The sequence below is a fragment of the Bradyrhizobium sp. CFUWI genome (assembly GCF_056429085.1).
In genome coordinates this window covers 167768-209890 of record NZ_JBWJZE010000013.1, presented here as the reverse complement: position 1 = coordinate 209890, position 42123 = coordinate 167768, and the positions used below count along the sequence as shown (strand labels likewise).

The following is a 42123-nucleotide window of genomic DNA, read 5'->3' as shown; positions in this document are numbered from 1 at the left end:
TGAAAGCCGGAGTGTGGTTCCGCCGTGCTCGTCTGCTCATCGTCTCTCCTGATTCGCGGGTCAATCTTGCCCGCCGTCAGGCAGAAACTCCACTTATCGCGCTGTTCAGATTTGCGGGACCAGCTCAGAGCTCTCTGAGCCAGGCGAGGATGAAGTGCAACAACCTGTTGGTCAGGTTTCGGGCCGAGAGCCCGGTCATCTCGGGAAAGGCTCGGCCAAGGTCGGCGGCTAGACGATTTATGATCTTGGCACCCAATTCCTCCCGGTCCTGCCGCGCGAGGATATCGCGTCCAATGTTCCAATAGAGCAGGATCAGCTCACGGTTCACCGAAAGACCGGCAGGATGCCGCGCCTCCGCAATCTTCCGTTTAAGGTCGCTGATGAACGTCAAATAGCTTCGCGCATCAATTCCGGTCGTCGGTTTGGCACCTCTTCGGATTGAGAGGGATTTGGAAGGTCGCTTCCTCATGCGGCTGCCTTCAAGCGCTTCTTCGCCAGCATGGAGCGCACGAACTTATTCCACTTTGCCATTCCCGCGCGCTTTTCGGGCATGTAATGCCAGCGATCATAGTTCTTGGAGCTAACGTCATGGAGCGCATGATTTTGCAGACGATCTCGAACTTCCTTGGATACACCGGCCTTGCCCGCCAAGGTCTTGAAGGTTCGCCGGCGGTCCCGATTTGTTGCGTAGGGGATCACGCCGCGGCCCCGCTGACGCCAAACTAAGCTATAGAGATTGCCGTGGCTCACGGGCTTGGATGGGTCCTTCGCTGAGGGAAAGAACCACCCGTACTTATTTGGCTTGATCGACTCAATCAGTTCGGCGGCGATCGACGGCACTGGAACGGCGTGCGGCTGAAGATTCTTGGTCTTGGACCAATAGATAATCTTCTCCGGCGCATCCCATTGATCGACATGCAGGCGCGCTATCTCCTCGACGCGTTGACCCGTCAGCATGATGAGCTGCACAGCTCGAGGATAGGAAGGATGAAAAGGCGTATCGGGGCATTCCAGCCAGCGATAGAGTTGCACGAACTCATCCTCGTCGAGCCAGCGGGTGCCCTGAATTTTGGGTTCGGTCGGAATTTCCGAGGCCGGATTGAAGGGGATACGGAAGCGGCGCGGGGATGTATTCCGATAATCGTTGTCGGACTTCATCCCCCAACTATAGGCCGCGTGGATGTAACATCGCACATGATCGGCCATCGAGCGAGCGCCACGCTCGTAGATCGGCCGGATAAGCTCGACGATCTCCTCAGACTCGATCTCACGGGCCTGTCGATAGCGTTCGAGCGTGTCGGCGATCTTGTTGAGGCCTTTCTCTGTCTCTTCCAGGACGGCTTGCCGGCGGCCTTAAGCGATGCAACATAGCCCTCAAACAGATCTGCGACGGTGCCGGGACGAGTGTCGGTTGCGATCTTGATGCTGCGGCCCTTCTGGATCACATCGGCGTAGTCGCGCTTGAAGATCTCGCGCGCCTGAGCCAACGACATCGACGGATAAGTGCCGAGCTTTTTTTCGTGCGTCTGCCGTCGCGCCATTGCTGTGCCATCCAGTGAGCGGTCACGCGCTTCGGCATCGGCTTAGGGACGAGGACGAGACGGCCGGTGCCGCGACCTTCGCCATCTGCGAGGTTTTCTTGTTTCCGGTTGAGTTCGACGCGCTGCAGCGCGTGTCGGATCGCGGTGTCAGTCAGGCTTGGCATGGCGTTTCTTCTATTCCGCAACTGGGATCGGTCGGGGAGAAACGGGGATTGCCGGCGGCGACGAGGCCGCAGGTTTCCGCCACGAACCGCTGTACCGCTCGCGTGCTGCTTACTTGGAAGCGATGCCGATAGCTGTGCGCTACGGCACTATCGGTAAAGCCGTTCAGCGCAGCAAACCCTGCCGCTTCCAACACGGTGGCTGTGAGCCCGCGGCGGGTGTCCCCCTCGGAAATTTGAATGAACCCAGAGATCGTCCCAACCTAGCCCGGCGACCGAGCCGGCGACGTGTTGAAGAAAGGCGAGCGGCCTGCTGATGCGGTCCAGCGTCTACGGCACCGGCTGCGCGAGTTGGACGCCGATACGCATCGCGTGCGGTCGTCGCCCTATTCATTGAGCGCTTGCAACATGATGCGCTCCAAGCTTCACGGCCTCGATGGGGACAAGCCGCATTGGATCATTCCGGGAGTCAGAACGAAGAACAAAAAAGCTGAAGATACCGTGCCGCTATCGCGGATTGCAGGTACGGTTCATCGAAGCGGCCTTGGAGGCGAGCAAGCCTGAAGGCGAGGACACGAAAGACAGGCCGGTGGTTTGCGAGCCGCTTTGAAAGCGTTGAGACGCTTGCGCGTCACTCCATGAGCCAGACTCTCCGGCGCCTCTTGGACGACAGTGAAGAGGAGGACAAAAAGCTGGTGGCTTCACACCCCATGATCTTCGGAGAACGGCCGCAACAATCGTGGAGGCGACAAGGCTATCAGTCGACTACGACAAGGCCCTTCTGAACCACAGTGACAAGGGAGTGACTGGCGTCTACGCCCGCTGGCTATAGCGCGACAATCAGGATGAGAGCGGCGCGTCAATCAAGATGAGTTGGTCTTAAGAGCTGAGATATCGTGTCGGAAAGTGTCTTTCCGCGTTTGCCCGAAACAACTCCAATTCCCAGGTTTCTCGGTTTTCAGACGCGAGAGCACTGAGCATCGGCATGGAGTTATTCGGTCACCTTCAGGCGCGTTACACTCCTCCGGCCGTCGACGCTGACAGGCACGTCACCCTCGATCGTGGCCCGACGTACGACGCGATGCTGGTCCCCGTAATCGTTGACCGCGTAATGCTGCGTTGCGCGGTTGTCCCATATCGCAATATCCCCCTCTAACCAGTTCCAGCGCACAGTATTTTCGGGCGCTGTGATGTGAGACTGGAGCAGATCGAACACCTTTTGTCCGTCGTATTTAGGGATCCCAACAAACTGCTTCACCAAGGCGCCGAGCACTAGCGCCCGCTCGCCTGTTTCGGGATGGACGCGTACGACGGGATGCTCGGTCTCAAAAACCTTTTTGGTGAACACCTCGTCAAAGTGTTTCTTGTCGACCTCGCGGACACGCGCGATCCCGGCGTAATCGAAGACGTTGCTGTGAATGGCCCATAGGCCCTCGGCAAGCCGTTGTAGCGGCGGCGCCAAACCAAGATAAGCGGCAGCTGTGTTCGACCACACGGTGTCGCCTCCGAACGTTGGCATTACAACGGCTCGCAGGACCAAAATCTTGGGATATGCGTCGGCGAAGGTTCCATCCGCATGCCAAACGTCGGCCCGACCGCCGCCGCGAGTGGAGTCCAGTTCGAGGAGCGACGTCGTCCCCTTGGCAGCACCGAGCATCGGATGTGACACTAGCTTTCCGAGACGAGCGGCAAAGCGCTCCTGCTCGGCGTCATTGAGATGTCCTTGATTGCGGAAGAAGATCACCTTGTGCTCGAGCAATAAGCTGTTGATCGCGGCGATCGCGTGGTCCGGTAAATCGCCCGATAGCTTGATATTTTTGACTTCGGCACCGATGCGCGCTGCACGTTTCACAACATCGGTGCTCGCGACGCCACCGATCACATTTGTGCTCATCTTGCTTTTCCAGGCCCTCGCAGTTCTTCCTCGCCCCTTGAAGCGAAATGATCTTCAGCAAGCATCGTGCCAAGCGAAAGACGAACATGTCCTCCATAATAGGCACTGAACGAATCGTGGCATTTGGCGCGAGTCCTCAAGCTGAGCCAGTGGCTGGGTCGCGTGACGAAGAACTCGATCACCGAGCTCACCCCTTCGAATGTCGAATGTCGAAGTGGACAGCAGTAGAGCGCCACCAACATCTTCAGTTATGCTTTTGTAATAACTCAACTGCTTGGAAAAAAGCACGTGTCGTGAAAAAATGGCGCCTTCCTTGCCGTGCACGAGCTAGGATTTCATTTTTTCGACATATCCAAATTGCGGAAAGAATGGAGAAGGGGAGCTCAAACTCCTCTCGAAACCTGCATATCGATGGTCGCGCGGCTGAGGCCGCTCAAAATAGCATTGACGGTTTGCAACACCGCATTTGCCTCATCGAGTAATGTGCCATTCCAGGCGAATTCAATGGCGGATTTCATGCGTAAACCTGGGGCACGTCATCGTGCGGTAATAGGTATTTGCTGTTCTACATGTCTGGGGTGATGGTAGTGGATATGTCCGAACAGAGTTGTCAGGGGGGCAGCGCGCGTTAGTGACCTGAACGGGCGGACCGTTCTTCCGGGGCGAGATGGAGTTTTGGGAGTGAGTATAGCTGCTTTTCTGGCTCTGTTTCTGGATCGATTTGTTTTAAGCAATGGCCATCCCAGGCGGCGCCGGGAAAGCCACAAAGCCGAAGGGGCTTTCGAAAGTCTCAACGCTTACTACGCGTTGTACTGGACCTGACACGAGATTGTGCTTCTGTCAGAATACGGACAAGTGTCTACTCAGTGTGGCAAGCCGGAGCTGACTGTTCCGTTCGTGAATTTTCGCGGGGTAATTGATAGCCGATCGCTGGAGTCTGTGAAGCTGTAGATGTAAGATCGCTTTTGTCGAGCGGCGCTGTTGGCGGGTCATGAACATTATCGTCTCAGTCCTGAGCCAAGATAAGCGATGCAACTTCCTGGTCCCGTGACAGTTTGCTCGCCGCTAGGGCCGGTGGCGACACCAATGCGATCAGGCACGGGGCGGTTTTGGCTCATCTTCCGTTTGCCTTCGATCCTCGTGATGGGGATGCGCACGCCCACGATTTCACGCAACTGGGCGGCGATGAAATCCGCGGGAGCATCGCTGACCGCCCAGGGCGTCGCACGAGACGCCTCATGGATATTCGTCAGACGCGTCACAATCTCAAGCAGGCGAGTGGAATCCTCGAAGAACTCAATCGGCCCCTGCGCGTGGACCGCGATGTAATTCCATGTCGGCACCACCTGTTCAGCTTGTCGCTTGCTGGGATACCAGGATGGCGTTACGTAAGCCTCTGCGCCAGTAAAGATCGCCAGAGCTTCTCCGATCGGGGCCGTGCGCCATTGCGGATTGCCTTTTGCCAAATGCCCGTATAGCGCGCCGTGTTTGCCTTCGCTCTCATCGAGGAAGAGCGGAAGAGGCGTCGCAAGTGGCCCATCTGATGTCGCTGTGACCAAATTGGCCAATCGGGCGCAGCGGATTGTTGCTCGAATGTTCTCGATGTCGTCGTCTCGAAAGTGGAGCGGTATGTACATGAAAGGGTCTCCGCTGGCAGCCGTTGAGATAAACCCAAGTCAACAGGCTAGAAAACTGCCAGTTTCAGTCGTTCCCGTGGCTTCCTCTTTTGACGTGACGATTTCGGAGTTATCTGGGACTTGACGATTTCACTCAGCCGCTTCAATCCGTCGAGCTGCTGTTGGGTTGGTGATTCCGTAGCTGTTCTCGTTGGGCCGAGCCAGGCATTCATAGACCTCTAGAGATTTCACCCGGCCTCGCCTGTGTGAAGCGATCCGGCAGCTCTCCTTGGACGCGCACCGAGACGCGTCTCACGAACTGGTCCTTGATCGAGACAAGATCGACGCCCACCTCAAAATCGTCTTTCATCGTTTCGATGAACTACGCCGATGCGTACAGGTCGGAGGTGATCGCAATGAAACCATCATTAAAGCACCAACATTTCCCCTCTACATGGTGGCCGCCATCGCCCCATCGCTGACGCGCGGTCAGGTTGACGCCGCGATCCAATACGCCAAGGCGTATCCTAAGCGAGAGTGCCTGTCCCCCCTCGGTCTGAATCGGGCGCTGGCAGCTAGCGGACGTTGGGTTCGATCAGCGAAGCTGAGGCGGGCGAGGGTGCGCCGCGCCGGATTCCGTGACCGCGTATTTGATCGACGACAACGTGCTTCGCGAGTGTGGCGAGATGGCAGCGCGAACGTGCACTGCAACACGCTCCTGGATCAAAGGGTGCTCATACCGCGCGTGCGCGCCGCACCTGGAACAGGAATTCGCCCGAGCGTGTCGTGGTGTCCAAGTTTTCGGTCAGGGAGCGGAACACCACCCGATTGTGCTTGAGCGAAGTCACGATCGCGAACAGGTGCGACAGCGAGCGCCCGCGCCAAGCCGGTGTGGTCATCCTTCCCGTCCGAGGCGTGATCCTCGAAGAGGTGACGCGGATCAACGCCGGCGCGAGCAGCGCATCGCGCTGCAAGTCCGTTTTCGGGCGGTCTAAGTTCGGTGATACGTGCATGTAGCCAACCCACATAGGCGGATGCCCATCGGAATTAGCTTTCAGATGGTAGCGCGTCACGACAGAGTTCTTCGCAGATCTTTGCGTCACCAGGCGTTTAGCTTAGGGGCTACTACAAGATTCGGTAGGTGGCTAAAGCCAACTTGAGGCCCTAGGATTCGGCCGCCTTCCCCGCCGATTATCATCGACGAACAGAAGTGAACGCAAGCGCACGGGAAATCGCTGCCCGCAGCGCCCGTGAGCACCTTCCCCTTAGAGAGTGTAGTGCCATGTCCGAACAACCTCTGCCGACACTCCCGATGTGGCGCGTCGATCACATTGAGCCGTCTCCCGAGATGTTGGCGCTACGCGCCAACGGTCCGATCCACCGGGTGCGTTTCCCGTCCGGGCACGAGGGTTGGTGGGTGACAGGCTACGAGGAGGCCAAGGCGGTGCTGTCGGACGCGGCGTTCCGGCCGGCGGGAATGCCGCCGACGACGTTCACCCCGGATTCGGTGATTCTTGGTTCGCCGGGGTGGCTGGTCTCGCACGAGGGGGACGAGCATGTCCGGTTGCGCACGCTGGTGGCGCCGGCCTTCAGCAGCCGCAGGGTGAAGCTGCTGGCGCAGCATGTCGAGGCGGTCGCTGCGCAGTTGTTCGAGAACCTGGCGGCGCAGCGCCAGCCCGCCGACTTGCGGCGCCACCTCTCCTTTCCGCTTCCTGCCATGGTCATCAGCGCGCTGATGGGCGTGCTCTACGAGGATCACGCCTTTTTCGCCCGGCTGTCCGACGAGGTGATGACGCACCAGCACGAAAGCGGCCCGCGCAGCACGTCGCGCCTGGCCTGGGACGAACTACGCGCCTACATCCGCTGCAAGATGCGGGACAAACGCCAGGATCCGGGCGACAATTTGCTGACGGATCTGCTCGCGGCGGTCGACCATCGCGAGGCGACCGAAGAAGAAGCGATCGGCCTAGCGGCGGGCATGCTGGTGGCGGGGCACGAGAGCACCGTCGCTCAAATCGAATTCGGCCTGCTGGCCATGTTCCGACATCCGCAACAGCGCGAACGCCTGGTCGGCGATCCATCCCTGGTGGATAAGGCGGTGGAGGAAATCCTGCGCATGTACCCGCCGGGGGCGGGCTGGGACGGCATCATGCGCTATCCGAAGACCGACGTGACCATCGCGGGCGTTCATATTCCCGCGGAGAGCAAAGTGCTCGTCGGCTTGCCGGCAACGTCGTTCGACCCGCGCCATTTCGACGAACCGGAAATCTTCGACATCGGACGCGAGGAAAAGCCGCACCTGGCGTTCTCCTACGGGCCGCACTCCTGCATCGGCGGGGCGCTCGCCAGACTGGAACTCAAGGCGGTGTTCGGTTCGATCTTCCAGCGCTTTCCCGCGCTGCGCCTGGCCATGGCGCCCGAAGAACTGAAGTTGCGCAAAGAGATCATCACTGGCGGGTTCGAGGAGTTCCCGGTGCTCTGGTGATGTGCGGACGCCGCTGAGGAATCGCGATCGCCTCCGCGATTTGCCGGCGCGCCTGCGGCGCACCGTTCAGATCAGCCAGCCAACAGGGTAACCAAGATGGACGTGCAAGAAACCACGGCAGCATGCCGCGACGCCTTCGCCGAACTGGCGTCGCGGGCGTGGATCAACGACCCGTATCCGTTCATGCGGTGGTTACGCGAGCATGATCCGGTGCATCGCGCGGCGTCGGGCCTATTTCTGTTGAGCCGCCACGCTGACATCTACTGGGCGCTCAAGGCAACGGGTGATGCGTTTCGGGGACCAGCGCCGGGCGAACTGGCGCGCTATTTTCCGCATGCGGCGACCAGCCTGTCGCTTAATCTGCTAGCCTCCACGCTAGCGATGAAGGACCCACCTGCGCATACGCGTCTGCGCCGGCTGATCTCGCGCGATTTCAACATGAGCCAGATCGACAACCTGCGGCCGAGCATCGCGCGCATCGTCGCAGCGCGCCTCGACGTCATGGCGCCCGCGCTGGAGGGCGGGGAGGTCGTGGACCTGCATCGGGAATTCGCGCTGGCATTGCCCATGCTAGTCTTCGCCGAACTGTTTGGCATGCCCCAGGACGACATGTTCGGGCTCGCCGCCGGCATCGGCGCCATTCTGGAAGGCCTGAGCCCGCACGCCAGCGATGCCCGGCTCGCCGCGGCGGACGTGGCCAGTGCCAGAGTGAAGGCCTACTTCGGCGGTCTCATACAGCGCAAGCGCACGGATCCCCGACACGACATCGTGTCGATGCTGGTCGGTGCACACGACGATGATGCCGACACGCTGTCGGATGCGGAGTTGATCAGCATGTTGTGGGGTATGCTGCTGGGTGGCTTCGCCACCACTGCTGCGACCATCGACCATGCGGTCCTGTCGATGCTGGCGTATCCCGAACAGCGGCACTGGCTGCAGGGAGACGCCATGGGGGTAAAGGCATTCATCGAAGAAGTCCTGCGCTGCGATGCGCCCGCCATGTTCAGCTCCATTCCGCGCATCGCCCAGCGCGACATCGAATTGGGCGGCGTGGTGATCCCGAAGAACGCGGACGTGCGCGTGCTGATCGCGTCCGGCAATCGCGACCCTGATGCCTTCGCCAATCCCGACCGCTTCGATCCCGCGCGGTTCTACGGCACCAGTCCTGGCATGTCGACGGACGGGAAGATCATGCTGAGCTTCGGCCACGGCATCCACTTCTGCCTCGGTGCGCAACTGGCCCGGGTGCAGTTGGCCGAGAGTTTGCCGCGGCTTCAGGCGCGCTTCCCCACGCTGGCATTGGCCGAGCAGCCGATCCGGGAGCCCTCCGCGTTCCTGAGGACGTTCCGCGCGCTGCCGGTGCGGCTGCGTGCGCCGGGGGGTGAGATGTGCGTCGTGGTCGACCAGGATCTGTGCGGAACCAGCGGACAGTGCGTGCTGACGCTACCGGGCACCTTTCGCCAGCGCGAACCAGACGGCGTGGCCGAAGTGTGTGGGGCGACAGTCCCGCAGGCGCTGCACGCCGCCGTGCGGCTGGCAGCGAGCCAGTGCCCGGTCGCCGCCATTCGGGTCATCGAAAGCGAAGCTGGCGATGACGAGCGCGCCAGCACCAACAGTGCACCTACTCCGGCGGAGGCCCAGCGGCTTGCCGCGAGAGACCAATGCAATTCAGGAGGACACGATGGGACGGTTTGAAGGCAAGGTGGCCGTGGTGACCGGCGCCGGCGCCGGTATCGGCAAGGCATGCGCCCTCGCCATCGCGCGCGAGGGCGGCAGAGTGGCGGTCGCCGACATCGATGGCTCGGCGGCCATCGCCTGCACCGCGCAAATCGCGGCCGAGGCGGGCCACGCACTGGCCCTGGCCACCGACATCGCTGAGGCGCAGGCGGTGGCAGCGCTGTTCGAGACGGCGGAGCGGCACTTCAGTGGGGTCGACCTGCTGGTGAACAACGCGGGCGCCATGCATCTGACTCCGCGCGACCGCGCGATCCTCGACCTGGACCTGGCGGTCTGGGATCAGACCATGGCGACCAATTTGCGCGGGACGTTGCTCTGCTGCCGGCAGGCCATCCCACGAATGATCGCCCGCGGCGGTGGCGCGATCGTCAACATGTCGTCGTGCCAGGGGCTCAGCGGTGACACCGCGCTGACGTCGTACGCCACGTCGAAGGCGGCGATGAACATGCTATCGGCCTCGCTCGCCACCCAGTACGGTCATGCGCAGATCCGCTGCAACGCGGTTGCGCCGGGTCTCATCATGACCGAGCGTCTCCTCGCCAAGCTGGACGAGCGCATGCAACAACATCTGCGCCGGCACCAGCTCCTGCCGCGCGTCGGTCGCCCCGAGGACGTGGCCGCGCTGGTGGCGTTCCTGCTCTCCGACGATGCAGCGTTCATCACCGGCCAGGTCATGTGCATCGACGGCGGCATGCTGGCGCATGTGCCGACGTACGCCGACGGTGGCAACAGCCGCGCCGCGCGGCCCACCGGCGAGACCACCGAAGCGGCCGCGTCGCCGTGCTGCTGATGGACATGCTGCTCAATCCGCTGAACCGTCGGCATCGGCTCCGGCACGACATCCCGGTCGTGCCCGGCGCTTTCCCCTTGGTCGGGCATCTTCCCGCCATCGTCTGCGGCCTGCCGCGCCTGCTGCGGCACGCGGAACGGACCCTGGGCAGCCACTTCTGGCTGGATTTCGGCCCTGCCGGACACCTGATGACCTGCATGGATCCGGATGCGTTCGCACTGCTCCGGCACAAGGACGTGTCCACGGCGCTGATCCAAGAGATCGCGCCCGAATTGTTTGGCGGAACGTTGGTCGCCCAGGACGGCGCCGCGCACCGGCAGGCGCGCGATGCGATCCAGCCGGCGCTCCTGCCCATGGGGCTGACCCGGGCTGGCATCGGCGAGCTGTTCGCGCCCATCATTCAGGCGCGGGTGCAGAGGTGGCGCGACCGCGGCGACGTAACCATCCTGCGCGAAACCGGCGATCTGATGCTCAAGCTCATCTTCAGCCTCATGGGAATCCCCGTGCAGGACCTGCCGAAATGGCGTCGCAAGTACCGGCAACTGCTGCAGTTGATCGTCGCGCCCCCGGTCGACCTGCCCGGACTGCCCTTGCGGCGCGGCCGCGCCGCCCGCGACTGGATCGATGCGCGGTTGCGCGAGTTCGTCCGCGACGCACGCGAACGTGCCGCGCGCACCGGGTTGATCAACGACATGGTGAGCGCCTTCGATCGCAGCGACGATGCGCTATCCGATGACGTCCTGGTCGCCAATCTTCGCTTGCTTCTGCTTGGTGGTCACGACACCACCGCCTCGACGATGGCCTGGATGGTGATTGAGCTGGCACGGCAGCCTGGGCTGTGGGACGCCCTGGTCCAGGAGGCGCAACGCGTGGGCGCGGTGCCGACCCGGCACGCGGACCTGGCGCAGTGTCCGGTCGCCGAGGCGCTGTTCCGCGAGACGCTGCGCGTGCATCCGCCGACGCCGCTCCTTGTGCGTCGCGCAGTGCGTGAATTGCGACTCGGCCAACGGCGCATTCCCGCTGGCACAGATCTGTGCATCCCGGTGCTGCATTTCTCGACCTCGGCGCTGCTGCACGAGGCGCCTGATCAGTTTCGCCTGGCGCGGTGGCTGCAACGCTCCGAGCCGATCCGGCCGGTGGACCTGCTGCAATTCGGTACCGGCCCACACGTATGCATCGGCTACCACTTGGCGTGGCTGGAACTGGTGCAGTTCTGCATCGCCTTGGCACTGACCATGCACGAGGGCGGGGCGCGGCCGCGGTTGCTGAGCGGCGTCGAAAAAGGCCGGCGCTATTACCCGACCGCACATCCGTCCATGACTATCCGCATCGGATTCTCATGAGCGGGGTCGCATGCTCCTGTGGCGAGGCAGCGGCGCCGGCGACGTGCGGCATTGCTGCACTGGGCACGGTGCCCCGCGGCGGCTCGCTGTGAGGGGACAAGGACATGAACAACATGCAGACCGGTTCCACGCCACAGGACGACAGAACTGGTGATTCCGTGCTCGGCGGATTGGGCGCGCAGGTGCGCAGCGCATCCGGCGAGCTGCCGCCCGTGATCTGGATGCAGGACAGCGCAAAGCGGGTCGAACAGGTGCTAGCGCGTCTTCTCTGCGCCGAACATCACGGTGAGACCGAGCTGATGGCGGCGATGCGCTACGCCACCTTGCATGGCGGGAAGCGCACCCGCGCCTTGCTCTGTCTGGCTGCCGGCGCACTGGCCGACACGCCGGCGCACATGCTCGACGACGTCGGCGCTGCTATCGAGATGATGCATGCCTGTACCCTGGTCCACGACGATCTGCCCGCGATGGACGACGACGTGCTTCGCCGCGGTCTTCCGACCGTGCACGTCAAGTTCGGCGAAGCTACCGCGATCCTGGTCGGCGATGCGCTGCAGGCGCACGCCTTCCTGACCCTGGCGAGCCTGGATGCACCGGGCGACAACCGTATCGCGCTCGTGCGCGAACTGGCGCAGGCGGTGTCAGCCGAGGGTGCCGCAGGCGGGCAGGCCATGGATCTGTCGCTGGTTGGAAAGCACGTCGAGCTGGACAGGATCGTGGCGATGCACCGGATGAAGAGCGGAGCGCTAGTGCGCGCGTCCGTTCGCATGGGCGCGTTATGCGCTGTCGCGGAGGATGCCGCGCACGGTGCGCTGTACTGTGCGCTCGATCACTACAGCGCCTGTTTCGGCCTGGCGTTGCAGGTGATCGACGACATTCTCGACGTGACAGCGGATACCGCGACGCTGGGCAAGACCCCCGGCAAGGACGCGGCGGCGCAGAAGCCGACCTGCGCGTCGATCATGGGACTGCGGGCAGCACGTCAGTTCGCGCTGGATCTGTTGCGCGATGCCGGGGAGTCCATCGCGCCGCTGGGGCCGCGTACGGAACGGTTGGCACAACTCCTACAGCGGGCCAACGCGTATCTGTTCAGGCACACGCCATGCGCATGAGCGTGCTCGTCCGAATGGAGTCGCCCTGTGCCGCTGCGATCAGCGGGCGGCAGCGGTGCATGCTGCGCTGTGTCCGAGTCCGCGGCGCCGATTGCAGCGGTTGGGCCGCGCGCAAGCCTATGCGGCGGACCGGCGCCAGCATCGGGGGGCGCGCCGAAGCAGGGCCGTCCGGCGCTGGCTATGCGAGGGGCCTGCGGCGACATGCGCGGCGTCTGCCCGTCCCGGTTCTCGTCAACCGTCTGCAAAAGGAACATCCCCCGTGAACGCGTTGTTCGAACAGATCCTTTCCGAATTGCGCCTCCTGCTGAGCGAAATGAGCGATGGCGGCAGCGTCGGTCCGTCTGTTTACGACACGGCGCGAGCGCTGCGCTTCCACGGCAACGTCACCGGTCGGCAGGACGCATACGCGTGGCTCATCACGCAGCAACAGGCTGACGGCGGATGGGGAAGCGCGGACTTCCCGCTGTTCCGCCATGCGCCCACGTGGGCAGCGTTACTGGCATTGCAGCGTGCCGGTCCGCTTCCCGGTGCTGCCGACGCAGTCCAGGCTGCGACCCGGTTCCTCCAGCGCCAACCCGATCCCTACGCGCAGGCGGTCCCGGAAGACGCGCCGGTCGGTGCGGAGCTGATCCTGCCGCAGTTTTGCGGTGAGGCTGCATCCTTGCTGGGGGGCGTAGCGTTTCCCCGCCATCCAGCGCTGTTGCCGTTGCGGCAAGCGTGCCTGGTCAAGCTTGGGGCGGTGGCGATGTTGCCGAGCGGCCATCCGTTGCTGCACTCTTGGGAAGCCTGGGGGACGTCGCCGACCACCGCATGCCCGGATGGCAACGGCAGCATCGGCATCAGTCCGGCGGCCACTGCCGCCTGGCGTGCGCACGCCGGGACACGGGGGAGCACGCCGCAGATGGGGCGCGTCGACGCGTATCTGCAGATGGCATCACGGGCGACGCGCAGCGGCATCGAAGGTGTCGTTCCCAACGTCTGGCCGATCGATGTGTTCGAGCCATGCTGGTCGCTGTACACCCTGCATCTCGCCGGACTGTTCGCGCATCCCGCGCTCGCTGAAGCGGTCCGCGTCATCGTCGCGCAGCTCGACGCCCGTCTGAGCGTGCGCGGTCTGGGGCCTGCCTTGCACTTCGCGGCTGATGCGGACGACACCGCCGTTGCGTTGTGCGTCCTGCACCTTGCAGCCCGCGACCCGGCGGCCGATGCGTTGCGCCGTTTCGAAATCGGCGATCTGTTCGTCACCTTCCCCGGCGAGCGCAATGCCTCGGTGTCGACCAACATCCATGCCCTGCATGCGTTGCGATTCTTGGGAAAGCCCGCCGCGGGCACAAGCGCGTACGTCGAGGCCAATCGCAACCCGCACGGTCTATGGGACAACGAAAAATGGCACGTTTCGTGGCTGTATCCCACCGCACATGCGATCGCTGCGCTGGCGCAAGGCAAGCCACAGTGGCGGGACGAGCGCGCGCTGGCGGCGCTACTGCAGGCGCAGCGCGACGACGGGGGCTGGGGCGCCGGTCGCGCGTCCACATTCGAGGAAACCGCGTACGCGCTGTTCGCATTACATGTGATGGACGGGAGTGAAGAGGCGACAGGGCGCCGGCGCATCGCGCGGGTGGTGGCACGTGCGCTGGAGTGGATGCTCGCCCGCCATGCGGCGCATGCATTGCCGCAGACGGCGCTGTGGATCGGCAAGGAATTGTATTGCCCCACCCGGGTCGTGCGCGTGGCCGAACTCGCTGGGTTGTGGCTGGCGCTCCGTTGGGGGCGGCGCGGTCTGGCCGGGGGAGCAAGAGCGGCGCCATGATGCAGACCGAGCGCGTGCTGCAGCAGGTGCTGGAGTGGGGGCGTTCCCTGACCGGGTTCGCCGACGAGCATGCCGTGGAAGCGGCCAGGGGCGGCCAGTACATCCTCCGGCACATCCACCCGAGCCTGAGCGACACCAGCGCCCGCACCGGTCGCGATCCGCAGGACGAAACGCTGATCGTTGCGTTCTATCGCGAACTGGCGCTGCTGTTCTGGCTCGACGATTGCAACGACCTTGGCCTGATCGCGCCGGAGCAGCTCGCCGCCGTGGAGCAAGCGCTGGGGCAGGGCGAGCCGTGCTTGCTCCCCGGATTCGAGGGTTGCGCTGTGCTGCGCGCTTCGCTGGCCGCGCTCGCCTACGATCGTCGCGACTATGCTCAGCTTCTCGACGATACCCAGCGCTACTGCGCGGCGCTGCGCGCGGCGCATGCGCACGCGGCAGGGGCGGAACGCTGGTCCTACGCCGAGTACCTGCACAACGGCATCGATTCGATTGCCTACGCGAACGTGTTCTGTTGCCTGTCGTTGCTGTGGGGGCTGGACATGGCGACCTTGCGCACGAGTCCGGCGTTTTGCCAGGTCCTGCGGCTCATTTCCGCGATAGGGCGCCTGCAGAACGATCTGCATGGACGCGACAAGGACAGGTCAGCCAGCGAAACCGACAACGCGGCGATCCTGCTGCTGCAGCGCTATCCAGCGATGCCTGTGGTAGAGTTCCTCAACGACGAGCTGGCCGGCCATACGCGCATGCTGCACCAGGTGATGGCGGAAGAACGCTTTCCGGCCCCGTGGGGACCTTTGATTGACGCCATGGCGGCCATCCGCACGCAGTACTACCAGACCTCGGCCATCCGGTACCGCAGCGATTCTGCGGGGGCAGGCAACCGTACGCCGGCCTGAACGCGCGGAAGGCGGCGGCGTGCGCGCTGCCGCGGTCCGATCCGACGCAACTCCGTCGCCCGATGCGGGGGGGTGGAGGGCGACCGCGACTGGCGCGGCGTCCTCGCGCAGATCGCTAGCGCCACGCGCAGCGTTGGGGGTGCCGATTTGGCGAAGGCCGCCACCCGCCTCGCCGCGGACATCGCCGGGCAGGCGGCCGCTCGGCCTTTGAAGTGGCTGCCAACTTCCACCCGACTTGAGGAATCGAGAACGGACTGGAGCAGCTCCAACTGTGGCCGTAGCGTGGGCGCGCCAGTTCTTGCTGGCAGATCTACGTGCTAACCAGCAGGCGCCGTGGCGATCGTGCGGAACGTCGTGGCACCGACCCCAGGGGCTGCTCCAACGCGGCTCCTGCGGTCGTCCGTCCCGTGATGTCGGGAAGTGCACCAATTTCCAGAGAAACTAATGTTTTCTTGGGCACTTAACCGGCAGATAGCTGACCGACGGTGCAGGCCGTGACCGACGCTATGGCATCGCCTCCTTGGCACAACGGGCCCGCTTCGCTCAAGGCCGCAGCTGGGCTGCCGTTCTCTTCATCTTTGTCAAGCGCGCGCCCTTCTGCAGCAGTCGATCAGCGCGCCTGCCGCACCGCTGGCAAGGCGTTCGTGGTCGACGATTCTAAGACGGATCAGCTTCGGGCACGGCCACCGAAACTGATATCGCAGCCATGTTCAGGAGCGGGTGCTTACCGTGCTTGAAAAGCCGCTGTTCCTCATTGCTTGACACTGGCTCGGACAGGCCGCTAATCGTCAGGCTTCAGAAGGGCAACTTCCAGACGAAATAGAGAAACGCAGCAATTGCTCCCCAGAAAAGTATGCCGCGGAAGATAAAAGCGACCGCCATGTTAATCGCCATTTTGCCCAAGCCGCTCCGCCATGGCGATTGCATCGATCGCGTCTGCCAGCCCTTCTAAGAAAATCCGATACCACGCATCATCATCTGGAAGGTCCCACTCTCGTAGACTGCCGACATAACGGGTCAGAGCAATAACGCCCGCGATCGTGGTTGGCCTCGAACGGATGAGCACATTCACTTGCTCCCCGAGAGCATGGTTCCTTTGACAGCTGATTTGGTCGGCGGCATCAAACTCGGGCCCCTCATCGAGCTTCGCCGATACGGACAGGGCCGCCTCGTAATGCGCCGACAGCTCGCGATGACGCTCGATCACTACGAAGATTAGATCCCGATCGGCTGTAGTAGTCGACTGGACGGAAATTTTCGGCGATGACAATGTTGGCCCCAAGCAAGTAGCAGGGCTACGTTAGCATCGCGGCCACGATGATAATCAGCGTAGAGAGTCCTTATCTGCGGTATTTCTGCTCGATCGGCTTCGCATTCAGGCGAGGTTACCGGTTCCATTGGCAGCTCGAGAAGTTTCGCGGACCAGGGCACGCGCGTTACTCGCCGGAAAACGGCTCCGCTCCAGCTGTTCACGAGCTATGCAGAATTCTGGGTGACGAGGTGATCAGGCGGCGTGGGTTGCCGGCATTTGGATGACCTCGATGCCATCGTTGAATCTGACACCTGCGATGATCTTCGGCAACTGATTTGTGCCTTTGAGCCGCCGCCAGGTTTTTGATGCGGCGACAACCAGTTTGAACACCATCAGCCTGGCGGTCGTTGCCGACAGCGATCCTTTCGTCCGCACGGTTCTGTGCCGCATGGTCGCGAACGCGGTTTCGATGGGGTTGGTAACCGGTATGATGTCTCGGTGCCAACGTTTTGCCCCGGCGTCCCACGCCGTGGCGTATGGTGCGACCATCGGGACAGAGGCACCGGGAGCACGAAGGTGCGGGCAGGCCGATACACACGATGAGCCGAGAGCTCGAGTTAGTAGCTGGCCGCCTCTGCGACTCGCCCGGTTGCGCCGAGAGCGCGAATCCGTAGTTGTCGTGTCGCCGCAGCTCCCGTCATGTGTCAGGCAGGAGGTGCAAATGCGACGGGTAGTTGGCATTGACGTCCACCGTACTTTCGGGGAGGTGGTGATTTGGGAAGACGGCAGGCTCCGACATGCGGGCCGCATTGATATGACGCGGACTGCGCTGGAGGGATTTGGCAAGACCCTGCTGGCCAATGATGAGGTGGTGGTTGAAGCGACCGCCAACAGCATGGCGGTGTCGCGGGTTCTGGCGCCGTTCGTGGCGCGGGTGATTATCGCGAATCCGTTGCAGGTGAAGGCGATCGCCCAGGCTCACGTCAAGACCGACAAGATCGATGCCGGCACGCTCGCCAGTCTGCAGGCGGCCGGGATAGGCAGTCCGGTGACGCTTGCAGCCGACGCATCACGCTTCGCCACGAGGTCACCCGCGCCCAACAACCATAGTCGCGCCTGACGGCAAGTTCTAGCAGGAATGCAGTCCCATTCCACGCCAGCGTGCCGCCGTGCTCGGGCCGGTCAAGGCCAAGCCTTCCGGTGGCCGCAAATGCGGCCAGCCTTGACCGCCCCTGCGCGCGGCGGCTGCGAGATCGGTGGCCGGGACGGAAGAATGGCCCGCAGCGCAGCCGAACAAAAGAATGGACTTACAGCAATCTCCGCAATCGTCGTCTCGGCCATGAAGAAATTGCTTGTCCATCTCATCCGTCGTGCGCAAGTGATCCCAATGCTCGGCAGGGAAGTCGTAGAAGGCCAGCAGCGCGTCGCGGTCCTTGGCGAGGCATTCGACCGCCCGGCCGTACTTGGCGCGATATTTCTCGGCGAAGACGTCGATCGCCGCTTCGGCGGCCGCCCGGCTCGGCGCCCAATAGACCTCGCGCAGGTCCTTCTTCATGTTGGCCTGCACCGAGAGCGGGACCTTGTCCAGGACGTTGACGGTCTTGTGCACCCAGCAGCGCTGGTGCCGCGTGCCGGGAAAGACCTCGTCAAGCGCCTTCCAGAAGCCGAGCGCGCCGTCGCCAACGGCAATTTCCGGGGCGATTTGCAACCCGCGCTGCTTCACGTCGATCAGGCTCACGCCAGCTCTGCGCGCTCTCGCGGACGCCGACCGGAAAGCCGATCAGCTCCTTCTTGCCTTCCGGCGTCGCGCCGATCAGCACCAGCATGCATTCGCCGTGGTCTTCCATGCGCGCCTGCAGGAAGACGCCATCGGCCCACACATACACGTAGCGTCGCGCCGACAGATCGCGCTTTTGCCAGCGCTCATACTCGCCCTGCCACTCGGCCGTCAGCCGGGAGATGACCGCCGCGACAGGTTCGGCGCGTCCTTGTCCAGCAGGGCCGTCAGCGCCTCCTGGAAATCACCGGTCGAGATGCCGCGCAGGTACAGCACCGGCAACAGCGCATCCAGGCTCCTGGTGCGCCGCGCCCACAGTGGCAGGATCGCCGAGCTGAAGCGGATCCGCTCGCCGCCACCGGCCGCCCCGCGGTCCCGAATCTTCGCCCGCGCGACCTCGACCGGTCCGATGCCGGTCGCAATCGTCGGGGCCGATGCCGGTCTGGATCGTCCGCGCCGGGCCGTAACCATGTCGCACGACACGGGCGCGCCCGTCGGCCAGCTTCAAATCCTTCACCGTGGCGAGAAACGTCACGACTTCGACCTCCAAGGCCTGCGCCAGAAGCTGCCGAGCACCAGCTCGCAGAATATTGGTCAGTGGATCGTCGATATCGTCGGGCTGACGAAGGGCAACAATATTGCTAGTCTCGTTCATGGCGTATCGCTCTCCTTGAGAGGTTCTGGCAGGCTTGACACCCGCCTCGATACGCCGCCTATCTCAGTCCGTCATCACCCAGTTTCCCGCATAGCTCCTTGCTGAGGAGGGCGCCTCTGTGCAAGACAACTGGCCCCAGAAGGCATTAATGGGAACCGTTCTGTGACAGTCTCTCTTGATGGCGAAATCCGCGATGGCCGCCATCATATGCAGGTCCGCGTTTATTTCGAAGATACTGACGCCGGCCAGATTGTTTATCACGCGAATTTTTTGCGCTTCATGGAACGCGGCAGAACGAATTACTTGCGCCTACTCGGAACCAACCAGCAAGCGCTGCTCGAGGAAGCGCAGAACGACGCGCCCGGCTTTGCCTTCGTTGTCCGTTCAATGACAATCGATTTTCTAAGACCGGCGGTCTTGGACGACCTGCTCGACGTCGTGACCGTCCCGCAAGAGGTGAGGGGCGCGTCGATCGCCTTGCTGCAGGAATGCAGGCGGGGAGACGATCTCCTAGTCAAGGCGCATGTACGCGTGGCGTTTATCTCAGGCGGAAAGGCGCAGCGGATACCGAAGTCGCTGAGGCTTGCCATGGAAGGGCCTGGATAAATCTTCCCCACGTTCATGCTATGGTCTTCCAGCGACCCAATGAAATCAAGGTGCTCGACTTCTGTTGCGATATCGTCAAACCAGAGTTTTCCGGCATCGTCTATCACGCCAATTACCTGCGCTACATGGAGCGTGGACGCACCAATCATCTGCGACTGATGGGCGCCGAGCAGCAGGCGCTGTTCGAGCAGGTGGAGACGGAAGGCGCAGGCTTCGCCTTCGTGGTGCGCTCGATGCATCTGGATTTCCTGAAACCCGCGCGGATGGACGACGTGCTCGACGTCGTGACCTGGCCCGTCGCGGTGAAGGGCGCCTCGATCATGCTGGCGCAGGAGGTGCGGCGCGGTGAAGACGTGCTGGTGAAGGCCGAGGTCCGCGTCGCCTTCATCAGCGGCGGCCGCGCCCAGCCGATCCCGAAATCGATCCGCACGCTGATGAAGGCCGATTTGATTTCGTGATCGCCCGATAAGTGATCGCCTGATTTGTGACGGCCTATCGACTTCGGCAAATGCGGCGATAGATTGCGGCCCCGATCAACCGATGAGGCTACCATGTCGCGCCCGCCGCTTCCGCCCTTCACCCGTGAGACCGCCGCGCAGAAAGCGCGCATGGCCGAGGACGCCTGGAATTCACGCGATCCGGTGCGGGTCTCGCTCGCCTACACCGAGGACAGCCGCTGGCGCAATCGCTCCGAGGTGTTTCAGGGCCGCGAAGCCATCGTCGCCTTCCTCACTCGCAAATGGGAGAAGGAGCAGGATTATCGCCTGATCAAGGACCTCTGGGCCTTCGACGGCAACCGCATCGCGGTGCGCTTCCAGTACGAGTGGCACGATGGCAAAGGCCAGTGGTATCGTTCCTACGGCAACGAGCAGTGGGAGTTCGACGAGCACGGCCTGATGAAGCGGCGTGAGGCGTCGATCAACGACATCATGATCGCCGAGAAGGATCGCCGGTTTCACTGGCCGGCGCCGGGGCCGCGGCCGGCGGATGTGGCGGGCTTGGGTGAGAGCCCGTTCTGAGGTCTCAACCCTCATGGTGAGGAGCCGCGAAGCGGCGTCTCGAACCATGCAGGCCTCGCTGCTGCAGCGGGGCCGCTATCCTTCGAGACGCCCGCCTTTGGCGGGCTCCTCAGGATGAGGCGATGGGTTTGCGCGCCAGAAACCTCGTAATCGCGCCACCGAGCTTCGCGTTGTCCATCGGCTCCGCCAGCGATGCCCTTGCCGTCGCGACGACATCGTCCGGCGCCTTGCCGTCGCGAAGATCGCAGCACACTTGTGCGAACGCGACGTCGAACTCGGGGTGCGGCTGCACGGTCAGCGTCGTGCCGTTGGCATAGAGCAGGCCGGCGTGCGGGGTGAACTCCGACGACAGGATCGTCAGCGCATCGCTCGGGGGCTCGATCACCTGGTCCTGATGCGAGGCGGCGATCGCGACCGCTTCGCCTTCAATGACGCCGTTCTCCGGCAGCACCTGATAGACCTGACGGCCGATGCCCCAGCCTTTCTCCGACTTGCGCACGGTGCCGCCGAGCGCCTGCGCGATTAGCTGGTGGCCGAAGCAGACGCCGACCATCGGCGTCTTGTTGACGTACGCCGTGCGCACGAAATCTTCCAGCGGCGCGATCCAGTCGAGCCCGTCATAGACGCCGGCGGCCGCGCCGGTGATCAGGACGGCCTCGAGCTTGCCCGGATCGGGAAGCGCATTGCCATTCGGGATGCTGATGACCTCGACCGTGGCGGCCGGATCCTCGGCGCGGACCATGCGCTCGAACATCTCGGGAAATGAACCGTGGCGTTCGCGATGCTCTGGAGGAACGAGCCCAGTCTCGATGATCGTGATGCGTGCCATGTGCGCCTCGGGTAGAAGGTTGCGCGTGTGATCGCAAGCTCAGTCGCTTTCTGCCCCATGTTGCTGGTGCGGCGCTGTGCGCTCGAGCAGCGCGCTCTCCTTGCGGACCTCGTTGAGAAAGGCCTTGGCCAGACGCGACAGCGGCTCGGCTTCCGACCACAGCATATAGGCGACCGCCTGCGTCGTCGGCGTGAACGGACGGACGACGAGGCCGCTGCCGCCGTTCTGCCGCGGCGAGAACGGATCGACCACCGCAGCGCCGACGCCGGCGGCCGCGAGCACGCAGGCCGTGTTGCAGTAGCGCACCTCGACAGTCGGCCGGAACGGCGCACCGGCACGGGCAAAGCTGTCGCGCACGGCTTCGCCAAGCCGCGTGCCGCGCTCGAGCCCGATGAAGGGCAGGCCGGAAAGATCGGACGCAGATATCATCGGCCTGTCGGCGAGCGGATGCTGCGGCGGCACCACGCACACCATCTCGCCGGTATGCACCACCTCATGCGCGATGCCGGGATGATGCGTCAGCCCGAGGGCGAAGCCGAGCTCGGCGACGCGGCTGAGCACGCCTTCGATGATACCCTCGTAGCGACGCACGTCGAAGAACACGCGCGTCTCAGGGCGACGGCGCAGGAAGCCTGACAGCGCGGAAGGGATGATGCTGTAGGCGAGCGGCGGGGTCGCCACGATGGCGAGATGCCCGGAGCGGTTCTCGCGCAGATCGCGCACGCGGTTCTCGAGCTTTGCGTGCAAGGCGAAGATCGCTTCGCTCTCCTTGTAGAGCGCCATTGCTTCGGCGGTCGGAAACAGCCGGTTGTTGACGCGCTCGAACAGCGCGAAGCCGGCTTGCGCCTCCATCGTCTTCAGCGCGTTGCTCACCGCGGGCTGCGACAGCGCCAGCTCGTCCGCCGCCGCAACCGTGGTGCGGTGGCGGATGACCGCACGCAGAATCTCGAGCTGACGCAGGTTCATATCACTGCCGATTATACTCAGGGCCAAAACATCATAGCAAAGCGAATTGATTTTGCAGCCCCGCTCGCCCGTAATGGCAGCGGATTTGCGCGTCGCATCAAAGGGTTCATTCGCCCATTGAGGCAGCACTGCGCACAGATTGGAGGCAAACTTGGTTCGTGTCCTTCGCGCCGCCGCCGCTCAGATGGGGCCGACGCAAAAAGCCGATACGCGCGAGCATACGCTGTCGCGGATGCTCGACATGCTGGAGGAGGCGGCTGGTCGGGGTGCGAGCCTTGTGGTGTTTCCAGAACTCGCCTTCACCACCTTCTTCCCGCGCTGGCTGCTCGAAGGCGAGGCGCTCGACCGGTATTTCGAGCGCAGCATGCCGAACCCCGCGGTGGCAAAGCTGTTCGATCGCGCACGTGCGCTCCGCGTCGGCTTTTATGTCGGCTATGCCGAGCTGACGCCGGACGGTCGGCGCTACAACTGCTCTATCCTGGTCGATCGCGACGGCGAGATTCTCGGCCGCTACCGCAAGGTGCATCTTCCCGGGTCAGTCGAGCCGCGTCCGGGCGCGCGCTACCAGCAGCTCGAGAAGCGCTATTTCGAATATGGCGATCTCGGCTTTCCCGCCTTCCGCGCCGGCTCGTCCTGGGCCCACGCCATCATGGGCATGATGATCTGCAACGATCGGCGCTGGCCGGAATCCTGGCGCGTGCTCGGCCTGCAAGGCGTCGAGCTCGTCTGCATCGGCTACAATTCGGCGGCCTATGATCCAAACGGCGGCACCACCGAAGACGGTGCCTTGCGCACCTTCCACTCGACGCTGGTGACCCAGGCCAACGCCTACATGAACGCGACCTGGGCGATCTCGGTGGCCAAGGCGGGCGAGGAGGACGGCTCCGGGCTGATCGGCGGCTCCTGCATCGTCGATCCCAATGGCCGCATCGTCGCGCAGGCGCAGACGCTCGCGGATGAGGTGATCGTTGCCGACATCGATCTCGATCTGTGCCGCCAGGGCAAGGACAAGATGTTCAATTTCGCCGCCCATCGGCGGCCCGAGCAGTACAGGGTGATCATCGAGCGCGCCGGCGTCATCGAGCCGGCCGTTCTCGACGCAGATTGATTTCAAACGGCCGATCGCACCGTTGGCAAAGGAGCTGACATGACACGCCTCTCGCATTTGCTTGCCTTCGCAGCGTTGGCTGCCGTGACGCCGGCGCAGGCGGCCGAGCTTCCGGCGGAGATCAAGCAGGCCGGCATGCTGAAGCTCACGGTCAATTCCACCTACGCGCCGATGGAATATCGCGATCCCGCAACCAACGAGCTGGTCGGGCTCGATATTGACCTGGCGAACGAGCTCGCCAAGCGGCTTGGCGGCCTCAAGATCGTCTGGAGCGAGACGCCGTTCGCCGAGCTGATCCCCTCGCTCCAGACCAAGCACGCCGATTTCATCATCTCCGGCATCTCGGATCGCGCCTCGCGGCGCGAGACCGCCGATTTCGTCGATTATCTCGCAACCGGCCCGCAGTTCTTCGTGATGGCGGAGAGCGGGGCCAAGGATGCGACCGATCTCTGCGGCAAGAAGGTCGGTACCACCCGCAGCACCAGCTTTCCGGTCGAGATCGAGAAGTGGAGCAAGCAGAATTGCGAGCCGGCCGGCAAGCCGGCGATCCAGTATGTTCCGGGCGAGAACTCGATCGACGTCCGCAACCAGCTCAAGCAGGGCCGCATCGACGCCGCCGTGCAGGGCAGCGAGACGCTGCCTTACGCCCAGACGCAGGAGCCCGGCAAATACCGCGTCGTCGGCGAGCCCTTTGCCAGGGGCTATCAGGGCATCATGTTCCGCAAGGACGATGCGGCCTTGCGCGAGGTCGTGACGGAGAAGCTCGCGGCGATGATCGCTGACGGCTCGTACAAGGCCATTCTCGACAAATGGGGCTTGGGGACCAATGCAGTCGCCCAGCCCATGCTGAACGCGGCGCCGCAATGAAGCCGGCGCCGGCACTCGCGGAAGGATTTCCCGATCTGTCGGGCCTGCGGATCGCGCGCGAGCCGCATTGGTTTCGCTGGATCAGCGCGGCCCTGATCGTGCTCGTGCTGGCGGCGATCGCGCGCGCCTTTGCGAATGGCCAGATCGAATGGTCCTATGTGAACCGCTTCCTGACCGCAAAGGTCATCCTCGAAGGCATCGTCAACACCATGGTGATGGCGGTGCTGGCGATGGTGCTCGGCATCTTTCTCGGCATCGTCGTCGCGATCATGCGGCTGTCGCCCAGTCCGGTGCTGAAGACGGTGGCGGCCGGCTACACCTGGCTGTTTCGGGGCACTCCGCTGATCCTGCAATTGCTGCTGTGGTTCAATCTCGCGCTGGTGTTCCCGACCATCGGCATCCCCGGCCTGTGGTCCGCACGCGCCGTCGACGTCATGACGCCATTCCTCGCCGCCTTGCTTGGGCTCGGCATCAACCAGGGCGCCTACACCTCCGAAGTGATGCGCGCCGGCATGCTGTCGGTCGATATCGGGCAATATGAAGCGGCGCAGGCGATCGGGATGGGGCGGCTGCGCGCGCTGCGCCGGATCGTGCTGCCGCAGGCGATGCGCGTGGTGATCCCGCCGCTCGGCAACGAGTTCATCGGCATGGTGAAGGCGACCTCGCTCGCGAGCGTGATCCAGTATCCGGAACTGCTGCACAATGCCGAGAACATCTATTACGCCAACTCCCGCGTGATCGAGCTCCTGATCGTCGCCGGGCTCTGGTACCTGCTCGTGGTCTCGATCCTGACCCCGCTCCAGATGTTGCTCGAACGCCGCTTTGCGCGCGGCACATTGCGGCTGGCGCGATGACAAAACCGCTCGTCGCGATCCGCTCCGTAGCCAAGAACTTTGGAGAGTTTCAGGCTCTCAAGAACGTCTCGCTCGACGTCTGGCCCGGCGAGGTGATGTGCCTGATCGGCGCCTCCGGGTCCGGCAAGACGACGCTGCTCCGCTGCATCAACCAGCTTGCCACGATCGATGCCGGCGGCATCTGGCTCGACGGCGAGCTGCTCGGGGTGCGCGAACAGGGCGGAAAACTCCATCGCCTGAGCGAGCGCGAGATCGGCCGGCAGCGGCTCAAGACCGGCATGGTGTTCCAGCGCTTCAACCTGTTTCCGCACAAGACCGCGCTGGAGAACATCACGGAAGGTCCAACCCAGGTGCAGGGACGCAAGTTGGACGAGGTGCGCGCCGAGGCGATCGAACTGCTTCGTCGCGTCGGGCTGGCGGCCAAGGCGGATTCCTATCCAGCGCAGCTTTCCGGCGGCCAGCAGCAGCGCGTCGCGATCGCGCGGGCCCTCGCCATGAAGCCGATGCTGATGCTGTTCGACGAGCCCACCAGCGCGCTCGATCCCGAGCTCGTCGGCGAGGTGCTCGCGGTCATGAGGGAATTGGCGAAGAGCGGCATGACCATGATGGTGGTGACGCACGAGCTCGGCTTCGCCCGGGAGGTCGCCGACCGCGTCGTCTACATGGATCAGGGCGCGATCGTCGAGCAGGGCCGCGCCTCCGACGTGTTGGGCGCGCCGCGCGAGGAGCGCACCAAGGCATTTCTTTCGGCAGTGATCTGACATTGGGGGTATGGTGATGAAGAGATTCTTGCTTGCGGCGGTGTTCCTGGGCGTCATGAGCGCGTCGGCGATGGCGGCCGAATTGCCGCCTGAGATCGCCAAGCGCGGCAGCCTCAAAGTGGCGATCGTGCCGAACTACCCGCCGATGGAATTCCGCGATCCCGCCACCAACGCGCTCTCCGGTTTCGACGTCGATCTCGGCGAAGCCATCGGCCGCAAGCTCGGCGTCAAGATCGAATGGACCGAGACCAGCTTCGCCGAGTTCATGCCTTCGATCTCGACGGGGCGGGTGGATGCCATCCTGTCCGGCTTCACCGACTATGCGAGCCGGCACGAGGTCGCGACCTTCGTCGATTATTTGCGCAGCGGCCCGCAGTTCTTCGTGCAACACTCGCGCAAGGCGGAATTCAAGGATGCGATGTCGCTGTGCGGCAAGAAGGTCGGCTCCAGCCGCCGTACCATGTTCCCGGCGCAGATCGCGGCGTGGAGCGAGAAGAACTGCGGCAGCAATCCGATCCAGGTCGTCGGCACCGACGGCTCGGCCGATGCGCGCACTCAGCTGAGGCAAGGCCGCATCGATGCCGCCGCCCAGGGCAACGAGACGCTGCCCTACATCATGGACCTCGAGCCCAACACCTATGCGACCGTGGGCGAGCCCATCGCACAGCAATTCACCGGCATTGCCCTGCCGGTGAAGGAGAAGGCATTGCAGCAAGCAATGCTGGAGGCGGTCGACGCGCTGATCGCGGACGGCACCTACAAGACGCTGCTGGCGAAGTGGAAATTGAGCGACAACGCAATCGAGAAGGCGACCATCAATGCTGGACAGTAAGGCACTCCAGAGCATCCCGCTCGTTCCGGCCAACACTGCGGATCCCGCGCCGGAATATCCCTGGCCCAAGCCGTACACGTCCGCGATGTTCCTGTCGTTCGACGTGGACGCCGAGAGTGCCTGGACCAGCAAGGACGCGTTGCATGCGCAGCGGCTGATCACCATGAGCTATGGCGGCTTTGAGGCGCGGGTCGGCACGCCGAAGCTTTTGGAGCTGCTCGACCAGCTCGATCTCAAGGCGACGTTCTTCGTCACGGGGTGGTCGGTCGACGCGCATCCGGCGATGGCGGAGTCCATCCTCAAGGCCGGTCACGAGATCGGCCATCACGGCTATCACCATCTGCTGCCGGATCCCGGCGATCCCTGGATCGAGGAGGAGCTGGAGCGCGGCTTCGAGGCGCTGAAGCGCCGGCTCGGCGTCAAGCCGACCGGCTATCGCGCGCCCTATGGCGAGTTCACGGAGGAGCTGCGCGTCGCGCTGGTACGCCACGGCATTGTCTATACGTCATCGTTCCGCGACGACGTCAGGCCCTATCGCCATCGTCTCGCCGACGGCAAGCCGGGCACGATCGAGCTGCCGGTGACGGCGAGCTATGACGACTGGATGCACGGCCTGTCCGCCCGTTTCAGCCCGCGTTCGATCTTCCCGAAAGAGCATGTGCTCTCGATGTGGAGGGACGAGCTCGACGAAGTCCGCGACTGGGGCGCGATGGTCACGACGGTGCTGCATCCGCAATGCAGTGGCCGTCCGATGCGGCTGCGTCTGCTGCGCGAGTTCCTGACCTATGCTAGGTCGTGCCCGGATGTCTGGATCACGACCGGCGAGAACATCGCGGAAAACTTCCTGCGCCACGAGGCCGGCAACCGTTGACCCGCATCCTCGTCATCAACCCGAACTCCTCCGCGTCGGTGACGGCGGCGATCGACGACGCGGTCGCGCCGTTGCGTATAACCGGCGGACCTGAGATCGAGGTGGTTGGCCTTGCCGAGGGGCCGCCGGGCATCAGCTCGCAGCGAGATGCCGACAGCGTCGTCATGCCGCTGGTGACCCGCGTCACGCGCGACGATGCCAATGCCTTCGTGCTCGCCTGCTTCAGCGATCCCGGCCTGCATGCGGTGCGCGAGGCGGCCGGCGGGCGCCCGGTGCTGGGTATCGCCGAATGCGGCATCTTTCGCGCGCTGATGCTGGGCGAACGTTTTGGCGTCATCGCGCTGTCGCCGTCGAGCATCCGCCGCCAGCAGCGCATGGTGCGGGTCATGGGCGTTGACAGCCGCTATGCCGGGAGCTGGTCGGTCGGCGCGAGCGCGGCGGAGACGGCCGGTGCGGATATCCGTGGTCGCCTGATCGAAGCCGGCCATGCCCTGGTCACGCAATGCCGCGCCGACGTCGTTGTGATGGGCTGCGCCGGCATGGCCTCGCACCGTGCGGCGATTGCGGAAGCGATCGGCGTGCCCGTGATCGAACCGGCGCAGCAGGCCGTCGCGGCCGCGTTGGGCGCGGTGCTGTTGAACCACTGAACGAATGCATCTGTCCCTTTAGGAGCTCCTCGCAATGCCCATCTCCCGCCGCTCGCTCCTCAAGGCGGCCGCAACCATGCCGGCGCTGTCGTTGCCGGGTGTCGTACGCGCCGAAGCGCAGAGCACCTTGCGCTTCATTCCCGTCATCGATCTTGCTTTCGTCGACCCGATCTATTCCACCGCGCAGGTGTCGCGAAACCACGGCTTCATGGTTTACGACACTCTCTATGGCATGAGCTCGTCGCTCCAGGTGTCGCCGCAGATGCTGTCGGGCCATGTCGTCTCCGCTGACGGGCTGCAATGGGATCTCACATTGCGCGACGGCCTGTTCTGGCACGACGGCGAGCGCGTGCTCGCGCGCGACTGCGTCGCCAGCATCCGCCGCTGGGCGGCCCGCGACGGCTTTGGCGGCGAGTTGTTGGAGGCGACGGCCGAACTGCTGGCCGCCGACGATCGCACCATCCGTTTTCGCCTCAAGCGCCCGTTCCCGCTGCTGCCGCAGGCGCTCGGCAAGGCCGCGATCAATGCCTGCTTCATGATGCCGGAGCGGCTGGCAAGCCAGGATCCGTTCAAGCCGCTGACCGAAGTGATCGGCAGTGGCCCGTTCCGCTATCTCGCCGACGAGCGCGTGCAGGGCGCCCGCAACGCCTATGCCAAATTCGAGCGCTACCAGCCGCGCACGGACGGCAGACCGGATTGGACGGCGGGTCCGAAGATCGTGCACTACGACCGCGTGGTCTGGACCACCACGCCTGATGCCGGCACCGGCGTCGCCGCGCTCCAGACCGGCGAGCAAGATTGGCAGGAGACCACGCCGCATGATCTGTTGCCGGTGATCAAGGCTGCCGGCGACATCGAGACGCGTATCCTCGATCGCCGCGGCTACGCCTGCATGCTGCGCCTCAATCACCTGCAGCCGCCGTTTGACAATCCCGCCATCCGGCGTGCCCTGCTGGGTGCGATCGACCAGTCCGCGTTCATGACCGCGGTCGCCGGCACCGATCCGGCCTTTCAGGTCTCGCCGATCGGCTTCTTCGCGCCCGGCACGCCGATGGCGACCGACGTTGGCCTCGATGTGTTCCGTGGCCCGCGTGATTACGCCAAGGTGAAGGCCGATCTGAAAGCCGCCGGTTACAACGGCGAGAAGATCGTGGTGCTGGTCCCAACCAACTCGCTGGCGCAGAAGCCGCTTGGCGAGATCGCGGTTGATAGCTTGCGTAAGGCCGGCATGAACGTCGAATATGCCGGACTCGATTTCGCCGTCGTATTGCAGCGCCAGCTCAAGAAGGACCCGATCGGACAGGGCGGCTGGAGCGCGGCGGTCGGCAATTGGCAGGGCATCGACTGGCTCAACCCGGCCGGCAACACCAACATCCGCGGCGAAGGCAAGGTCGCCGGCTGGTACGCGAGCGAGAAGATGGGGCCGTTGCGCAGCCAGTGGCTTGCGGCCTCCGAGCTCGCGGAGCAGCAACGCATCTGCCGCGAGATCCAGGCGGTCGCGTTCGAGGAAATCCCCTATATTCCGATCGGCCTGTACAAACAGCCGACCGCCTATCGCAAGGCCATCACCGGCATTCTCGACGGCACCGCCGTCTTCTGGAACGTGCGCCCCGCATGAGCACCACAGCAATTTTCGGCAGCTATGTGCTGTCACGGAAGGACGGCGCGCAGGATGTGCTGCGCGACCATTGGGTCCTGGTCGAGGACAAAAGGATCGCGGCAATCACGCGCGACAGGCCCAGCGCGGACCAGGTCCATGATCGTCCGGGCCGGTTCGTGCTGCCGGGCCTCTTGAACCTGCACAATCACTGCTTCTCCGAGGCGGTCGCGCGCAGCCACACCGAAGACGGCAATGGCCGCCGCAATAACCAGAGCATCGTCTATACGGTGCTGCTGCCGCTGACCAAACGCGGGGCCGACATCTTGTCGGCGGAAGAGCGGCTCGCGGTGGCACGGCTCGGCATTCTCCAACTCCTGAAGGGCGGCGCCACCACGGTGATGGAGCCGTTCCGCAATTCGATTCCGGAAATGTTCGACGCGGCGGAGGAGATGGGCATCCGCTTCTACGGCGCGCCCTATCTGTTCTCCACATCCGACGCCAAAGCGGGCCCGGACGGTATCGTGCACTATTCCGGCGATGACGGCGCCAAGGACATGGCGATCTGGGATGCACTCTACCAGCGCTGGCACAATCGCGGCGACGGCCGCATCAGCCTTGCGATGAGCCCGCACGCCACAGACACCTGCGGTCCTGATCTGCTGAAAGCATGCGCCACCCGGGCGCGCGAGCTCGGGGTGCCCATCACGACGCACATGGCGCAGAGCCGAGCCGAGGTCGAGACCATCGGCAAGCGCTATGGCGGCCGCACGCCGGCGCAATATCTGGACTGGCTCGGCCTGCTGGCGCCCGACCTCATGGCGGCACATTGCATGTTCAGCAGCGACGACGACCTCAAGCTGATGGCCGCGCGTGGCATGACCGTGCTGAACTGCCCGCGCGTCTTCGCGCGCGCCGGCATCACCGCTGCATTCAGCCGCTTCGCCGGGCACGGTGTGCGCACCGTGGTCGGCACCGATGGCTACAACATGGACCTGCTCGGCGAACTCAATGCCGCCTCACTGATCTCAAAGATCACCTCGGCGCGTCCCGACGTCGCGAACTCGCCGGAGCTGATCGAAGCGAACACGGCTGTCGCCGCCGATGTCATCAAGCGCCCGGATCTCGGGCGCATCGAGCCGGGCGCCACCGCCGATCTCACCGTTGTCGATCTCACCCATCCGCATCTTCAGCCGCTGTTCGATCCCCGCCGCGCGCTGATCGCGCTCGCCAACCGCGCCAATATCGATCAGGTCATGGTCGACGGTCGTGTGCTGATCGATGCCGGCCGCTATCTCGGCGCCGACGAAGCTGCGATCACCGCGGCCGGCACCGCCGCGATCGGCAAGATCTGGGACCTGCCGGAAGCGCAGGCCGCGTTCAACGGCTAAAGAAGGTGCGCTCCCTCTCCCGCTTGCGGGAGAGGGTAGGGGAGAGGGTTCTCTCAGCACAGGGGCATTCCCAATGAGGAGAGAGCCCCCACCCGGCGCTCCGCGCCGACCTCCCCCGCAAGCGGGAGAGGTTGCAGCGAGCCCGGGGCGAGAGTGATTCAACTCAATGCGTTTCGGCAGCGTCCTCGAATTCGACCAACGCCTTGCGCATGGTTTCGACCAGATCGAGCGCCACCGGCGAGGGACTGCGCTGTGCCGGAAAGACGGCGGAGAATTCGAAGTCGATGCGCGGCAGGAAGCGACGCGCGACCACGCCGCGGGTGGCGAATTCCCGCGCGGTGAAGGGGTCGCAGATCGCGACGCCAAGCCCTGACGACACCATGCCGCACATGATCTCCGACAACGTGGTCTCGACCCTGAGCACGCGGCGGACCTCGTGACGATTGAAGACCTGGTCGAGGAGATGCCGGCTTGACGATCCCGCCGACAGCGAGATGAACGTCTCGCCTTCGAAATCGCGCGGCTCCAGGACTTCCTTCTCCGCGAGGCGATGACCGGTCGGCAGCACCGCGACGCGCGCCGGCGCCGGCAGCCGCAGGCTCGGCAGGCCGGAATGGGCGATCGGCACCTCGGCAAAGCCGATGTCGCATTGATTGTTCAGAACCCAGTCGACGACGATCGGAGAGATCACGCCGAAGAAAGCGAGATTGAGGTTCGGCCGCTCCTGCAGGAAGTGCCCGGCCAGGCGCGGCAAAAAGCCGTTCGCAAGCGCCGGGAGCGCGGCGATGCGCAGCGAGCCGGTGCGGCGGCCGCGGATTTCCTCGGCTGCCGCCGTGATGCGCTCGAGGCCGACGAACGAGCGCTCGACCTCGGTATAAAGCGCCATCGCCGCCGCGGTCGGCACCAGGCCGGTGCCGCGCCGCTCGAACAGCTCCATCTTCAACAGCGCCTGGAAGTCGCGTAGCAACCGGCTGACCGCAGGCTGCGTCACCACCATCAGCTTCGCAGCCTCCGTGACGCTGCCGGTCAGCATCATCGCGCGGAAGGCCTCTACCTGCCGCGAATTGATCCGCGCCATCCCATCGTCCAATCATAACATTTCGGCATGCAGAGGGTGCCATTATTCATTGGACGATGGAAGTATAGGTCTGCGATCTTTTTCATCAGAGCTGGAGCCAGCTCGCTTTTTCGGCAGATTGGAGGCGTTCAAACCTCCAAATCGCGCCAAAACCCGCCGAGCAGGGGCCGGAGCCCTGATCTGAGAGGGATTTGCGCGGAAGAAAATGCGGAAGGCGCCCAGCCGGAGATTTGTCGGCACGTCACCTCATTCCGGTATGGAGATCGGTCCACATGAAGACTTTTCGCCTTCTGACCGCGGTCAGCATCGCAGCACTCATTGCCGCCCCGTCGGCCGCCTCGGCCCAGCAAAAGACGCTCTATGTCGCCGGCTACGGCGGCTCGTTCGAGAAAACGATTCGCGACGAGGTGATCCCGGCGTTCGAAAAGGAGAACGGCGTCAAGGTCGAATACGTCGCCGGCAATTCCACCGATACGCTGGCCAAGCTCCAGGCGCAGAAGGGCAACCAGCAGATCGACGTCGCCATCGTCGACGACGGCCCGATGTACCAGGCGATCCAGCTCGGCTTCTGCGGCAAGCTCGACGGCCTGCCCGCCGACCTCTACGACACCGCGCGCTTCAAGGACGATCGTGCCGTCGCCATCGGCATCGTCGCGACCGGCCTGATGTACAACACCAAGGTGTTCAAGGAGAAAGGCTGGGCGCCGCCGACCTCCTGGAACGATCTGAAGGACACCAAATACGCCAAGCAGCTCGTGATCCCGCCGATCAACAACACTTACGGTCTCGAAGCGCTGGTGATGTTGTCGAAGATGAACGGCGGCGGCGAGACCAACGTCGATTCCGGCTTCAAGATCTTCAAGGAACAGATCAATCCGAACGTGCTCGCCTATGAGCCGTCGCCGGGCAAGATGACCGAGCTGTTCCAGTCCGGCCAGGCCGTGATCGCAGTGTGGGGCACCGGCCGTGTGCAGAGCTTTGCCAATACCGGCTTCCCCGTCGACTTCGTCTATCCCAAGGAAGGCGCCGCGACGCTGCTGACGACGGCGTGTCCGATCGCCAAGCCCAATGCCTCGCCGGTGGCGGCGAGCTTCGTCAAGATGCTGCTCGATCCGAAAACCCAGCTCGTGATGCTGAAGGATTACGGCTACGGCCCGGTGCTGAAATCGCTGGTGATCCCGCCGGAGCTCGGCAAGATGGCGCCGATCGGCGAGCGTGCGGCCAAGCTCTACAATCCGGACTGGACCGTCATCAACGAGAAGCGCGAGGAGTGGACCAAGCGCTGGAATCGCGAGGTCGAACGCTGATCGGTCGCCGCGGAGACAGCGTCATGGCCTATCTCGAGCTCGATCGGGTCGCAAAGCAGTTCGGCACGCAGACCGTGGTCGACGACTTCAGCCTGTCGGTGGGGAAGGGGGAGTTCATCTCCTTCCTCGGCCCCTCCGGCTGCGGCAAGACCACGACGTTGCAGATGATCGCGGGTTTCCTCGATCCCACACGCGGCGCGATCCGGCTGGAGGGCAAGGATCTGGCCGCGATCCATCCGGCCAAGCGTGGCCTCGGCATCGTGTTCCAGAGCTACGCGCTGTTTCCGCACATGACGGCGGCGGAGAACGTCGCCTTTGGCCTCGAGATGCGCAATGTGCCACGCAACGAGCGGGCCGAGCGCGTTCGCTCCGCGCTCGCGATGGTCGGCCTCGCCGGCTACGAGGACCGCCATCCCCGCCGCATGTCCGGCGGCCAGCAGCAGCGCGTGGCGCTGGCGCGTGCGCTGGTGATCAAGCCGAGCGTGCTCCTGCTCGACGAGCCGCTGTCGAACCTCGACGCCAAGCTGCGCGAGGAAATGCAGATCGAGCTGCGCCAGATCCAGCGTACAGTCGGCACCACGACGATTCTGGTCACGCATGACCAGAACGAGGCGATGTCGCTGTCCGACCGCATCGTGGTGATGAGCCAGGGCAAGATCGAGCAGATCGGCACGCCGCAGGAGACGTATGAGAAGCCGGCCTCCGCCTTCGTCTCGCAGTTTCTCGGCAAGACCAACGACTTTGCCGGGACGATCGACCGGACCGCGACGCCCGCGCAGCTGGTGGCGGGCTCCTGGAGCGCGCCGGCGCCGGTGGGCTTGAGCGGCCCCGTGACGGTCAGCATTCGTCCTGAAAGGATCGGCTTCGGCGATGCCGGCCTCTCTGCAAAGATCATCACGCGAATTTTCCAGGGCAATCACTGGCTGTTCCAGTGCGACAGCGAGTGCGGTCCGGCGATCGTGATCCGCCAGAATGACGGCAAGGCGCAACCGGGCGAAGGCGAGACCGTTCGCCTCATTTGGCGGCCCGAGGACATGAGCGTGCGCGCGAGGACTGTCGCATGAGCATGGCCGCCGAGGAGCGCAGCGTACGCGCGCCGTGGGCGCTGACCGCACCAGCCCTGATGCTGTTCGTCGGCGTGCTCTTGATCCCGCTGGTGATGACCGTGATGCTGTCGTTCCACGATTGGGGCCAGTACAAGGGCATCGAGCCGGTCTTCATCCTCAAGAACTGGCACGAGATCGCGACCGATCCCTATTACGCGGAAATGTTCTGGCGGACGTTCCGCATCGCGATCCTGACCACGGTGCTCACGGCGCTGCTCGGGGCACCTGAAGCCTACATCCTCAACCGCATGAGCGGCCGGTGGAAAAGCTTTTTCCTGCTGGTCATTCTCGGGCCGCTCTTGATCTCCGTGGTGGCGCGCACGCTCGGCTGGGCGCTGCTGTTCGGCGGCAACAACGGCCTCGTCAACAAGCTCTTGATGTCGCTCGGGGTGATGCGCTCCCCCATTCCCTTCATGTTCACCGAAACCGGCATGGTGATCGCGCTCGCGCATGTCATGATGCCGTTCATGGTGCTGTCGGTGTGGGCGGCGCTGCAGCGGCTCGATCCGCAGATCGAGAACGCGGCGATGTCGCTGGGCGCCGGTCCCGTCACCATCATCCGCCGCATCATCATGCCGCAGATCATGCCGGGGGTGCTGTCGGGCGCCATCATCGTGTTCTCGCTCTCGGCGAGCGCCTTTGCGACGCCCGCGATCATCGGCGGCCGGAGGCTCAAGGTCGCCGCGACGCTGGCCTATGACGAATTCCTCAACACCCTGAACTGGCCGCTCGGGGCCGCGGTCGCGACGCTCCTGCTGGTCGCGCTGGTCCTGATCGTCGTCGGCAGCAACGCGCTGATCGAGCGGCGCTATGCCGAGGTGTTCCGATGAGGCGGAACGGCCCCCTCGCGCTGATCTTCCACGCCATCTTCGTCATCGTGATGGTGGCGCCGATCCTGGTGGTGTGCCTGGTCGCCTTCACGCCCGAGGGTTTCCTGTCGCTGCCGACCAACGGCTTCTCCTTGCGCTGGTTCAGGACCATCGCGAACTATCCCGAATTCATTCACGCCTTCTGGGTCAGCCTTGGGTTGGGGGCGCTCTCGTCGTTCGTCGCGCTGCTGTTCGCGGTGCCGGCGGCGCTCGCGATCGCGCGCTATCGTTTCGCTGGACGTGATGCGCTTGCCGCGCTGTTCCTGTCGCCGCTGATGATCCCGCATGTCGTGCTCGGCATCGCCTTCCTGCGCTTCTTCACCTCGGCCGGCCTTGGCGGCAGCTTTGCCGCGCTGATCATCGCCCATGTCATCATCGTGTTTCCGTTCGCGCTGCGGCTGACGCTGGCAGCAGCGACCGGTATGGACCGCACGGTCGAGATGGCCGCCGTCTCGCTCGGTGCGGGCGGCTGGACCCTGTTCCGGCGCGTAACGTTGCCGCTGATCCTGCCCGGCGTCATCAGTGGCTGGGCGCTCGCCTTCATCCAGTCCTTCGACGATCTCACCATGACCGTCTTCCTCGCCGCGCCCGGCACCGAGACATTGCCGGTGCGCATGTTCCTTTATATCCAGGACAACATCGATCCGCTGGTGACGTCGGTCTCGGCCTGCGTGATCGCGATCACCATGACCGCCCTCGTTCTGCTCGACCGCTTCTACGGGCTCGACCGCGTGCTCGCCGGCAAGGGCGATACGGGGCGATAGGAGAACCCATGTCAGGAGAATATGACGTCGCCGTCGTCGGCGGCGGGCTGCTCGGCTCCGCCATTGCCTGGGGCCTCGGCCGGCTCGGCAAGACGGTCGCCGTGCTCGACGAAGGCGACATCACCAAGCGCGCCTCGCGCGCGAACTTCGCGCTGGTCTGGGTGCAGAGCAAGGGGCTCGGCATGCCCGCTTATACGGTGTGGACCGTGCAGGCGTCGCAGGCGTGGAGCCGGCTGGCGTCCGAACTGAAGCAGCAGACCGGGCTCGACGTCTGCCTTCAGCAGAACGGCGGCTTTCACCTCACCCTTGGCGAGGACGAATTCGGCCAGCGCACCGAGCTGGTCAAGCGCATGCACAACCAGACGGGCGCGGCCGACTACAAGATGGAGATGCTCTCCGCATCCGACGTGAAGAAGTCGCTGCCGCTGATCGGCCCCGAAGTCTCCGGCGGCAGCTATTGCCCGCTCGACGGCCACGTCAATTCGCTGCGGACGTTCCGCGCGTTCCACACCGGCTTCAAGGCATTCGGCATCGACTATTTCCCGGAGCGGCCGGTCTCCGCGATCGGCAAGAGCGGCGGCGAATTCCGCCTGACCACGCCGAAGGGCGAGCTCCGCGCCGCCAAGGTGGTGCTCGCCGCGGGCAACGCCAACCAGACGCTGGCGCCGATGGTCGGCCTCTATGCGCCGATGGGCCCGACCCGCGGCCAGATCGTGGTGACCGAGCGCACCATGCCGTTCCTGCCGCACCCGCTGACGACGATCCGCCAGACCGACGAAGGCACGGTGATGATCGGCGACAGCAAGGAGGACGAGCTCGACGACCGTACGCTGAAGCATTCGATCAGCGCGGTCATGACCGATCGCGCCCAGCGCATGTTCCCGCATCTGTCGCGCCTCAACGTGGTCAGGAGCTGGGCGGGCATCCGCGTCATGCCGCAGGACGGCTTTCCGATCTACGACCAGTCGGAGACGCATCCCGGCGCCTTCGTCGCCTGCTGCCATTCCGGCGTGACGCTCGCCTCCAACCACGCTTTCGAGATCGCGCGCATGGTGGTGCAGGGCGCGCTCGAGCCCGAGCTGGTCGGCGCGTTCTCGGCCAGCCGCTTCGGCGCGGGCGCGGCGAACAACAGCGGCTATTAGAGATACCGAGGAAGGAGCCAAGAGGCATCCCCATGTTCAAGAGATCCGAACAGGACAAGCGTCCACCGCTGCAGATCTTCGTCGACGGCGTAGCGGTCGCGGCGCGCCAGGGCGACACGGTCTCCGCCGCGCTGCTGGCCTCCGGCTGCGACGCACGTCGTTCGACCGCGGTGAGCGGCGCGCCGCGTCTGCCCTATTGCATGATGGGCGTGTGCTTCGATTGCCTCGTCACCATCGACGGCGTCGGCAACCGGCAGGGCTGCCTCGTGCCAGTGGCCGAAGGCATGCAAATCGAGATCCAGAAGGGCAAGCGGGAGATCGGGAAATGACTGTGGCTCCCAAGCGCGAAGACTATGACGTCGTGGTGATCGGCGCCGGGCCCGCCGGCCTTGCTGCGGCGGTGACCTCGGCCGAAGCCGGCCTCTCGACGCTGCTGCTCGACGAGAATATCGGCCCCGGCGGTCAGGTGTTCCGCGCCATCGCCTCGACGCCCGTGACCGACCGCAACCAGCTCGGCCCAGATTATTGGGTTGGAGCCGATCTCGTGCAATCGCTGCGCGCGAGCAGCGCCGAGGTGATTCATCGTGCGACCGTCTGGAGCCTCGACCGCAATCTCGAGATCGCCGTCTCGATCGGCGGCGCTTCCGCCTTCGTCAAGGCCAGGCGCGTGATCCTCGCGACCGGCGCGCTGGAGCGGCCGTTCCCGATTCCCGGCTGGACGCTGCCGGGCGTGATGACCGCGGGCGCGGCGCAGACCATGCTGAAATCCTCGGCGCTCGTGCCCGACGGCCGCACGGTGATCGCAGGGCAGGGCCCGCTGCTCTGGCTGCTGGCCGCGCAGATCCTGCGCCTCGGCGGCCGCATCGATCGCATTCTCGACACCACCGAGCGCGGCAATTATTTCGCCGCGCTGCCCCACGCCTTCGCCTTCCTGACCTCGCCCTATTTCGCCAAGGGCCTGTCGATGATGCGCGAGGTCAAAGCGAAGGTGCAGGTCGTCTCCGGCGTCACCGAACTCTCGGCATCCGGTGACGGCCAACTCGCGAGCGTGAGTTATGTCGCGGGCGGCAAGCGCGAGACCATTCCGGCCGATCTGCTCCTGCTGCATCAAGGCGTCGTGCCCAACGTCAATCTGGCGATGTCCGCCGGTGTCGAGCATCGCTGGGACGACCTGCAACTCTGCTGGTCGCCGGTGCTCGATGCGAGCGGCAATTCGACCATTCCCGGCATTGCGATCGCCGGCGACGGCGCCGGCATCGGTGGTGCGAGCGCCGCCGTGGTGCGCGGCCGTATCGCGGCGCGCGCGGCCGTGGAAGCATTATCGCCCGCAGCTGCGGCGAAGCTCCCGCCGATGGCAACGCTCCGTTCCGATCTCGCCAAGGCCGAGCGCGGCCGCGTCTTCCTCGACACGCTGTTCCGCCCCGCGCCGCAGTTCCGGATTCCCTCGGGTGACACCATCGTCTGCCGCTGCGAGGAAGTCACGGCAAAGGACGTTCTCGATGCCGTCGCGATCGGCGCGACCGGTCCGAACCAGCTCAAGGCCTATCGCCGCACCGGCATGGGACCGTGCCAGGGCCGGCTCTGCGGCCTCACCGTCACCGAGCTGATGGCGCAGGCACGCGGAAAGACGCCGCAGGAGATCGGCTATTACCGGCTGCGCGCGCCGGTGAAGCCGATCACGCTCGCCGAGCTCGCCGCCGTTCCCAAGAGCGAGGCGGACGTCAAGGCGGTGGTTCGCGGATGACCAAGAACGTGGATGCGATCGTCGTCGGCGGCGGCATCCACGGATGCTCGACCGCGCTGCATCTGTGCCTCGCCGGCCTGAAGCCGGTGCTGATCGAGAAGGACTATGCCGGCCGCCACGCCTCGGGCGTCAATGCCGGCGGGGTGCGTCAGCTCGCGCGCCACATCCCCGAGATTCCGCTCTCGATCCGCTCGATGGGAATCTGGGAGAAGATTGCAGATCTCGTCGACGACGATTGCAGCTTCGAGAGCCACGGCCAGGTGCTGGTCGCGGAAAACGAGGAGGAGCTGGCGATCTGCCGCGCGCGCGTCGCCGAGCTCAACGCGCTCGGTTTCACCCATGAAGAGCTGATCGATGCGACCGAGCTGCGGCGGCTCGTGCCCGCGGTTGCCGAAACGTGCCCCGGCGGCGTCGTGTCGCGCCGTGACGGCGCCGCCAATCCGGCGCAGACGACGACGGCGTTCAGGCGCAAGGCCGAGCAGCTTGGCGCGACCGTGCGTGAGGGTATCGCCGCCTCCAACGTCCGCTACGGTGCCGGCCTCTGGCATGTCGATGTCGGTCCTGAAACCTTTGCCGCGCCGGTGCTGGTCAATGCCGCCGGCGCCTGGGCCGGCAAGATCGCCGCCGCACTTGGCGAGCCGGTTCCGGTCGAGACCGTGGCGCCGATGCTGATGATCACCTCGCGCGTGCCGCACTTCATCGACCCCGTCGTGATCCTGCGCGGGCGAAAGCTCTCCTTCAAGCAATTCAGCAACGGCACCGTGCTGATCGGCGGTGGCCATCTGGCGACGCCCTATCAGGATCGCAACGAGACCGTGCTGGACTGGAAGAGCCTCGCGACCAGCGCCCGCACCGTGTTCGAGCTGTTTCCGGTGATGCGCAGCGCCTCCATCGTCCGCGCCTGGGCCGGGATCGAGGCGAAGATGAAGGACGATATCCCGGTGTTCGGTCCGAGCAGCCGTCACAAGGGCCTCTATCACCAGTTCGGCTTCTCGCTGCATGGCTTCCAGCTCGGCCCCGGCGCCGGCGCCGTGATGGCCGAGCTGATCGTCAACGGCGGCACCCAGACCCGAATCAGCGATCTCGGCATCGACCGCTTCCATCCTTTCACGCTCTAAGAAGAGGACAACATGAGCATCACCCGCAGCATCCGCACGCCCATCATGCACCGCGCCGTCGAGGCAGGCGGCTTCGTCTTCCTCGGCGGTACCATCGCCGACGACACCTCGGTCTCGATGGGCGAGCAGACCCGCAACATCCTCGGCAAGATCGCTGGCTATCTGAAGGAAGCGGGAACCGACAAGAGCCGCGTCGTCAGCGCCTCGATCTTCGTCACCGACCTTGCCAAGAAGAAGGAGATGGATGCGGCCTGGACCGAGTTCTTCGGCGACAATCTGCCGACCCGGGCCACAGTCGGCGTTGCCGATCTCGGCGGCGGCGCGCTGATCGAGGTCGTAGTCACCGCGCTGAAGGGTTGATCGCGACAGGGCGACGGACGTCAGCACGAGTCACGCTGGCCTACTTGCGATCGGGATGAGGCGGCGGATCGATGTCGCCGCCAAGCTGTGCATCCATGGCGGGATCGTCTGATCCCGCTTGACCGTTCGGATCTTGCAGTGATTTTCAAAAACCCGACGCCCTGCCCCCAGCGCGTCGGGTGGAAAAAATGAGTATCAATCCGTGATCCCAATGCGATTGTTGTGACGCGTGCCGCACCAATTTTCTACTCCGGGAAACTACCGCGTTGGAACCGGACCTATTCCTTCGTGCGCGGGCCTATGATTCCGCGCTTCCACCCGGCTCCAGCGCTTCGCCGATCTCCAGCGGATGGGCCATGGTCTCGTGCAGCGCCTCGCGATCGAGCTCGCCTTCGGAAATGCTGATGACGACGCAGGCAACGCCGTTGCCGATCAGATTGGTCAGCGCGCGGCATTCGCTCATGAACTTGTCGATGCCGACCAGGATCGCAATCGACTGGATCGGGATGTCAGGCACGATCGAGAGCGTCGCGGCGAGCGTGATGAAGCCCGCGCCGGTGACGCCAGAGGCGCCCTTCGAGGTGATCATGGCGATGCCGAGGATGCCGAGCTCCTGCCAGATGGTCAGATGTGTGTTGGTCGCCTGCGCCAGAAACAGCGTCGCCAGCGTCATGTAGATGTTGGTGCCATCGAGATTGAAGCTATAGCCGGTGGGAATGACGAGGCCGACAACGGAACGCGAGGCGCCGAGATGCTCCATCTTCTGGATCATTTGCGGCAGCACCGTCTCGGAAGAAGAGGTGCCGAGCACGATCAGAAGCTCGTCCTTGATATAGGCGATGAAGCGCAGGATCGAGAAGCCGGCCAGCCGCGCGATCGCGCCGAGCACGATCAGCACGAACAGGATGCTGGTGAGATAGAACGTGCCGATCAGCGCCGCGAGGTTGAGCAGCGAGCCGAGGCCGTAGGCACCGACCGTGAACGCCATCGCCCCGAAGGCGCCGATCGGCGCGACGCGCACGATGATGCGGATGATGCCGAAGAACATCTTCGCGGCCTTGTCGATCGCGTCCGCAATGGGCTCGCCGGCCTTGCCGAGGAACGCGATGGCGAAGCCTGAGAGGATCGAGATCAAGAGCACCTGCAAGAGGTCACCGCGCGCGATCGCACCCAGATAGCTGTCGGGAATGATCGCCATCAGATGGGCGACGATGC

General features: G+C 64.3%; 38 protein-coding genes and 5 pseudogenes (1 of these 43 running past the window's edge). 30 read left to right on the top strand and 13 right to left on the bottom strand.

The features are described from left to right. Window positions 1-124 precede the first annotated feature (124 nt). Both AC066S_RS26755 and AC066S_RS26750 read right to left on the bottom strand, forming a co-directional pair. Window positions 125-391 carry a DUF1016 N-terminal domain-containing protein gene (locus tag AC066S_RS26755; protein WP_478271023.1) on the bottom strand — a complete coding sequence of 89 codons (267 nt, stop codon included), beginning with the start codon at window positions 389-391 and terminating at the stop codon, window positions 125-127. A 74-nt stretch (window positions 392-465) separates the two neighbouring features. Then, window positions 466-1705: pseudogene (locus AC066S_RS26750) on the bottom strand (tyrosine-type recombinase/integrase). A 285-nt stretch (window positions 1706-1990) separates the two neighbouring features. Between AC066S_RS26750 and AC066S_RS26745 the strand changes: the two are divergent. Further along, the gene (locus tag AC066S_RS26745; protein WP_235884940.1) at window positions 1991-2266 is read left to right on the top strand and encodes a hypothetical protein; all 276 of its coding nucleotides are present in this window, start codon (window positions 1991-1993) and stop codon (window positions 2264-2266) included. Window positions 2267-2693: 427 nt separating this feature from the next. Here AC066S_RS26745 and AC066S_RS26740 read toward each other — a convergent pair whose 3' ends face one another. The 4 genes and pseudogenes from AC066S_RS26740 to AC066S_RS26725 all read right to left on the bottom strand — a co-directional run bounded on the left by AC066S_RS26740 (window position 2694) and on the right by AC066S_RS26725 (window position 6111). Next, window positions 2694-3596, bottom strand: a complete 903-nt coding sequence (locus AC066S_RS26740) for a TauD/TfdA dioxygenase family protein (protein ID WP_126262135.1) — start codon at window positions 3594-3596, stop codon at window positions 2694-2696. 383 nt (window positions 3597-3979) lie between these two features. Further along, window positions 3980-4114: a hypothetical protein gene (locus tag AC066S_RS26735; RefSeq protein WP_283810202.1), complete on the bottom strand. Its 135-nt coding sequence runs from the start codon at window positions 4112-4114 to the stop codon at window positions 3980-3982. 488 nt (window positions 4115-4602) lie between these two features. After that, window positions 4603-5233: pseudogene (locus AC066S_RS26730) on the bottom strand (FMN-binding negative transcriptional regulator). Window positions 5234-5946: 713 nt separating this feature from the next. Beyond that, window positions 5947-6111, bottom strand: coding sequence for a recombinase family protein (locus AC066S_RS26725; protein WP_478271022.1), 165 nt, complete (start codon window positions 6109-6111; stop codon window positions 5947-5949). A 383-nt stretch (window positions 6112-6494) separates the two neighbouring features. On the opposite strand from AC066S_RS26725, the gene AC066S_RS26720 reads away from it, so the two are divergent. The 7 genes from AC066S_RS26720 to AC066S_RS26690 all read left to right on the top strand — a co-directional run bounded on the left by AC066S_RS26720 (window position 6495) and on the right by AC066S_RS26690 (window position 15388). Then, window positions 6495-7697 (top strand): cytochrome P450, encoded by a 1203-nt coding sequence (locus AC066S_RS26720; RefSeq protein WP_126262172.1) that lies wholly within the window; start codon window positions 6495-6497, stop codon window positions 7695-7697. A 96-nt stretch (window positions 7698-7793) separates the two neighbouring features. Continuing rightward, the gene (locus AC066S_RS26715) at window positions 7794-9392 is read left to right on the top strand and encodes a cytochrome P450 (protein ID WP_126262171.1); all 1599 of its coding nucleotides are present in this window, start codon (window positions 7794-7796) and stop codon (window positions 9390-9392) included. Further along, window positions 9379-10224, top strand: coding sequence for an SDR family oxidoreductase (locus AC066S_RS26710; RefSeq protein WP_126262170.1), 846 nt, complete (start codon window positions 9379-9381; stop codon window positions 10222-10224). The genes AC066S_RS26715 and AC066S_RS26710 overlap by 14 nt, the downstream gene beginning before the upstream one ends. Continuing rightward, the gene (locus AC066S_RS26705) at window positions 10224-11567 is read left to right on the top strand and encodes a cytochrome P450 (RefSeq protein ID WP_126262169.1); all 1344 of its coding nucleotides are present in this window, start codon (window positions 10224-10226) and stop codon (window positions 11565-11567) included. Before AC066S_RS26710 ends, AC066S_RS26705 begins: the two co-directional genes overlap by 1 nt. A 113-nt stretch (window positions 11568-11680) precedes the next feature. Continuing rightward, on the top strand, window positions 11681-12679 hold the full coding sequence (locus tag AC066S_RS26700; RefSeq protein ID WP_126262174.1) for a polyprenyl synthetase family protein: 999 nt from the start codon (window positions 11681-11683) through the stop codon (window positions 12677-12679). Between the two features lie 259 nt (window positions 12680-12938). Beyond that, window positions 12939-14489, top strand: coding sequence for a hypothetical protein (locus AC066S_RS26695; protein WP_126262173.1), 1551 nt, complete (start codon window positions 12939-12941; stop codon window positions 14487-14489). Next, window positions 14486-15388, top strand: coding sequence for a terpene synthase family protein (locus tag AC066S_RS26690; protein ID WP_126262168.1), 903 nt, complete (start codon window positions 14486-14488; stop codon window positions 15386-15388). The genes AC066S_RS26695 and AC066S_RS26690 overlap by 4 nt, the downstream gene beginning before the upstream one ends. Window positions 15389-16271: 883 nt before the next feature. Here the strand turns inward: AC066S_RS26690 and AC066S_RS26685 are convergent. Together AC066S_RS26685 and AC066S_RS26680 are read right to left on the bottom strand one after the other, a co-directional pair. Then, window positions 16272-16595, bottom strand: coding sequence for a hypothetical protein (locus tag AC066S_RS26685; RefSeq protein ID WP_235884942.1), 324 nt, complete (start codon window positions 16593-16595; stop codon window positions 16272-16274). Window positions 16596-16892: 297 nt separating this feature from the next. Next, window positions 16893-17165: pseudogene (locus tag AC066S_RS26680) on the bottom strand (IS256 family transposase); the annotation flags it as partial. Between the two features lie 196 nt (window positions 17166-17361). Here AC066S_RS26680 and AC066S_RS26675 point away from each other — a divergent pair. After that, window positions 17362-17676, top strand: a pseudogene (locus AC066S_RS26675) (IS110 family transposase); the annotation flags it as partial. 309 nt (window positions 17677-17985) lie between these two features. Here the strand turns inward: AC066S_RS26675 and AC066S_RS26670 are convergent. Then, a pseudogene (locus AC066S_RS26670) lies at window positions 17986-19072 on the bottom strand (IS256 family transposase); the annotation flags it as partial. A 162-nt stretch (window positions 19073-19234) separates the two neighbouring features. Between AC066S_RS26670 and ybgC the strand changes: the two are divergent. The 3 genes from ybgC (at window position 19235) to AC066S_RS26655 (ending at window position 20697) form a co-directional block, all read left to right on the top strand. Continuing rightward, window positions 19235-19678: a tol-pal system-associated acyl-CoA thioesterase gene (gene ybgC / locus AC066S_RS26665; protein ID WP_126258727.1), complete on the top strand. Its 444-nt coding sequence runs from the start codon at window positions 19235-19237 to the stop codon at window positions 19676-19678. Between the two features lie 20 nt (window positions 19679-19698). Beyond that, window positions 19699-20136, top strand: coding sequence for a YbgC/FadM family acyl-CoA thioesterase (locus tag AC066S_RS26660; protein ID WP_245481428.1), 438 nt, complete (start codon window positions 19699-19701; stop codon window positions 20134-20136). 93 nt (window positions 20137-20229) lie between these two features. After that, window positions 20230-20697 carry a nuclear transport factor 2 family protein gene (locus tag AC066S_RS26655; RefSeq protein ID WP_135165626.1) on the top strand — a complete coding sequence of 156 codons (468 nt, stop codon included), beginning with the start codon at window positions 20230-20232 and terminating at the stop codon, window positions 20695-20697. 109 nt (window positions 20698-20806) lie between these two features. Here AC066S_RS26655 and AC066S_RS26650 read toward each other — a convergent pair whose 3' ends face one another. Together AC066S_RS26650 and AC066S_RS26645 are read right to left on the bottom strand one after the other, a co-directional pair. Further along, entirely contained in the window at window positions 20807-21526 is a 720-nt protein-coding gene (locus AC066S_RS26650; RefSeq protein WP_478271021.1) for a glutamine amidotransferase-related protein, read from the bottom strand. A gap of 39 nt (window positions 21527-21565) precedes the next feature. Further along, window positions 21566-22492: a LysR family transcriptional regulator gene (locus tag AC066S_RS26645; RefSeq protein ID WP_126258730.1), complete on the bottom strand. Its 927-nt coding sequence runs from the start codon at window positions 22490-22492 to the stop codon at window positions 21566-21568. 151 nt (window positions 22493-22643) lie between these two features. On the opposite strand from AC066S_RS26645, the gene AC066S_RS26640 reads away from it, so the two are divergent. From AC066S_RS26640 to AC066S_RS26600, 9 genes are read left to right on the top strand one after another with little or no spacing between them, the layout of a single operon-like run. Next, a complete protein-coding gene (locus AC066S_RS26640; RefSeq protein WP_135170724.1) occupies window positions 22644-23600 on the top strand; it encodes an N-carbamoyl-D-amino-acid hydrolase in 957 nt (318 codons plus the stop codon). Window positions 23601-23639: 39 nt separating this feature from the next. Beyond that, complete coding sequence (locus AC066S_RS26635) at window positions 23640-24467, top strand: ABC transporter substrate-binding protein (RefSeq protein WP_478271020.1); 828 nt, start codon at window positions 23640-23642, stop codon at window positions 24465-24467. Further along, window positions 24464-25321, top strand: a complete 858-nt coding sequence (locus AC066S_RS26630; RefSeq protein WP_478271019.1) for an amino acid ABC transporter permease — start codon at window positions 24464-24466, stop codon at window positions 25319-25321. Before AC066S_RS26635 ends, AC066S_RS26630 begins: the two co-directional genes overlap by 4 nt. Next, entirely contained in the window at window positions 25318-26082 is a 765-nt protein-coding gene (locus tag AC066S_RS26625; RefSeq protein ID WP_126258734.1) for an amino acid ABC transporter ATP-binding protein, read from the top strand. The genes AC066S_RS26630 and AC066S_RS26625 overlap by 4 nt, the downstream gene beginning before the upstream one ends. Window positions 26083-26098: 16 nt before the next feature. Further along, complete coding sequence (locus AC066S_RS26620; RefSeq protein WP_430642528.1) at window positions 26099-26914, top strand: ABC transporter substrate-binding protein; 816 nt, start codon at window positions 26099-26101, stop codon at window positions 26912-26914. Continuing rightward, entirely contained in the window at window positions 26901-27785 is an 885-nt protein-coding gene (locus tag AC066S_RS26615) for a polysaccharide deacetylase family protein (RefSeq protein ID WP_478271018.1), read from the top strand. Before AC066S_RS26620 ends, AC066S_RS26615 begins: the two co-directional genes overlap by 14 nt. Then, window positions 27782-28432: an aspartate/glutamate racemase family protein gene (locus tag AC066S_RS26610; RefSeq protein ID WP_126258737.1), complete on the top strand. Its 651-nt coding sequence runs from the start codon at window positions 27782-27784 to the stop codon at window positions 28430-28432. Before AC066S_RS26615 ends, AC066S_RS26610 begins: the two co-directional genes overlap by 4 nt. A 34-nt stretch (window positions 28433-28466) precedes the next feature. Beyond that, window positions 28467-30050 (top strand): ABC transporter substrate-binding protein, encoded by a 1584-nt coding sequence (locus AC066S_RS26605; RefSeq protein ID WP_126258738.1) that lies wholly within the window; start codon window positions 28467-28469, stop codon window positions 30048-30050. After that, window positions 30047-31420, top strand: a complete 1374-nt coding sequence (locus tag AC066S_RS26600; protein ID WP_126258739.1) for an amidohydrolase family protein — start codon at window positions 30047-30049, stop codon at window positions 31418-31420. Before AC066S_RS26605 ends, AC066S_RS26600 begins: the two co-directional genes overlap by 4 nt. A 163-nt stretch (window positions 31421-31583) precedes the next feature. On the opposite strand, the gene AC066S_RS26595 is transcribed toward AC066S_RS26600, so the two are convergent. Then, window positions 31584-32498 carry a LysR substrate-binding domain-containing protein gene (locus AC066S_RS26595; RefSeq protein ID WP_135165616.1) on the bottom strand — a complete coding sequence of 305 codons (915 nt, stop codon included), beginning with the start codon at window positions 32496-32498 and terminating at the stop codon, window positions 31584-31586. A gap of 272 nt (window positions 32499-32770) precedes the next feature. Between AC066S_RS26595 and AC066S_RS26590 the strand changes: the two genes are divergently transcribed. Genes AC066S_RS26590 through AC066S_RS26550 form a run of 9 tightly spaced genes read left to right on the top strand, consistent with a single transcriptional unit; the run spans window position 32771 to window position 40908 of the window. Continuing rightward, window positions 32771-33805, top strand: coding sequence for an ABC transporter substrate-binding protein (locus AC066S_RS26590; RefSeq protein WP_478271017.1), 1035 nt, complete (start codon window positions 32771-32773; stop codon window positions 33803-33805). A gap of 23 nt (window positions 33806-33828) precedes the next feature. Further along, complete coding sequence (locus tag AC066S_RS26585; protein WP_478271016.1) at window positions 33829-34869, top strand: ABC transporter ATP-binding protein; 1041 nt, start codon at window positions 33829-33831, stop codon at window positions 34867-34869. After that, entirely contained in the window at window positions 34866-35741 is an 876-nt protein-coding gene (locus AC066S_RS26580; protein ID WP_126258743.1) for an ABC transporter permease, read from the top strand. Before AC066S_RS26585 ends, AC066S_RS26580 begins: the two co-directional genes overlap by 4 nt. Next, complete coding sequence (locus tag AC066S_RS26575; protein ID WP_126258744.1) at window positions 35738-36544, top strand: ABC transporter permease; 807 nt, start codon at window positions 35738-35740, stop codon at window positions 36542-36544. The genes AC066S_RS26580 and AC066S_RS26575 overlap by 4 nt, the downstream gene beginning before the upstream one ends. Before the next feature lie 8 nt (window positions 36545-36552). Continuing rightward, on the top strand, window positions 36553-37686 hold the full coding sequence (locus AC066S_RS26570) for an NAD(P)/FAD-dependent oxidoreductase (RefSeq protein WP_126258745.1): 1134 nt from the start codon (window positions 36553-36555) through the stop codon (window positions 37684-37686). A 32-nt stretch (window positions 37687-37718) separates the two neighbouring features. Further along, window positions 37719-38015 (top strand): (2Fe-2S)-binding protein, encoded by a 297-nt coding sequence (locus tag AC066S_RS26565; protein WP_135170731.1) that lies wholly within the window; start codon window positions 37719-37721, stop codon window positions 38013-38015. Further along, entirely contained in the window at window positions 38012-39430 is a 1419-nt protein-coding gene (locus AC066S_RS26560; RefSeq protein ID WP_478271015.1) for an FAD/NAD(P)-dependent oxidoreductase, read from the top strand. Before AC066S_RS26565 ends, AC066S_RS26560 begins: the two co-directional genes overlap by 4 nt. Beyond that, on the top strand, window positions 39427-40548 hold the full coding sequence (locus tag AC066S_RS26555) for an NAD(P)/FAD-dependent oxidoreductase (RefSeq protein ID WP_478271014.1): 1122 nt from the start codon (window positions 39427-39429) through the stop codon (window positions 40546-40548). Before AC066S_RS26560 ends, AC066S_RS26555 begins: the two co-directional genes overlap by 4 nt. A 12-nt stretch (window positions 40549-40560) precedes the next feature. After that, window positions 40561-40908 (top strand): RidA family protein, encoded by a 348-nt coding sequence (locus tag AC066S_RS26550; RefSeq protein ID WP_126258749.1) that lies wholly within the window; start codon window positions 40561-40563, stop codon window positions 40906-40908. 298 nt (window positions 40909-41206) lie between these two features. Here the strand turns inward: AC066S_RS26550 and AC066S_RS26545 are convergent, their stop codons facing one another. Further along, window positions 41207-42123, bottom strand: partial view of a dicarboxylate/amino acid:cation symporter gene (locus AC066S_RS26545; protein WP_478271013.1) — the 3' portion only. 418 nt of this gene lie beyond the right edge of the window; 917 of the gene's 1335 nt are visible here — the last part of the coding sequence; its start codon lies off the right edge, out of view; its stop codon occupies window positions 41207-41209.

Bases quoted from the DNA above. Each gene is read 5' to 3' on its own strand.
- AC066S_RS26740 (WP_126262135.1), bottom strand. From the start codon at position 3,596: ATGAGCACAAATGTGATCGGTGGCGTCGCGAGCACCGATGTTGTGAAA.
- AC066S_RS26735 (WP_283810202.1), bottom strand. From the start codon at position 4,114: ATGAAATCCGCCATTGAATTCGCCTGGAATGGCACATTACTCGATGAG.
- AC066S_RS26725 (WP_478271022.1), bottom strand. From the start codon at position 6,111: ATGACCACACCGGCTTGGCGCGGGCGCTCGCTGTCGCACCTGTTCGCG.
- AC066S_RS26720 (WP_126262172.1), top strand. From the start codon at position 6,495: ATGTCCGAACAACCTCTGCCGACACTCCCGATGTGGCGCGTCGATCAC.
- AC066S_RS26715 (WP_126262171.1), top strand. From the start codon at position 7,794: ATGGACGTGCAAGAAACCACGGCAGCATGCCGCGACGCCTTCGCCGAA.
- AC066S_RS26710 (WP_126262170.1), top strand. From the start codon at position 9,379: ATGGGACGGTTTGAAGGCAAGGTGGCCGTGGTGACCGGCGCCGGCGCC.
- AC066S_RS26705 (WP_126262169.1), top strand. From the start codon at position 10,224: ATGGACATGCTGCTCAATCCGCTGAACCGTCGGCATCGGCTCCGGCAC.
- AC066S_RS26700 (WP_126262174.1), top strand. From the start codon at position 11,681: ATGCAGACCGGTTCCACGCCACAGGACGACAGAACTGGTGATTCCGTG.
- AC066S_RS26690 (WP_126262168.1), top strand. From the start codon at position 14,486: ATGATGCAGACCGAGCGCGTGCTGCAGCAGGTGCTGGAGTGGGGGCGT.
- AC066S_RS26660 (WP_245481428.1), top strand. From the start codon at position 19,699: ATGGTCTTCCAGCGACCCAATGAAATCAAGGTGCTCGACTTCTGTTGC.
- AC066S_RS26655 (WP_135165626.1), top strand. From the start codon at position 20,230: ATGTCGCGCCCGCCGCTTCCGCCCTTCACCCGTGAGACCGCCGCGCAG.
- AC066S_RS26650 (WP_478271021.1), bottom strand. From the start codon at position 21,526: ATGGCACGCATCACGATCATCGAGACTGGGCTCGTTCCTCCAGAGCAT.
- AC066S_RS26645 (WP_126258730.1), bottom strand. From the start codon at position 22,492: ATGAACCTGCGTCAGCTCGAGATTCTGCGTGCGGTCATCCGCCACCGC.
- AC066S_RS26635 (WP_478271020.1), top strand. From the start codon at position 23,640: ATGACACGCCTCTCGCATTTGCTTGCCTTCGCAGCGTTGGCTGCCGTG.
- AC066S_RS26630 (WP_478271019.1), top strand. From the start codon at position 24,464: ATGAAGCCGGCGCCGGCACTCGCGGAAGGATTTCCCGATCTGTCGGGC.
- AC066S_RS26625 (WP_126258734.1), top strand. From the start codon at position 25,318: ATGACAAAACCGCTCGTCGCGATCCGCTCCGTAGCCAAGAACTTTGGA.
- AC066S_RS26620 (WP_430642528.1), top strand. From the start codon at position 26,099: ATGAAGAGATTCTTGCTTGCGGCGGTGTTCCTGGGCGTCATGAGCGCG.
- AC066S_RS26615 (WP_478271018.1), top strand. From the start codon at position 26,901: ATGCTGGACAGTAAGGCACTCCAGAGCATCCCGCTCGTTCCGGCCAAC.
- AC066S_RS26605 (WP_126258738.1), top strand. From the start codon at position 28,467: ATGCCCATCTCCCGCCGCTCGCTCCTCAAGGCGGCCGCAACCATGCCG.
- AC066S_RS26600 (WP_126258739.1), top strand. From the start codon at position 30,047: ATGAGCACCACAGCAATTTTCGGCAGCTATGTGCTGTCACGGAAGGAC.
- AC066S_RS26595 (WP_135165616.1), bottom strand. From the start codon at position 32,498: ATGGCGCGGATCAATTCGCGGCAGGTAGAGGCCTTCCGCGCGATGATG.
- AC066S_RS26590 (WP_478271017.1), top strand. From the start codon at position 32,771: ATGAAGACTTTTCGCCTTCTGACCGCGGTCAGCATCGCAGCACTCATT.
- AC066S_RS26585 (WP_478271016.1), top strand. From the start codon at position 33,829: ATGGCCTATCTCGAGCTCGATCGGGTCGCAAAGCAGTTCGGCACGCAG.
- AC066S_RS26580 (WP_126258743.1), top strand. From the start codon at position 34,866: ATGAGCATGGCCGCCGAGGAGCGCAGCGTACGCGCGCCGTGGGCGCTG.
- AC066S_RS26575 (WP_126258744.1), top strand. From the start codon at position 35,738: ATGAGGCGGAACGGCCCCCTCGCGCTGATCTTCCACGCCATCTTCGTC.
- AC066S_RS26570 (WP_126258745.1), top strand. From the start codon at position 36,553: ATGTCAGGAGAATATGACGTCGCCGTCGTCGGCGGCGGGCTGCTCGGC.
- AC066S_RS26565 (WP_135170731.1), top strand. From the start codon at position 37,719: ATGTTCAAGAGATCCGAACAGGACAAGCGTCCACCGCTGCAGATCTTC.
- AC066S_RS26560 (WP_478271015.1), top strand. From the start codon at position 38,012: ATGACTGTGGCTCCCAAGCGCGAAGACTATGACGTCGTGGTGATCGGC.
- AC066S_RS26555 (WP_478271014.1), top strand. From the start codon at position 39,427: ATGACCAAGAACGTGGATGCGATCGTCGTCGGCGGCGGCATCCACGGA.
- AC066S_RS26550 (WP_126258749.1), top strand. From the start codon at position 40,561: ATGAGCATCACCCGCAGCATCCGCACGCCCATCATGCACCGCGCCGTC.